The following is a 57671-nucleotide window of genomic DNA, read 5'->3' on the forward strand; positions in this document are numbered from 1 at the left end:
TTTCAGGATCTGCGCAGGCGCTCATGATGTCATTGCTGACGGGACAGGCTACGCACTGGCAGCGCGCGTGGGTTCCGCTACCGTTGACCTCTTCGGTCTGGCAATCAGTCAGCGGCGTTTTATTTTCCAAAATACTGCAACCGGTCTGGTGGTGCTGCCGTTGCCCTGAGCCTGTGGTGACGGTGAAGAAAAACACGGTGTACTGGCTGGCCCATCTGGTTCAGGAACCGGGTCCGGCGGCTGATAAACTGTGGATTGATGCGGTGCGAACGCGCTATCAGATGCAGACCAACAGCATCCTTCCGCCGGAAACCGATGCGATTCTGTCGCAGGTGTTCCAGGATTACGTCACCTTATATGAGTTCTACCGCAAAGGTCGGGTTAATGAGCTGAATAATTAGGGAAATATCCGAAGGGATTGTTTATATACGCGGCGGACATTATTCTTTGTATTATTTCTGTAATAACCGCACCGATGTCGCGGTGTAATATATTTCAAAATTTATATCTGACGGCTATTCAGCCAGTTACTGCACCGTACTTTAATATCATCGCCCATATAACAGCCGCAGGCTATAATTAAACAACTTTCCTGAAAGACTGTTCACCGGGCATCAACCCCCGGTGTGACGTCGTAGCCGCAGGGGTATTGATGCCTGACAACGGTGTGATTTTAAGCCTGATATGTCGCGTGTTGACCCGTCGTTCCGCAAGACGGATGTGCTTTTTAGTGCTTTATTAATGACTGTGTAACGGAGTTAAGTCAGCACGATCGTTCATTAAATCATCAACATATTGATTCCTATAGGAAAGAATAAACAAATCTATACAAAATAAATTATTGAGGTGGGGGCAAAAAAGCCATATATTGGCCGCGTTTTTCATACGCTTGTAATTTTCTTAATCAAATTTATTCAATTGTGGCGTTCTAATAACACACGGTTGTAGGAGAGATATGATGACGGATAAAGTCCGTATTGACAGTTTTGGTGCGAATTCATTAAACGGAAACAATGAAACCTATTTGGCAAGACAAGCTGAATTTGAATCGAATGTTCGGAGCTATCCACGTAAGTTGCCTCTGGCAATTGCGAAGGCCAATGGCGTTTGGATCACGGATGTTGAGAATAATCAATATCTTGATTGCCTGGCCGGTGCGGGTACGCTTGCTCTTGGACATAATCATCCTGACGTGCTGCAAAGCATCCAAAATGTCATTACCAGCGGCTTGCCGTTACATACACTGGATCTGACAACACCGTTGAAAGATCAGTTCTCTGAATATCTGCTTTCTTTATTGCCACAACAGGGCAAAGAGTATTGCCTGCAGTTCACCGGACCGTCGGGTGCTGACGCTGTTGAAGCTGCCATGAAACTGGCTAAAAAAGTCACCGGCCGTAGCGGTATCATCAGCTTCTCGGGTGGCTACCACGGTATGACGCACGCCACACTGGCGGTGACCGGTAACCTGTCTCCGAAAGAAGCTGTTAATGGCATGATGCCGGAAGTGCAGTTTATGCCTTACCCACACCAGTACCGCTGCCCGCTGGGCATTGGCGGTGACGCTGGCGTTAAAGCATTAACCTATTACTTCGAAAACCTGATCAACGACGTTGAGAGCGGCGTTCGCAAACCTGCGGCTGTCATTCTGGAAGCGGTTCAGGGCGAAGGCGGCGTGAACCCGGCTCCGGCTGAGTGGTTGCAGCGCATCCGTAAAGTGACTCAGGAACACGGCATTCTGTTGATCCTCGACGAAGTGCAGGCGGGTTTCTGCCGTACCGGCAAACAGTTCGCCTTCGAACATGCGGGCATTGAGCCGGATATTATCGTGATGTCCAAAGCGGTCGGCGGCGGTCTGCCACTGGCGGTTCTGGGTATTAAGAAAGAGTTCGATGCCTGGGCTCCGGGTCACCATACCGGCACCTTCCGCGGTAACCAGCTGGCGATGGCCACCGGCCTGACCACGCTGAAAATCCTGAAAGAAGAAAAAATCGCCGAGAAAGTGGCAGCGCAGGGTGAATGGCTGAAAGCCAAACTGGCTGACATGCAGAAACGCTATCCGGTTATCGGTCACGTGCGTGGTCTGGGCCTGATGATCGGTATTGAGATCGTCAAACCAGACGAAGCGCAGGATCACATGGGTTGCTATCCGGCTGACGGCGAATTGTCTGCATTGCTGCAGAAAAAATGCTTCCAGGCTGGCCTGATCCTCGAACGCGGTGGCCGTAATGGTTGCGTGCTGCGCCTGTTGCCTTCCCTGCTGATCACCAACGATGAGCTGGGTATTTTCCTCGATAAGTTTGAGCAGGCGCTGTTAGCGGCTGGCATCAAACCTGTCTGAGCGGAGTAAGAGATTCTGATGTCCGAGTTAAACCCGATTCTGGCAGGCTCAGCGCAAAGCACTGAAGCCTACCAGCAGGCCATTGCACAGAGCAGTGAAGCTGTTGTGCAGTGGCTGAAACAACCTGAGATGTATCAGGGCAAAACCGTTGCTGAGCTGCGTGAACGTATCAGGCTGGACTTCAATCCAAACGGTCTGGGTAACCAGGCCGCGATTGAACGTGCGATTGAGTACTTTTTAAAAGACAGCCTGTCTGTGCATCACCCGCAATGTGTGGCGCATTTGCATTGCCCGAGTCTGGTGGTCAGCCAGGCGGCGGAAGTGCTGATCAACGCCACGAACCAGAGTATGGACTCCTGGGATCAAAGCCCGTCAGCAACCATCATTGAGATGAAGCTGATCGAATGGCTGCGTACTCAGGTGGGCTATCAGGCTGGCGACGCAGGCGTGTTCACCAGCGGCGGCACCCAGAGCAATCTGATGGGGCTGATGCTGGCACGCGATGCCTTCTTCGCGCGTCAGGGGCATTCCATTCAGCAGGATGGGCTGGTCGGCAATCTGCGCAAAATTAAAGTGTTATGTTCTGAAAACGCGCATTTCTCTGTGCAGAAGAACATGGCGCTGCTCGGTCTGGGCTATCAGTGTGTCACGCTGGTGAAAACCGATGAGTTTGCCCGTATGGATCTCAACGATTTGCGCGAGAAAGTGGCACAGGCGCAAGCCAGTGGCGATCAGATCCTGGCCATTGTGGCGACAGCCGGTACCACCGATGCGGGGGCTATCGACCCGCTGCGTGCTATTGCTGAACTGGCGGCAGAGCATCAGATTTGGGTGCATGTGGATGCGGCATGGGGCGGTGCATTATTGCTGTCCGAAAAATACCGCAATTATCTGGACGGCATCGAGTTAGTGGATTCCATCACGCTGGACTTCCACAAACAGTTCTTCCAGACCATCAGCTGCGGCGCATTCCTGCTCAAAGAAGAGCGTCATTACGAGCTGATGCGTTATCAGGCGGCTTACCTGAACTCTGAGTTCGACGAAGCGGCTGGCGTACCGAATCTGGTGTCCAAATCCCTGCAAACCACCCGTCGTTTCGATGCACTGAAACTGTGGATGGGGCTTGAAGCATTAGGGCAGAAACAATACGCCGCGATTATCGATCACGGTGTGACGCTGGCGCAGGAAGTCGCGCAATATGTGACTTCTGAAGCCGCGCTGGAACTGGTGATGAAGCCGCAACTGGCGAGTGTTCTGTTCCGTTATCGTCCTGAGCAACTGGCTGGCAGCAGCGATGCGGCTATTGCACTGCTGAACCAGAAAATCGGTGATGCGCTGCTGGAGTCTGGCCGTGCTAACGTCGGTGTGACCGAGCATAATGGCGTCACCTGTCTGAAGCTGACCTTGCTGAACCCGACAGTAACGCTGGAAGACGTGAAAGTCCTGCTGGCGCTGGTTGAGAAAACCGCACAGCAATTGCTGAACGCATAAGTCATTACTGAAGCATAAGTGTCGTTCTGCGTTAACCCGCAGCAAAAAGCCGGTGATACAAAAGTATCACCGGCTTTTTTACGTCTGAATGATTTTCTGACCAGGATGATTCTTAATGCTGAGCGACAGGCAAAAAAGAACCCACCTCATGGGTGGGCTATTTAAGGGTATGGTGCTTACGATCCGCTGCTCTTGCGTCAGCTGATCTAAGAGTAATCCCAGACCCCTGTCCTGTTCAAGTCATTGACAAAAAAGTGCCACAAAGAGTGCATATTTTTGGGTGGCAGAACGCTTTTCGCATCATGCCCCGCACTCACCCAGACGTTATCACTCACCTTACCGGGCCTTTGTTATCCGTTTCGGGCACCGATTATCAGCGCGGCGACCAATGCAATTGAAACGAACGACATATAACCAATCACTAAAGCTCTTTTCATATCAAGCACCTCAGTTGAACGTTTTTTCAGAACATCGGGCTCACGCCAGAAATCATAGTAAACCGGACAGAACGTAATATAAATACCGATGACGCTAAGACGTCTGCAAAGTTTTACCTCTGCGACAACGCCGGTTGTCTACCGAACTTTCCTATTCCTGACCCCTGCGCTGACCTGTTTCCTATACTGGAGGTTTGTGATTAATTCCGGGAGGGAAGATGAATTTTCTATCACGCTTTGATTTTATCGCGCTGGTGATGGCGCCGGTGTTCTGGATAGGTGTCGCGACGATGTGTGTCGTCACGCTTGTCACATACTGGCTGCTGAGCTGGCTGGTCTCGTTTTTGCGCAAGGGCGTAAAACGCTGGGGGGAAGTTAATGAGGCCAGCCACCGGATTCGTTTTATTCTGGGCGAGATCCTCAACCGGACGAGTAATTTACTCATTTTCATTGCGGCTTTTTTGTTCAGTCTGCGGTTCGTTAATCTGCCCGATAATCTCTACAACACCATCAGTCACGCGTGGTTTCTGGTGCTGGCGTTCCAGATGGCATTGTGGCTGGATCAGGCGGTGGTCTCGTGGTTACGTCATATTATGCGTCAGCCCGGTATGAACAAAAATCCGGTAACGCTGGTGATCACCGGGCTGATTTTCCGGGCGGTAGTGTGGTCGGTGATGCTGCTGTCGATACTGGCGAATGTGGGCGTGAACATTACCGCGCTGGTCGCCAGTCTGGGCGTGGGCGGTATCGCTATCGCGCTGGCGATCCAGACCATTCTCAGCGATGTGTTCGCGTCATTATCTATCGGCTTTGATAAGCCTTTCGAAATTGGCGATTTCGTCGTTTTCAATGATGTTGCCGGTACTGTCGAACATATTGGCCTGAAGACGACCCGGATACGCAGCCTGAGCGGGGAACAAATTGTTTGCGGTAATGCCATTCTGCTCCAGCAAACGCTGCATAACTACAAACGCATGCAAACCCGCCGCATTGTTTTCAATTTTGGTGTTGCGATTAATACGCAGCCGGAAAAGCTGCGCAATATCGGTGACATGGTAAAGGAAATTATTATTGATGTCGGCGAAACGAAATTCGACCGCGCACATTTGCTGGGTTTTGGTACCGATCGCCTGAATATCGAAGTGGTCCATATCGTCAATACTGCCGATTACAATAAATACATGGATATTCAGCAGGAAATTAATATTCGTATTATTGAAAAGCTGATCGAGCAGGGGATCGAAATGGCATTGCCGAATATGATTGTTAAAACCCAGGCAGAACGCGACCGTTAAGATGGCGAGGACGCTATCAGGATGACCGGGGAGAAGCCCGGCCAGACAGCCATGTCTAGCTGGTCGGTCAGCGTAATTTCTTTATCGCTGAACAGATCCCGGTAGTGCCGGTAAGCAAGGTGGGGCGGCAGTACAATTTCCGCCTGCGGTAACCCCCGGGCTGGCAAACCCAGCACCAGACGCGGTGCCGCAACAATCACCGCATCGTCATTGTGCACCCGCGCAAACGCGATGATGTTTTCGGCGTGCTGGCCGGTCACACTGAGCGGAACATAGTCCCCCTGCTGAAACAGCGCAGGTTTTTGCTGGCGAAGCCCGGCGAGCGCCGCCACGAGGTATTGTTTCAGCTGGCCGTTCAGCGCCTGGCCCCGGCCCGTTTTATCATCCTGTCGTAACAACCGCGCCAGCCCGGTGAAATCCGGCAGACGACGGTTATCCGGATCAACAAGGCTGAAATTCAGCGCCTCGCTGCCCTGATAGATATCCGGTACGCCCGGCGCCATCAGTTTGATTACCGTCTGGGTCAGGCTGTTCACCAGTCCGGCATGGATAAATGGCTGGATCGACGCGTGGAAATCTTGCAGGAATAGCCGGTTTTCCGCTGAAAGCAGATGATGCGCGTAATCCAGCACGGCCTTTTCATAGTCTTCGTTGTTGTTATCCCAGTTGGTGCGCAGCTTGGCTTCCCGCAGCGCTTTTTCGACGAAACTCTGAAATCTTTCGTCGAGTTCCTGCAAACCCTGTTCATCTTCAGGCGTCAGCGTGACCGGCCACGCGCCCGCCAGCGCCTGATACAGCATCCATGTCAGCGCAGGGCGCGGTGCCGGGCCATCGGGAAGCATAATCACCTTTGACTCGTTCATCCGGTGCCAGCGTTTTACACAGGCGGCCCAGTCTTGTGGCGCTTCGGTCAGCGTAAACAGTCTGGCGCGGGCATCTTCACCCCGTTTGGTGTCATGCGTGGATGTCGCGGAAAGCGCCGCCGGTTGCTCTTCGCGGCGTTTTATCATCTCCGTATGGAAGCGGCTGAGGGAGAAGGTGCGAATTAACGGTTCAGCGCCGACTTCGTTCAGCGCCAGTTCCATGTTCTGGCGGAAGAAAAGTGTGTCTTCCACCGATTTAGCCATCAGCGGTCCGGTCAGTTGCTGAAAGCGGGTACGGAATAAACCGGCCTGCGATGCCGCCGCCGCAGAGGTTTCTCCACAAAGAATACGCGCCAGAAACGCAAGGATTTCAGGCTGAACGGCAAGGGCCGGGGCGCTGACCTTGCGCAGGATCTTGTGCAAAAGCGCGGTGTCTTCTGCGGGCATACCCTGTTCCGTGCCGTAAGTGCGGTACACCGGAAACGCGATCAGTAATTCGCGCAGCGCGGTACGGATATCATTTTCGTCATACATCGCGCCCCCGGTCCCGGCGATGCTGTTCGCCAGTTTCCACAGCGTGGTGTACTCGCCTTCGAAATTCTTTTCCACCATCATAAGCTTGGCCGCACGCAGCTCGTTGCGCATGTCCACCGGTTTGCCGACCACGCTGTCGTAAAGCTCGCTAAGCACCGCGATATTTTCATCGTTGACCAGCACATCCGAAAGCGAGGCAATGAACTCATAGCCGGTGGTGCCGGAGACCGGCCAGTCCGGCGGCAGGCGCTCGCCTTTGCCCAGAATTTTCTCCACCGTGATATAGCAGTCCGGCCCGGCCTTCTCCCGCAGGCGTTCAAGATAGGCTTTGGGATCGGCAAGACCATCCACATGATCGACCCGCAGGCCATCGGCCACACCGGAGCGGACCAGCTCGAGGATCAGCCGGTGCGTATCATCGAAAACTACCTCGTCTTCCACGCGCACACCCGCGAGGCCGGTGATTTCGAAAAAGCGCCGGTACGAGAGTTCACGGGGCGCGTCACGCCAGCACATCAGGCGGTAGGGCTGGCGCTCATGTAATTCAGTCAGTTCTGTTTTGCTCAGGCCGTCTGTTTTAGACGCCGTGAGAGTGCCGGGCGCAACGGGATAATAGGTATCGAAATAGGCGAAAGCGGGCTGACCGGTTTTGGGATCAGGCGTCAGCACAATGTCGCCTTTTTCCAGCGCATCCTCAAAAGCGTCCCCGAGGAAAGGCAGCGTCAGGCGACGCGACCAGTCGATATCAAAATGGCGTGCATAACGGCTCTTTTTGCCATGTTCAATGACGTCACGCCACCAGATATTCTCAAGTGAAGCCGCCATATGATTGGGCACAATGTCGAGGATCAGCCCGATCCCCGCCGCTTTCAGCGCCTGTGCCATACGGTCGAAACCTTCGCGCCCGCCAAGCGTCGGGTCAATTTCGTTGGCGTTGGTAACATCGTAGCCGTGCGTGGAACCAGACGTCGCTGTAAACACCGGGGAAGCATAAAGATGGCTGATCCCAAGTTGTTTTAAATAGGGGATAAGTCCTGTCGCAGTGTCAAAGTTCAGTCCATTACGGAACTGAATGCGGTAAGTCGCGGTGGGGATTTTCACAGTAAGACTCCTGGCGCAAGACGGACAATAAGGGAAGCGGGCACTGACGTCGCGGCATCCTGCGGCCAGGCAAAGATCGTTTCTCCTGGCAGTTCAGGAAGCGGGTGCGTGTCCTGGCCAACATTGAGTACCAGCGAAAGCGTGCCACGGGGGAATGTCCATTTAACGGCGAGAAAACCGGTTGAGGTTTCGACAATCTGGCCGACTTCTCCTTTCGCAGGCGTCAGTAAGGGCACGATGTATTTCCGGCGCAGCGCCAGCAGCTTGCGGGTCAGCGCCAGGGTGTTTTCGCCTTCGGGATGTGTCAGTTTCTGCCAGTCAAGTTTCGAATTTTCGAACGTACTGAGAGCGTTAGGATCGGGGACCGCGTCGTTGCCGTAACCGTTGTGTCCTTCAAATTCACGGGCGCGCCCCTCGCGAACCGCCTGCGCCAGCTCACCTTCAAAATCGGTGAAGAACAGAAACGGATTGGTTTCGCCGTATTCTTCGCCCATAAACATCAGCGGAATATGCGGCGATAACAATAAGGCGGCGAACAGAACGCGCGTACGTTCAGCGCCAGCCAGCGTGATCAGCCGGTCGCCGTGCGCACGGTTACCAATCTGGTCGTGATTTTGAATGAAATCGACAAAGGCTACCGGCGGCTGTCTGCGACTGACCGTACCGCGCGGTTTAGCGGTTTGCGGCGATTTTTCGCCCTGATACGCGAAACCTTCCGCTAACGCGCGTGCCGCCAGTTTCTCAGGGGTCTGCGCGAAATCCTGATAGTAGGCGTGCGTTTCACCGGTGCTGAGAACGTGAATGGCGTTATGGAAATCGTCATTCCATTCGGCGGTAAACAGTGGCACGGTGCCGTCGGCATTACGCGGGTGTAAAAAGATGACGTTGCGGCTGTCTTCGGTGGTCAGATGCACCGGGCGATCAGTGATCGCTTCGCGAATTCGTTCGGCGATTTCAATCAGAATATGCGGGGAAGAGGTGTCTTTCATCTGATCGATGGCATCAAAGCGCAGGCCGTCAAGCCGGTATTCTTTTAGCCAGTACAGCGGTGCTTCCACGATATAGCAGCGGGCCGCTTCGTTTTGATAATCGATGCCCGCACCCCAGGCCGTCATGCGTTGAGCATCGAAGAAATCCGGCGCGAGCAGTGGCAGATAATTGCCTTCCGGACCAAAGTGGTTGAGCACGATGTCCAGCACCACGGAGATGCCGACACCGTGCGCCGCATCGACAAACGCCTTGAAATCATCCGGCGAACCATAAGCGGAGTGAGGCGCGTACAGCAAGACACCGTCATAACCCCAGCCGCGTTGCCCCCCAAATTGTGAGAGCGGCAGCACTTCAATCATGGTGATGCCGGTTTCTGCCAGATAAGCGAGTTTTGCCTGCGCGGCGCTGAAAGTGCCTTCGGGTGTGAAGGTGCCGATATGCATTTCATAGACGACGGTTTCTTCCCACGGGCGGCCTTTCCAGTGGTGATTTCGCCATGCATAGCCCGATGATGAGGTGACCAGGGAAGGGCCGTTGACGCCTGCCAGCTGGGCGCGCGAGGCAGGATCAGGAACCGGCATGCCATCGGCCAGAATAAACTGGTACTCCTGACCGGCAGAAACACCGGTTGCCACAAACTCGAACCAGCCGTTTTCCGTCGGCTGCATTTCTCTGTCTTCGCCGGAAAGTCTCAGCGTCATTTTGGCCTGACCCGGCGCCCGGACCCGAAAGCGAACTGTCCCGGCGGAAATGAAACTGGCCCCCCAGCTTGTCGTCAATGCATCGCGTTGCATCACTTTACCTCGCAAAATAGTCGCGTTAACCGGCCGTTAGCCAACGAATAATAATCATAGTCGAGGATGAAAAAGAGGGCGATCCTGTCGGATATTAAACCCCGGCACAGAGGCAGGGGCATTCACGGAAAAATTATGCTGGCATCAGGAAGAGGAGGTGAAAAAAACCAGGGAGATAATGAAAGAGACGAGGGTCCCGATGAGCAGCATGCATTTGCTCGGCGTGAAGAACTTCTTGTTCTGATTGGCTTTATAAGCCTTGATTAATAACCACAGCATCACGATGCCAATGATAATAAATATTACGCCACCTGATATACTCGCGACTGGAGCCATATAAGTATCCTTCTCATCGGTAAATTTTAATTATAGCTCAGCATCTGAGAAGCGTTTTCCGCTTCATATTAACGGTTATCACCCGAACTCACCTCAGGCGCTCCCTTTTGCCCGATCTGCGGCAACATGCAGTTGTGACTGTACTGATGCAGCCGACCAAACGTATAATATCCCGCCGCGATGAGGGCATGGCGGTATTACCGGATTCGGCGACTTAAGTTAAATAAACCGTGCAATAAACCGGTTGCTATAAAAATAATTTTCAGCCTCAGATAATAATCACACAATACCTAAGGGAATTAAATGAAGTTACTTCATGGTTTGCTTTTTATGCTGTCAGTCGTCATAACCGGACAGTCCGGTGCCGCAACAACGACACTGACTGATGTTCTGGGAAATAAAATAACCTTAGAAACCCCGGTGAAAAGAGCGGTATTAGGTTTCTATTTTGAAGATTATATGGCGGTCGGTGGTGAACAGGCATTTGATCATATTGTCGGTATCTCCCGCGAAGCCTGGCATGGCAAAGTCCCTGCGAACTGGGATATGTATATTAAATACCGTCCGTCCATCGCCAACATTCCGGATATCGGCGAAATCGACCTGCACAACGTGTCGCTGGAAAAAGTGATTAGCCTGAAACCGGATGTGGTTATTTTAGCCAGCTGGCAGTACGCCGCCCTGAAGTATGAAGTCACGCAGCTTCAGAGCCTGAATATCCCGGTTGTCGTGCTCGATTACAATGATCAGACGGTGGAAAATCATGTGAAATCCACGGAAATTATCGGGATATTAACCGGCCAGACTGATCGCGCGAATGAGCTTGCCCGGCTTTATAAAAATAACATCACGCTGATTGAAGACAGGATCAGACAGGCGAATCTGCCGAAGCCAAAAGTCTATATTGAGTTTGGCAATAAAGGTCCGGCGGAGTATTCATTTACCTATGGTGAAAATATGTGGGGGGTGATGCTGCGTCTTGCAGGTGGTGAAAATATTGCGGCACCTTTCGTTAAACAGTGGGGCGAAATTAACCCTGAGCAGTTGCTGGTTGCCAAACCGGATGTCATTTTTATTTCCGGCAGGGAGAACAATAAAGTCGATACGGCGTTAGAAATGGGCATCGGGGTCAATGAAGCCACGGCAAGAGCAAAACTCAACGGATTTGCTCACCGTGACGGCTGGAGTTCATTACCGGCAATTAAAAACGACAAACTCTTCGGGGTTTATCAGGGCGCATCACGGACGCTGGTGGATTTCACCATGGTGCAGTTTATCGCCAAGTCCCTTTATCCTGATTTATTCAGGGATATTGATCCGGTGAAAAACTATCACGATTATTATAAAAAATACCTGCCTGTCATGCCGGTGGGAACCTTTGCGTTATCGGCCAGTGAGAAACTCCACTGATCGTGGATTTTCCTGTTAATCGATCCCTTTCAATCCATTTGCTCTCTTTGAAAGGGATCGGTGTACTTACACCCTGGGTGTTGCCAGAAATTGCGGTCGCTGTTCGGCCCGCTGTGTGAAGCTGTTCGCTTGCGCATACTGGTCGGCGTTCATGATATCTGGCAGCATCGATACCGTAAAACTCCAGGCAACGGCGATGCTGATACCGGCTACAGTCAGTATATCAGGGGCGCTTTCCTGCAGGCTGTCATCAAGCATTTGCCATGTCCCGCGGAGCTGTCGGGTCACCCGATCAACCCAGGGCTGATGTTGCTTTTCCTCCGGCCTGAGGCGTCGTTCGTAAACGAGTTGCACCGCTTTTTCACAGGCTGTCAGAGCAAGTCCCGTGAGGCATAATTCCCGCAGGCCTTCCGGCCCGGACTCGGGGGGATTGCCAAGAGAGCGGGTGGACAGTTTCTCCAGATAGCTGATGATTAAGGTTGAGTCCATCAGTACCTGATTGTCTTGCGTGATAAGCGTGGGGACTTTGACCGCCGGGTTAATTTTCACCAGTGTCTCAAAATCGGCAAACACCGAGAGCGGACGATGTTCGAAATCAATACCCAACACTTTCATACAGATAGCCACGCGTCTGACATAGGGCGAATCCAGCATTCCGATCAGGACCATAGTGTTACCTCACCTCATTTTTGTTAATAAATTCGACTACCTGTCTGGCTACAGGCAGTGGAGCATCTTCCATCAAAAAGTGTCCGGCCTGCTCATAGATATGCAGCGTGGAAGACGAAATATCGCGTTGCAGACGCTGGCTATATTCAACGGGCTGCCATTCATCTTCTTTCCCCCATAAGATCTGTACGGGCAGATTCAGAAGAGGGAGCTTCTCCGCAAAGTCTGCCGTGTAACAGGAATTATAGTGAGCGACCTGATGCTGATAAAATGAGGCCTGCTCCACCACGCCACAAAGTGGCGCGAGATAACTCTCCAGCCGTTCCCCTGTCATCACTTCCTTTTTAAAAACGGCCATCTTTAGCTGGCGTGACATCGCAATACAATGTTCGCTGGCCGGTATCAATGCATATTCCGCATAATTATCCCGCATGTCTTTCCATGTAGGCGATGGCCAGGAGTCGTAGCTTGGAATATCGGCGAGGGTGAGTGTCTGGAGGCGGTCCGGGTAATCGAATGCCAGCCGAAGTGAAATTGCCCCACCGATGTCGTGACCCAAAAAGTGTGCTTTATCCAGTTGCCAGTATTCAAGCAGTCGTAGCAGAAAAGTCACCTGTGAGGCTACCGATGTATCCGTTTTCACCGGGCGTTCGGATGCGCCGAACCCTGGAAGGTCATACAGATGAACACGAAAGCCTGCGTCGACAAATATCGGGACGAGTGTCTGCCAGATGACAGAATGCGCAGGCGTGCCATGAACCAGAATCAGTGGCGTGCCTGAGCCGTGGACCCCCGTCGCAATGCGACAACCCTTTATCACAACGTGTTGAGTCAGTAATGGATTACAACCTGGCATAGTTTGCTCCGCTTTTATTCAGTCTGAGCAGGCTATCCGTTGACTGAATATGACGCCAGTGACATTCTTTCCCTCTGGTAACCCACTTTTGTCATAATAAAATGAATAAACGCCTCTCCGTTGATTCGCTCAGGGTGTTCAGAACCGTCGTTCAAACCGGCAGTATGAGCAAAACGGCTTCACTCCTCAGCCTGAGTCAGTCTGCTGTGAGCTGGAAACTCAGGCGACTTGAAGATCAGCTTCAGTGTCAGCTCCTGACACGTCACGCAGGGAAAGCCTGCCCGACTGAAAAGGGCAGCGTGTTACTCCAGCATGCGGTGAAAATACTCAGCGAACACGATAACGCTGTGGCCTATTTTTCACCTTCGGCATTGCGCGGAAAGCTCCGTGTTGGGGTAACTGAACACATTTCTCTGACAGAAGTGTGTTCAGTTATTGCTCTGTTCACTCACCATCATCCTGAGGTGGATGTCCAGCTGGTTGTTGAGCAAAGCCATCTCCTGCGTCAGCATTTTTCTGAGGGGGGACTGGACATCATTTTACACCAGGATTTCACGGGCATGGCCAGCGGCGAAGACAAGGTACTCTGGACAGAAAAATTATACTGGTGTGCACCTCCTTCGTGGCGGTATGCATCCGGTAATCGCCTTAAACTGATCACCTGGGGGACAGATTGTTTTTATCGCCGTATGGCTGAGGAGAAACTGAATCAGGCTGATATTACCTTTATGGTGATGCTGGAGTGCCCTTCAGTGGCAGGTATGCTTGCGGCGATAAATGCAGGCCTTGGGGTGGGAATAATGAATGAATTCAGCATCGTAAAACCGGTTAGCGATCTTTGCGAACTTGAACAGAGGATGCCGTTGCCGTCGGTGGATTGTCTGCTACGTGTGAACGAACACCGCTATAACCCTGCAAGTGAGGCTTTCTGTCTGATACTGAGCCGGCTGATGCACAGATCTGCTAAGGCGGGGGATATCAATAGCAGTCAGTCATGATTTTATCGAAGAGGCATGCGACTTTCTGATTCATTAATAGCGGGTCGCGGTGGCTGCATAATACATATTACCGTTAACTGAACGGCATCTTTAAATAGTCTCCTGATATTTCATTTAGAAGAATATTAAATTTAATTCGTCAATAAAAATATTCCCATTCTTCTGGCGGGTTCAAGGTAAATTTTATCTGAGCACGATATATTTTCAGCTTGTCGTATTTTGGATGCCCGGGAATGTACGAATTCAATTTGATATTGCTGCTGTTACAACAAATGTGCGTGTTTTTGGTGATTGCCTGGCTGATGAGTAAAACGCGGTTATTTATTCCGCTGGTTCAGGTGTCGGTTCGGCTGCCACATAAGTTATTGTGTTACATCACGTTTTCCATTTTTTGCATTATGGGAACCTACTTTGGCCTGCATATCGAGGACTCTATTGCCAATACCCGTGCGATTGGCGCCGTGATGGGCGGGTTGCTCGGCGGCCCGGTGGTCGGGGGGTTAGTGGGGCTGACCGGCGGGATCCACCGTTATTCAATGGGCGGTATGACGGCGCTGAGCTGCATGATTTCAACTATCGCCGAGGGATTATTAGGGGGTCTGGTACACAGCGTTTTGATCAAACGTGGACGTATCGATAAGTTATTTAATCCGCTGGTAGCGGCCGGTGTCACCTTTGTTGCAGAAATACTGCAAATGCTAATCATCCTGCTTATTGCCCGCCCGTTTCACGATGCGCTTAATCTGGTCGGCAGCATTGCCGCCCCGATGATGGTGACGAATACCCTCGGGGCTGCGATGTTTATGCGTATCCTGCTGGATAAGCGGGCAATGTTCGAAAAATATACCTCGGCGTTTTCGGCCACCGCGCTGAAAGTGGCCGCCTCGACGGAAGGCATTTTGCGACGCGGGTTCAACGAAGAGAACAGCATGAAAGTGGCACAGGTGCTGCTGAAAGAGCTGGATATCGGGGCTGTGGCGATTACCGATCGTGAGAAATTACTGGCCTTTACCGGTATCGGCGACGATCACCATCTGGTGGGGAAACCCATCGCATCACAATATACCTGGCGTGCTATCGAGAACGATGAAGTGGTGTATGCCGACGGCAACGAGATGCCTTACCGCTGTTCGCTGCATCCCAGCTGCAAGCTGGGTTCAACCCTGGTGATCCCGCTGCGGGGCGAAAATCAGCGGGTGATTGGCACGATCAAATTGTATGAAGTTCGCAACCGTCTGTTCAGCTCCATCAACCGCACACTGGGCGAGGGGATTGCCCAGTTGCTGTCGGCGCAGATCCTCGCCGGTAAATTTGAGCAACAAAAAGCGTTGCTGGCGCAGTCTGAAATCAAGCTGTTGCATGCTCAGGTTAATCCGCATTTCTTATTCAACGCCCTCAATACGTTAATGGCGGTGATCCGCCACGACAGTGATAAAGCCGGTCAACTGGTGCAGTACCTGTCGACCTTCTTTCGCAAGAATCTCAAACGCTCTTCTGAAGTCGTGACGCTGGCGGATGAACTGGAGCATGTGAATGCCTATCTGCAAATCGAGCTGGCAAGATTTCCGTCGCAACTGAAGGTGGATTTACAGGTGCCGGAGGCCTTTTCTGATCAGAGCCTGCCTGCTTTCACCCTGCAACCGTTAGTGGAAAATGCCATCAAACATGGCACTTCTCAGTTGCTGAGCAATGGCAATATTGTGATCCGCGCTTACAGTGAGGGCGAAATGGTGATCATCGAAGTGGAAGATAACGCCGGGTTATATCAGCCGGAAGAAAGCAGCGACGGGTTAGGTATGAGCCTGGTCGATAAACGTCTGCGGGCGCGCTTTGGCGATGATTATGGCATTACGGTCAGTTGTAAACCGGATGATTTCACCCGCGTCACGTTACGGCTGCCTGCGGAGGGTGCGCCATGTTAAGAGTGCTGATTGTCGATGATGAGCCGCTGGCGCTGGAAAATTTACGCTTACAGCTTCAGGATGAAAGCGATATTGAAATTGTCGGTGAATGTACCAACGCCATTGAAGCGATCGGCGTGATCCACAAAATCCGCCCTGACATTGTCTTTCTCGATATTCAGATGCCGCGCATCAGCGGGCTGGAAATGGTCGGTATGCTCGATCAGCAACATCGCCCGCACATCGTTTTCCTCACCGCGTTCGAGGAATATGCGGTACAGGCGTTTGAACAGTGCGCGTTTGACTACTTACTCAAACCCATCCAGGCGGCGCGGCTTCAGAAAACGCTGGCGAGATTACGACTGGGCTATCAGGAGCAGGATGTCTCACAGTTACCGCAATATCAGCAGCCGCTGAAGTTTATCCCCTGTATCAGCAGTAACCGTATCTGGTTGTTGCAGCTTGAAGATGTGGCTTTTGTCAGCAGCCGGGTCGGCGGGGTGTATGTCACCGGACAGGACGGCAAAGAAACATTCACCGAACTGACCCTGCGCACGCTGGAAGTTCGTACGCCGTTGTTACGTTGTCACCGGCAATATCTGGTGAATATGGATTATCTGAAGGAGATCCGTCTGGAGGATAAGAACCAGGCGGAACTGCTGCTGCGTGATGGTCAGATTGTGCCGGTCAGCCGCCGCTATCTGAAATCACTGAAAGAGACGGTGGGGCTGTAAACCCCGCCGCTTTTCTTTTGGACACATGGGTCAGACAGGGCTGGCCGGACGCAGCCGGGCAAAGGCCGCGCGGATTTCGGTTTCGGGCAACTGCATGCCAATGAAAACTAACGCACTGCGCGGCGTTTCCTCCGGCAGCCACTCGCGATCCCAGTCGGCGCTGTAGAGGCGCTGTACGCCCTGAAACAGCAGGCGGCACGGGTGATCGGCTATCCATAACATCCCTTTATAACGCATCAGGTTATCGGCAAAACTGGCCAGCAGTTCTTCCATCACCTTCGATATCGCGGTCAGCGCCACCGGATAATCCAGTTCCACCACAATCGAGGAAACGGTGTTTTGCTGTGGCGCGAGGCGATGGAACAGCGGTCTGGCGGCGACCACGTCTTCCTCCAGCATAAATCCGCGGGTATCAAACAGCAGCGCCGGATCGATATCCCCCTGAACTGTTTTATAAACCGGTGCACGGGCATTAATCCGTTGCAGCCGCTCCGTCAGCTCAGAACATTCACCGGACACATCAGTTTTAGTCAGCAGGATGCGGTCGGCATAACCAATCTGCGACTGCGCCAGCGGGAACTGATCCAACTGAGACATGGCATGCACGGCATCCACCAGCGTGATAACGCCATCTAACACATATCTTTCACAGATGACTTCATGCGCGAAAAATGCCTGAAGGATCGGGCCGGGATCGGCCATGCCGGTGCATTCGATTATCAGCCGGTCAAACTGCACCTCGCCTTTATCTACGCTGTCGAGCAAATCCAGCAGCGCTGATTCCAGCTCGCCCGAACGGGTACAGCAGATGCAGCCGTTGGATAAAGTGGTGATACGTGTGGCACGGTCGCCAATCAGCTGGTTATCGATGGGCATTTCGCCAAATTCATTCTCGATCACCGCAATTTTCATCTCGTGCTGAGTATGCAAGATCTGGCGTAAAAGCGTGGTTTTCCCGGCACCCAGGAAGCCTGTTAATACTGTCACTGCAATTGGCGTCATAATTTTATTCCCCTTAACAACAGCGCATTCCGCCTTTACCATCTCCGCCGTAACGCGCCTGCTGGCGCTCGCGGAAAAATTCCTCGTAGGTCATTGGCGGCGTATCCGGGTGGTTGGTTTGCATATGCAGAACGTAGGTGTCGTAATCCGGTATGCCTACCAGCATACGTGCGGCCTGACCGAGGTATTTCTTCGCCGCACCTAAGTTGTCAAACATACGTACTCCTTTGAATTTATGCTGAAAAGCCCCGCGGGTGCGGGGCTTTGAGGTAAACGGTCAGTGCCCGGAGGAGATTTTTATCCCTTCCGCAGGAACCGGCACATAAGGCGTTTCCTTATCGGTACGTTTGTCGGTTTTACGTGCCTGCAGACAGGCGCGGATACCGTAGAAAATGATGCTGTACACCACAATCAGGAACAGAACACTCAGCCCGGCGTTGGTGTAGTTGTTGATGACAATATGGTGCATATTGCTGACTTGTTCTGGTGTCAGGTTCCCGCCGCCAGTGGCAATGCGTTCTTTATACTGACCGGCCATGTAGAAGAAGCCTTCCATCTGTGCATTGGTGCTGAACAGTTTCAGACCCAGCGCCCAGGTGGTGCAGATAAGCAGCCAGATGGCTGGCAGCATGGTGACCCAGATGTACTTCGTACGTTTCATTTTCACCAGAACGACGGTGGCGAGGATCAGCGCGACGGCGGCCAGCATCTGGTTTGAGATACCGAACAGCGGCCACAGGCTTTTCACGCCACCCAGCGGATCGACCACGCCCTGATACAGCAGATAACCCCACAGCCCGACGCAGCCTGCAGTGCCGATAATCCCGGCGACCAGCGAATCGGTTTTTTTCAGGAACGGGATAAAGTTACCCAGCAGATCCTGCAACATAAAGCGGCCGGAACGGGTGCCCGCATCCAGTGCGGTCAGGATGAACAGCGCTTCAAACAGAATGCCGAAGTGATACCAGAAGCCCATATCGGCCAGCGGCATAATTTTGTGGAACACGTGCGCAATCCCGACGGCCAGCGTGGGTGCACCACCTGCGCGGTTCAGCACTGAGGGTTCGCCGATGTCTTTCGCCGTTTGCATAATCTGCTCAGGCGAGATCACAAATCCCCATGAACTGACGGTTGCTGCGGCGTGCGCCGTGACGTCTTTCAGTTGCGCCAGAATCATCGGCGCATGATCACCGCCCAGTTCGTGCAGGTTTGGCATGGTGATGCCCAGACCGGCTGGCGGGGTATTCATGGCGAAGTACAAACCCGGCTCGATGATTGATGCCGCGACCAGCGCCATCACCGCCACGAAGGATTCCATCAGCATTGCGCCGTAACCGATAAACCGTGCATCGGTTTCGCAGGCCAGCAATTTAGGCGTGGTGCCGGAGGCGATCAGTGCGTGGAAACCAGACACCGCACCGCAGGCGATGGTAATAAACAGGAACGGGAACAGGGCACCTTTCCACAACGGACCTGTACCGTCGATGTACTGGGTCAGGGCAGGCATTTTCAGTTCCGGATTGAGGATCACGATACCGATCGCCAGCCCGACGATAACGCCGATTTTCAGGAACGTTGCCAGATAATCACGCGGCGCCAGAATCAGCCACACCGGCAACAGAGCGGAGACAAACGCATAACCAATCAGGGTAAAGGTAATGGTGGTGTCTTTGAAGGTCAGCGCCGGACCCCAGTAAGGATCGCTGGCGATAACGCCACCGAACCAGATAGCCGCGACAAGCAGGATCACGCCAATCACCGAGATCTCACCCACGCGACCCGGGCGGATAAAGCGCATATAGATGCCCATAAACAGGGCAATCGGCACCGTAGAACACACGGTAAACACGCCCCACGGGCTTTCAGCCAGTGCTTTCACCACGATTAAGGCCAGCACCGCCAGAATAATAATCATGATCAGGAAACAGCCGAACAGGGCGATAGTGCCCGGCACCGGCCCCATCTCTTCTTTGATCATCTCGCCCAGGGACGCACCGTTCCGGCGTGAAGAGATGAACAGCACCATGAAGTCCTGCACCGCACCGGCCAGAACCACACCGGCCAGCAACCACAGAACGCCCGGCAGATACCCCATTTGCGCGGCGAGCACAGGCCCGACTAACGGACCCGCCCCGGCGATAGCGGCAAAATGGTGGCCGAACAGTACGTTGCGGTTGGTCGGCACATAGTTCAGGCCGTCATTGTTGATTACCGCAGGCGTCGAGCGCGAAGGGTCGAGTTTCATGACCTTTTGCGCGATATACAGGCTGTAATAGCGATAGGCCACCAGATAAACCGAGACAGAGGCCACGACTATCCATAAGGCGCTGATATGTTCACCCCGCCGCAGGGCAACCACACCCAGACAGCAGGCACCGAGGAGAGCCACAATCATCCACGGTATGTGCTTGAATAATGCTTTTTTATTCATAAATAACCCGGTTATTTTAAAAGACTCACGAAATACCCGTCTCTGTTTTCTTTATTAAGGACCGCTTTCAGAGAGGCAGGGACCTGTTTTGTTACACACTTTACTGCCCGCATAGGGTGCCAAATTCGCAGGCGCGCAGGGGGGAAACTTGGTAAGCGGTCACAGAGGGAGATAAGCGGTTATTACGCGGAATAAGCGGTTCAGGGAGCGATTAATGCAGCAAAATCTGTGATTTAGATCACTTGGCCGGTTATGCCTGAAAGCCCGGGCATCGGCGTAACTTTTGTGGCAGAGCCGTGTTTTGACAGGTAAATTATTCATTTGCTAAATGATCCGAGGGATCAATCAACACATTCAGGGAGTTTTTATGAAAGGTAAGTTTCCGCAAGGCTTTATGTGGGGCGGGGCAACGGCGGCCAATCAGGTTGAAGGTGCTTACGATCAGGATGGCAAAGGGCTGTCCATCGTCGATGCGATTCCGGGTGGCAAAGCGCGTCTGAACATCGTTTCCTCACCGGAATTTGATTTCACCCTTGATCCTGCAAACTACACGTATCCCAATCATAAAGGCATCGGTCACTATCATCGCTTTCAGGAAGATATCGCGCTGTTCGCGGAAATGGGATTCAAATGTTACCGCTTTTCTATCGCCTGGACCCGCATCTACCCGAACGGTGTTGAACAGGAGCCTAACGAAGCCGGGCTGAAGCATTACGATCAGGTGATTGACGCCTGTATTGCACACGGTATCGAACCGGTGGTCACCATTTCCCATTATGAGATGCCGTTGCATCTGGCTACCGCGTTTGGCGGCTGGAAAAACCGTGAACTGATTGGTCACTTCGAGCGTTTTGCCCGCACAGTGCTGATCCGCTTTGGTCATAAAGTGAAGTACTGGATGACTTTCAACGAGATCAACAGCGCGGCACATTTCCCGATCATGAGTCAGGGGCTGACGGTGAAAACCGGCGCACTTGAGGCGCAGGCGAAATTCCAGGCGTGGCATAACCAGTTTGTCGCCAGCAGTCTGGCGGTCAAAATCGCCCATGAAACCAACGCACAGATTCAGATTGGTTGCATGATCCTGTTTGCCACCAACTACGCTTATGACTGTAATCCGGTCAATCAACTGGAAACCCTGAAAGAGACGCAGGCGTTTAATTTCTACTGCGCCGACGTGCAGGCCGGTGGTAAATATCCGTATTACGCCAAAAGTTTGTGGAAGTCTCAGGGTGTTGAACTGGATATTCAGCCGGGTGATTTAGCGCTGATTAAAGAACATACGGTGGATTACATTGGTTTCAGCTACTACATGTCTTCAACCATCAACAAAACCAATCCTGATGCGGTTTCGGCGCAGGGCAACTTGCTTGGCGGCGCGCGCAATCCGTTCCTCGAAGCCAGTGAATGGGGCTGGGAAATCGATCCGGTCGGCCTGCGGATTGCCCTCAATCAACTGTACGATCGCTATGAAAAGCCGTTGTTTATTGTCGAGAACGGGCTGGGCGCCGTCGATAAGCCGGATGAAAACCACTTTATTGCCGATGATTACCGTATCAACTATCTGCGCCAGCATATTCAGGCGATGGCTGAAGCCATTGACGACGGCGTGGAACTGATGGGATATACCCCGTGGGGATGTATTGATCTGGTGAGTATGTCTACCGGTGAGATGAGTAAACGCTACGGTCTGATTTATGTCGACCTCGACGATAAGATTTCCGGCACCGGTAACCGTTACAGGAAGAAATCGTTCCACTGGTATCAGAAAGTGATCGAGACGAACGGCGCAGATATCAGCTGATATTCCCCCGCCAGGTTTGAAAACAGTCCGGGTGATAGCCGGACTGTTTTCACCGACCTTAAGTCAGCAAGTCATCGAAGACGCTGGCGCTGATTTTCGTGAGCGTGGCGAACGTGAGTGGCATTCATCAGAGGCTGTTTCCTTTCCTCGTGGCTTGCATGAATAATTTCACCTCGCCACTGGTAAGTCTGAATATCGGGTTGTGTAAGCGGGAGAAAGCATCTCCCGTTTCATCGCCCAGTTTTTTTCAATACCCTGCCCTGCAAACCAGATCTTTCCTTTCCCGGAGTTATTTAATTTATCGATAGCCTCCATTAACGCTGCACTGTTTTTTCGTGGAGCGTTATCGTCAAATAAATTTAGCTGCGCTACTCCATTACTGAAAAAATCAGCCAACATAACGCCAGCCTTCATATATTGATGGCCATCAACCCATATTCTCTTCAGGGAGTTTGTGGCCGAATTTATAATGTCACGAGTATCATTAGAAGGGGTCAGTAGCTTCATGGATGCTTGATTTCCATAGTATGTTTCATTATGTGCGTGTGGGCTGGTATGAAGGAAAACACTAACGAAACGGCAGAACTGGCGCTCACTACGTAGTTTTTCTGATGCTCGCTCAGCATAGTCACAAATGGCTTGATGCATATCCGAATACTGAGTTATGCGGTTGCCAAAAGATCTACTGCAGATGATCTGTTTTTTTTTTGGTGCAAACTCTTCCGGTTCAAGACATTGTTCACCTCGAAGTTCACGAACAGTCCTTTCGAGAACAACACTGAAGTGTTTTCTTATTACCCATAATGAGCTTTCAGCCAGGTCAAGTGCTGTATTAATACCCATTGAATTAAGTTTCTTACTAATTCTCCGACCAATGCCCCAGACATCCTCAACAGAGATAATTGCCAGTAGCCTGCGCTGACGTTCAATATTCGATAAGTCGACAATGCCACCAGTGCCACGCCATTTCTTGGCTGCATGGTTAGCTAACTTTGCTAATGTCTTTGTTTGTGCAATACCAACCCCCACAGTTAATCCTGTATTTTTAAATACTCTATTTCTCATTTCATGACCGAAGCAATTTAGGGGCATGCAATTTATTACCCCAGATAAATTAACGAAGGCTTCGTCTATTGAGTAAACTTCGATCGAAGGAGACATTTCAGTTAGCGTCTGCATAACTCGCTCACTTAGATCGGCATAAAGTGCATAATTAGAACTGAATACATAAACCCTGGAGCTATATGCATTGTTTTTTATTTTAAAAAATGGCTCACCCATTTTAATACCAAGGGATTTTGCCTCGGCTGAGCGAGAAATAATACAGCCATCGTTATTGGAAACGACGACAACAGGCTTCCCCTGCAAGTCTGGCCGAAAAACAGTTTCGCAAGAAGTATAAAAACTATTTACGTCGATGAGAGCGAACATAATTATTTATGCGCCTTAATACTAAAAATGACCACTCCGAATATTTCTAATTCTTCTGCATTTTGAAATGAAATCGAAGAATAATCATCGTTGTGAGGTACTAGCTGTAGATAAGGATGAGTACGAAGTTCTTTCACGGTGAATTCACCTGAAACAGCAGCAATAACAATATCGCCATGTACGGCTGAAAGCGAGCGATCCACCACTAAAAGATCCCCATCACTGATGCCGGCGCCATGCATAGACTCCCCGCTAACTTTTATGAAGTAAGTGGCACTCGGATGTCTTATCAGCAATTTGTTGAGATCCAGTCTGTCCTCGACATAGTCCTGCGCTGGGCTCGGAAAGCCACAGGGCACTTTCTCAGAGAAGAGAGGAAGCATGACTGGTTGAGAAGCCTCAGTTGGTCGAATGAGCTGCATGATGTTGATCCCGATATACTGTGTTTATATACAGTATTGCTGAATGCAGCTAAGGATCAAGAAACTTGTGAAGCGATTCCTGAAAGTGCTTGAAGTGTCTGTTAATTTAGTTTGTGTGGTATCCAATATAGTTTTGTTGCCTGACTTAAACTCAGTTCAGCGAAACCGTAGCACTCTGACGGTAAGTCACCTCGGTCCCTGCTCTTCGATGAAGAACTGGCTTTCGGCACGTAATAAGAATGCAGTTCAGTCCACACAGTTCTGATTCAGGATCCATGATGAGACAGTCCTGAGCGCCCCGGGCGAATATGAGTATCTCCCTGACAGCAGAAAAAGTCCCTGTTTCCACAAAGGCCACTGAGAAGCAAGTTGATAATCAAACCATTCGCTTCGTAAAAGTCCGTGAGTTGCCCCCGGCAACTGCCTGATACAGCGGGGAGTGCCCGCTGGTAGTGCTTTGGCCCAGACCGCGGCTGTTTCATCAGCGTCTACATTCCGGTCATCCTGGCCCATCAGAATTAATACCGGAGTATGTGTACCGGAAATATCTTTCGTCGCATCAGCCAGGGAATTCCTGCGTTCGAAGTCCTGGCGCGTACATTGGGAGTGGCAGGGGAGAACCGCTGCTTCTTCTGTAAACTGGCGGTCAAAAACCACGGCTTCATGTTTTTTAGCATCCTGAATATCATTCAGGGAGCGACCTTCGACTTTAAGTCGTTGCCCTGTATAGTATATGCCCTGATTACGCCAGTTTATCGCCGCACCTATCAGCACAACAAACTCAGTTGTTGTCAGTTGGCTCGCCTGCGGTACAACCCAACCTGCCTGCGAGAACCCAAGATAACCTCCGCGACTTTTTTTCAGTTCCGGCTGTTCTCTCAGTTTTTTTAACGCCAAAACCGCCTCCTCTGCGCGATCTGACATTGTCTGTGCCAGCCAGTTACCTGTACTTTTATCCACACCAGGTTTATCCCATGAAAAAACGGCAATTCCCTGTGAGACAAGGAATTTAACTAATGGAATATATCCACCTTCTGACCAGCGGTCCTGAGGTCCGTCTCCATGAACTAAAAGCACAAACGGAGGAGAAACCTTACCTGGAGGCATAATCAACGTCCCCATCAGAACATCGTTATTATGCTTAAAAGATATAGAACGTTGTTGCCCGTACCCTGAAAGATCGAAATCATATAATCGGCTAAGCAAAAAAATAATGAGAACGACAATCATAATTGAAAATGACACAATATATTTAATCATGTATAGCTCTTTATAATTTATAAAATTAAATATCAGCCGACTTTTTTAATACTTTATAGAACAGGATGTCAATGACTTAAAATTCGAAGCTCCTGACAGTAATAATCTCAGTGCTGCTGTGGGCGTTAACTTCCACTTCAGGGATGAACAAATGGAAATTAAGTGAGATTTACCAACAGTAACTGGCGGAGCTTCACCGCTATTTATCCTTAAAGCGCATCGCCAGCCACTGAGCATGCTGCTGCGTCACCAACAGTTGATCATCTTGCTCGCGCCACTGAATATCCCCCTGGCTAAGACAGCGCCTGAGCTGCTCCAGTGATGCTACCTGGAAACAGAGCGCCACCATTTTCGCCGGTGCCTGCGCAGCGACAGGCGGAAGCGCGAATTCCAGACGTGCTTGTTGATGAGTGATAATACGCAGGCAGCAGGTCCCTGAATCAAGCACATAACCACCGTTGGCCTCCGCGCGGGCCTCCACACTGAACAACTGGTGATACAGCGCCAGCGTCTGTTCAGGTTGAGGCGAGGCAATAACGAAGGCAGACAGCGCTTGCACGCCATTAGGATGTACCTGCCAGGCGGGCTGCCAAACGGCCTGCGGCGTTTGATGTTCGCAGAAAAAACTGAAGCCGTATGCCAGGGCGCTGGCGCGGATCCGCGAGATGCAGAACCGGGCCTCAGTCTGGCTGCCGTCCGGCAATATCACCGGGCGTGAGAAGCGGGTCGGCGGTTCGCCATCGAGTTGACATTGCCGGAGGTGCTGCCATACCGCATGCGCATCCCGGGTTTTCCAGACCAGTCCGGCAAGGCCTGGCGCAACGTTCCACAATCCTCGCGAGTCTGTCTGACTGGCAGGCTCATAACCTAAAAGTTCCAGATAGTTATCTGCAAAGACGGCCAGATGGTTACTGGAGCCCATCGAATGGTGCCCCCGTGTACTGAGCTGAAATCCCATCCGCTGGAACAGGCCTTGCGCCTGATCCAGTTCTTCATCGACATTAATCACCGCGTGATCGATAACCGGGGTAATCGGCATAGTGTCTTCCTTCTGTTCTTTTTACTGATCCTGTCAGGCGGCACGACCGCCAAAATAGAGTTCGCGCATACGGGGGTCGTGTAGCAGGTCCTGCGCGCTGCCCTCCATCGCCACTTTCCCCAGCGCCAGAACATAGACCCGGTCGGAAATGTGCAGTGCCTCCATAGCATTCTGCTCGACCATTAAAATGGTCACTTTTTCCTGGCGGCGAATGGTTTGTATGGCGCTAAAAACTTCCGTAAGCATTTTCGGTGACAGCCCGGCCGAAGGTTCATCGAGCAGCAGTACTGCGGGTTCAGGCATCAGAGCCCTTGCCAGCGCGAGGATTTGTCGCTCGCCGCCGGAAAGCGCTGACGCGGGTGATTGCCATTTTTTATGTAACACCGGGTAATTTTCCGCCAGTTGCGCCATTCGCTGCTTACGTTGGCCTGGCGGTAAAAATTGTCCCCCGGTTTGCAGATTTTCTGCCACGGTCAGATTGTTGAAGACGTTGTCCAGTTGTGGGACAAACCCGAGTGAGCATTCACGGATTTTCCGGTGCACCGGAATTTTTGCCGTTTCGCATCCATCGATTTCAACCCGCCCTTCGCGGGGGGAGACAAATCCGGCAATCGATTTCAGCAAGGTGGATTTGCCGCAGCCATTTGGCCCCAACAGCGTCACGATTTCCGCCTGTTCAACGTGCAATGAAATACCGTGCAGAATATCAATCCCCGGGGTATAACCGGCGACCACGTTTTCGAGGGTAATCATACGGCCTCCTGCAATGTTGCGGTGCTTTGCCCTAAATAGGCATCCAGTACTTGCTGGTTCTGCGCCAGTTCATCCGGGCGGCAACTGGCGACAATCTGTCCGCGATCCAGCACGATGCAGCGCTGGCACAGGGTGTTTATAAAATGCATATCGTGTTCAATAACCAAAAGTGAAATACCCTGACGGCTCAGGTTGACCAACGTTTCCACCAGCTCCTGGCGTAATTTCGGGTGCACACCGGCCATAGGCTCATCCAGCATCAGCAGCGTCGGTTTACCCATCAGCGCGCAGGCAATACCCAGTAGTTTTTTCTGTCCGCCGGAAAGCGCCGCAGCAGGCAGATCTTTAACTTTGGTTAACAGCAAGGTATCCAGTAATTCGCTGGCGCGGGTTCTGTCTTCCTGTTCGGCTTTACGCCCGGAAGCCAGTCCCAGCAGACCGTTGAATAACCCGTGCTGACGAGTACCGGCAGTCATCACGACTTCCATCACGCTCATCTTTTCCGGCATGACGGGGAGCTGGAAGGTGCGTGCAATGCCAGCCTGGATGATCCGGTGGCTGGGCTGACGAGTAATGGACTGTCCATCAAATGTGATGCTGCCGCCATCCGGCCGGTTAAACCCGGAAATGGTGTTGAGCAGCGTACTTTTACCGGAACCATTCGGCCCGAGCAGGCCAAGAATCTCCCCCTTTTCCAGCGTAAATGATACGGATGTCAGTACCTGGTTGCCGCCAAAGGATTTGCTGATGTCAGCCACTTCAAGCAAACGGCTCATGAGAAAGTCCTTAATTTTTCCGGTAACAGACCACCTGGCCGTGTGAGCAGACACAGTAATAAAGCCAGACCCACCAACCCCAGGCGTAGCGCGCCAGTCAGGTCTGAACTGATGTGGAAATAGTCTTTTGCAAAGGGGATAAAGTTATACAGCCCTTCCACCAGCAACACGCCCAGCAACACGCCGCGCACATTGCCAATACCACCGATCATCACCATGCTCCAGATAAGAAAGGTTTCCGACGAAAGCAGGTAATCCGGGCTGACATAATCGGTGTACCAGGCCAGTAACATACCGGCCAGACAGCACATCACAGCACTGCTCATCAACGCCCGGCATTTCAGCCACGGCAGCGCATAGCCCATGCAGATTGCTAACTGAGGTTGCTCGCGCATCAGGCGCAGCGCCCGCCCAAACCGGCTGGCGCCGATACGCAGGCTGGCGAGCGTGGCGACGATGACGCTGAACAGAATAATGATCGCGAAGATACGTGTATCGGTGACGGTATCACCGGTCGACCAGGGCGAAGACAGGCCGCCAATCCCCTGCGCGCCGCCCGTCAGTGCGTCTTCATTGACGACGGCAATGCGGATGATTTCAGCCAGCGCCAACGTGGCAATGCCCCAGTAGTCCGCCGTTAGCTGACGCCCCAGCAACGCCATCAGCGCGCTGATAACAATGGCACACAATAACCCGGCCGGGATCACCACCCACAGCGGCAACCCAAAATTGTTTCCCAGACCGACGGCATAAGCGCCGGTTCCGACAAACACAATGTGACCGAAATTCAGCAAACCGGCGTAACCTGCCTGTAAATTCAGGGCAAGCGCGATAATGGCATAGATCCCGGCAAGGCAAAGGATATGCAGTAAAAACTCAGACACGGCGGACCTCCCGGTTAAACAGGCCATAAGGACGCAGTAACAGCGCCAGCAGCAGAATGACAAACGATGAGGCGTTCACCCAGGTCACCGGGATAAACAATAAGTCGCCGCCGAACAGCCAGCTCCAGTCGATATTGGTCACGAGGGTTTCGGTTGCAGCGATAAGAAGTGCACCAAAAATGGCACCCATTGGATTTCCCAGCCCGCCGAGAATGGCGGCAGCGAGCACCGGCAACATCAGATCATTGCCCTGGTTGACCCATGCGCTGGCATTCATCGCCAGCATACTGCCTCCCACAGCGGCCAGCATTCCAGCCAACAAGTTGACGGTGTGGATAATTGCGCTGGCATTTAACCCGGAGGCTGCTGCCAGATCCCGGTTACTTGCCAGCGCACGGATAGCGCGACCTTGCGGCGTACGAAACAGCAACAGGCTGAACACCACCACCAGCGAAATCGTGACGCCAAGACCCCAGAGTTCGTCAGAGGAGATTCGGGTGTCCCCAACCTGCAAGAGCGCACCCACAGGCAGGGAATAATTCACCGGGGCCGACCCCTCAACCCCGAGAACCAGTGCGATCAGCACCATCGATACTGCAAGCGATCCGATCATGGCGTTAGCGGTACCGCTTTTCAGCAGTGGCTGATAAACCCAGTGATGCAAAATCATGGACAGCATGCCGCAGACCAATGCAGAAAACACGATTGCCAGAGCCAACGGCATGCCAAGACGAAGCCCGGCGGCGGTGATAAATGAACCGACCATGGCATATTGCATATGAGCGATGTTGGCGAACCGTACCAGCCCGTAAACCAGGCTTAATCCCAGCGCGACCAGCGACAAATCCGCAGTGCGAATCAATGTATCAATCAAAAACTGCAGCATGGTTTTTCCCCGATGATGTAGCGTGAACTGGCAAGATAAAGCGGCTCGTTACCGGGGAACCGGTACGCCATTAAACGCTTTCACTTTCAGGTAGGGCTGAGACATACGCTGGTTATCGGCATCCAGATTTAATGTACCGGTAATGCCGGTAAAGCCAGGCGCAACGGTTTTCATTGCCGCGATCATGGCTGCCGGATCGGCACTGTGCGCTTTGTCGATAGCTGCCGCCGCCAGCATTACGCTATCCCAGGCATAGCTACCGTACACAGAGCGAGGTTTCTCATGGAATTTTTTCTGGTACAGCTCAGCATAATTTACGCCGTGACCACCCGACGTTTTCTGGTCAATACCTGCGACTTCCATACCAACCTGCCCGTTGGTGTACTGCGCCGGGGAACCTTCAACGGCCATGGTTAAATACATGCCATACCAGGGCGTTTTATTCAGACCCAGCTCCCAGGCCTCACGGTTCAGCACAATGGCATCCTGGCCGTAGCTGGTGTAAACGTAGGCTTGCGGATGAGCGCGAGAAATTTGTTCCAGCTCGCGGCGATAAGAAGGCTGACCGCTGGCATAGAGCACTTTGGCGACCACTTTGCCCCCGGCTTTTTCAAACGCGTTGGTGAACTGCTTCGCCATACCCTGACCGTAAGCACCATCCGGGGCGATAAAGGCCACTTTGCTGTAACCGAGCTGGCGCACATCTTCTGCCGAGAAGCTTGCGGAAAGAGAATCCAGGCCAATAACGCTCCAGGAGGTAGCGCCGATTTTGCGGATATCGGTGCTGGTACCGGAAATATTGATGTGCAGCAGATTGTTCTTCACCAGATATTGCCCAACCGGAATGGTGACACCAGAGGAAAAACTGCCCATCACTAAAGGGACATGGTTAACCTGAGTTAACTTACGTACGGCATTCAGGCCTGTAACCGGGCTTTCGGCGGAATCTTCCACGATCACATGTAATGGCTGACCATTAACGCCGCCCTGGGCATTAACCTGTTCAACCGCCAGTTCAATACCACGACGCTGATCTTCACCAATGCTGGCGCTGGTGCCGGTTAAGGGCAAAATTGCACCCATGTTCACATCGGCCTGCGCCGTACGCGCCAGACCAAACAACGTCATACCTGCCAGTGTTGACAGCATCATGCCTTGCCCGAAACGATTTTTCATGTTGGTTCTCCGGTTTGCTGTTGCCGGCTTCTGAGGCCGGTGTTTTGTCGCCTGCGCAAATGTGCACAAGCCTGCCTGGTAATGCCGAAAAAGAGCGCACTAAAGTGAATATATAAGTGCATACACTTGTGTATTAAGCAAAGACGATGCCAGATAACAGGACGTTCCCGGTATCAAGTGCTTATTTCAGGTTAAACGAATGCAAATTCATGAATAAATACAATGGAATCGAAAATATCTAAAAAACTTTCGTTTTCATTTTTATCAGGGTCAATAAAAATATCTGTGTGCATAAGTGAATACACTTTGAATCATTTTAGTGCAATGCTGCCGTAAAATGGTGCGGGGAAAATCCATAAGAATAAATAAGATGAAAAATGCTTATAAATGAGTAATTTTTTAATTAAAGAAAAGTGTATTCACTTTTGTGTTGAGTTGTTTTTTTTGCTGTGCTATCTATAAAAACATTACGTGAAATAATCTTTGCCGCATTTTTATTTTCGTGCTGAGCATGCGGTAAATTAAGGGGTTAATGTGGTTATCATAAAAAAGAAATCCCGTAGCGCTGACAGTGTGGAAAAGGTCTACGAGAAAGTGAAAGGCATGGCGATTGATTACTACTTTCGTCCCGGCGAACGGGTGAATGAAGTTGAGCTTGCGGCACAACTGGGGGTCTCGCGTACGCCGGTGCGGGAAGCGCTGAACCGTCTGGCAAAAGACGGCTTTATGAATTTTGTGCCCAACCGGGGTTTTTACTCCCGTGACCTGACGCCGGAAGGTGTCCGCGAACTTTATGAGGTGCGAATGGTTATAGAGCAATCGACCTTTCGTTTCGCCTGCCTGCGGGCAACAGATGAAGAGATCGCTATGACCACAGCTATCTGGGAAGAAGTGAGCCAGCATCGCCCGGCGCAAACCGAACAGGATTGGGCGAAGATTGCGGAAATTGATGAGCGTTTCCACATGGAAATAGCCCGTATTTCCCATAATAGTCGGCTCTATGAAATGCTCGATAGTCTGAATTCGCTGAGCCGCTTTTTCCGGCGTATCGATCTCGAAACGCCCGTGCGCAGGAACAATGCCTATGACGAGCATGTCGAAATTATCGCAGCATTACGCCAGCGGAATATCGAAAAAGGCGTGGTGCTGATTGAGCAACATATTTCATTGAGTGCCGAGCACGCGGTTGAAGTCACAAAAGAAGGGCTTGCCAGGATTTATTTTGGGAAGCCCTGAGCCACTCTTTTCATTAGGTCCAAAACGATAATTTAATCAGCTACCAGAGGGCATTACGCGTTCCGGTAATTCATTCACAGCGTCATGCTGCGGCATTGTGCCGGGAAAATGTAGAGGATATATGCGCTCCATTCCCGAAGAGATTATTCAACAGGCGATTATCTGGCGACGTGAGATCCACACGCGCCCGGAGATTGGCTTACAAGAATTTCATACTTCCGCGAAAATCAGCAGCCTGCTGCGCCAATATGATCTTGAAGTGCATACCGGCATTGCGGGTACCGGCGTGATGGGTGTTCTTCGCAATGGCGAGGGGCCGTCAATAGCCCTTCGCGCTGATATTGATGCATTACCCATCCAGGAAAACAACGCTGTTGCATGGTGCTCTTCCTCGCCAGGCATGATGCACGCCTGTGGACATGACGGGCATACCGCCATTTTACTGGGGGCGGCGCGCTATCTCAGCCAGACCAGAGCGTTCAACGGGACGGTGTACTTTATTTTTCAGCCTGCGGAAGAGAATGCCGGCGGCGGGCGTTTAATGGTGGAAGAAGGGATCTTTACGCGCTTTCCCGTTTCTGCGGTTTATGCGCTGCACAACTGGCCGGGGCTGCCGGTGGGGGAAGTGGCCGTTAGCACAGGCCCAATGATGGCTTCGCAGGACAATTTTTTTATCACGCTGACTGGCGTGGGATGCCATGCGGCGATGCCGGAAAAAGGGGCCGATCCGGTGCTGGCCGGCGCACACCTGATTACCGCGTTGCAAACGATCATGACGCGCCGACTCTCTCCGCTGGACAGCGCCGTGATCAGCGTGACGCAACTCCAGGCCGGGGAAGCAATAAATGTCGTCCCGCAGACAATGCAATTGTCCGGCACGCTGCGTTGCCTGAGCCAGACGGCCAGAGCGCGCTGCCAGATTCTGCTGGCGGAGTATGTCGAACAGCTCGTCGGGCCATTTGGCGTCAGTGGCAGCATTCGCTGGGAATACGGTTACCCGGTAACCGTCAACCATGCGCAACAGGCAAAAATTCTGGCGGATGCCGCACGCCACGTCCAGGGGATCACGCAGGTCCACACACAGTTATCACCCTCAATGGCGGCAGAAGATTTCGCCTATTTTCTGGAAGCCTGTCCGGGCGCTTATTTGTGGCTGGGGGCCGATGGCCCAACGCCGGGCGCGGCATTACATAACCCGCATTACGATTTTAATGACCAACTTATCGCACCTGGCATCGGTCTTTGGGTATCGCTGGTGGAGAGGTCATTGGGTCCTGTTTCTGTTACTTCTGAGGATTAACTATGAGCCATATCCACTTTATTGGTGCTGGTCAAATGACCGAAGCGATTCTGCGCGCCGCCTTAAAACGCGGCGCATTAAACCCGGACGAGGTCAGCTTATCGGATATTGATCCAGAGCGAATTGAAACGCTGAAAGCGCGCTATGAGTTGAGTAATACACAAGATTTGCCAAACGCTCTGGCCGCAGCGGATCACATCGTGATTGGGGTACGTCCGCAGGATAATATTGCTGATGTCGCACAACTGATTAAGCAGCATGCCGCGCCACAGACGTCAGTCATTTCTATTATTGCTGGCGTAACGCTGACCCAGTTGTCTTTGATGCTGGGCGAGTCACGCCCGATTACGCGTATCATCCCGAATACGCTGACGGATACCGGGCTGGGTTACAGCGGCGTGGCGTTTAATGCTTATGTTAACAGCGCGTCCGTAATGCCGTTTCTGGAAAGTTTCGGCAAGGTGATGGTGCTGGAAGAACGGTTGATTGACGTCTTCACCGGTTTTGCTGTCGCTGGTGTCAACTATGTCTATTATTTTGTCGAAGCGCTGGCGGACGCCGGTGTCCTTGCCGGATTAACCCGGACTCAGTCAACGCAAGTGGTGTGGGAAAACCTGGTGGGCGCGGTTGAAATGCTTAAGTTATCCGGGCGCCATCCGCGCCAGTTGATGGATATTAATAACTCTCCGGCAGGGGTTGGCATTAATGGTTTATATGAGTTGAATAAAATTAATTTCGCCGCTGGTCTGCAAAGCAGCGTTCTGGCTGCGGTACGTCGTACAACGGAGCTTTCTGGTCAAAAATAACACTATTTTTTAACAAGGGTGGTCTATGACAGCAATTTCAACGTGTGGCTGCCATGCTGAAGGATGTAGCTCATCTGCGTAAAGCCATCAATGTGCGTGACAACCCCTGGCGAAGAATTTGATTGACAGATCAGGCCACTTTGCGGCGAAACATCCAGTACGCCGCTGAGCCTGTTATCGCTGCAATCACCAGTAGCGGCCACAGGCTTCCCCATACAATGTCCAGACTCGCATCTTTCAGGTAAATTTGTTTTGTGATGTCCGTGAAGTGCCGGATAGGATTTATCCACGTCAGATTTTGCAACCACACGGGCATGTTCTCTACCGGTGAGACATAGCCGGAAAGCAGAATCGCCGGCATCATAAAGACAAATACGCCAATAAATGCCTGCTGCTGCGTCGAACTAAGTGCAGAAATCAGCAGCCCGAATCCCACCAGCGAAAGCCCGTAAATCAACATGGTGAAGTAGAACAGTAAGACCGAACCAGAGAAGGGGATTTGATAACCCCATATTCCCACACCGAGCACAATAGTGGCCTGCGCAATGGCGACAATCTGCGCGGGTACGGCTTTACCAACAAATATCTGCCAGGTGGCAAGCGGCGACACCAGGAGCTGGTCGAGCGTGCCTTGTTCACGTTCACGAGCAACGGACAGTGAAGTCACAATCATTACGCCGATGGTCGTTATCATGGCGATAAGCGACGGCACCACAAACCATTTGTAGTTCAGGTTTGGGTTATACCAATTGCGTATTACCAGCTCACTGTTATTCGACTTCGGTTGACCAGTCATGAGTTCTAGTTGGTAGTTTTTCACGATTTGCTGCAGGTAATTGGCGGCAATCTGCGCACTGTTCGAGTTACGACCGTCAAGAATAATTTGCAGTTTAGCTGGCTGATTGCTTGCCAAATTTCGCGAGAAATCCGCAGGGAAGTGGATCAGCAGCAGCGCTTTTTGTTTATCGAGGGTTGGCTGGATTTCCTGCGGGCTTTTTAACAGCAGCAGATGGCTAAAAGCTTTGGCGTGTGCAAAACGTTGCGTCAGTTCCACGGAATGGCTGCCATTGTCTTGGTTGTAAATCGCGATGGTGGCGTTAGTGACCTCAAGCGTGGCGGCAAACGGGAACAGAATCACCTGCAACACCACCGGCAAAATCAAAATGGTACGGGTTTGCGGCTCGCGCAGCAGGGATTGCAGTTCTTTGCGAATTAATGTCCAGAGTCGATGATACATAACTTTCCCTTAATCCAGACGACGTTTGGTCTTCAACGCCGTCAGGCCGATAAACATCACCGCCGAGACAATGAGACACAGTACGTTAACTATCAGCACCGTGGAGATATTTCCCGCGAGAAACAGGGTTTGCAGGGTATTCACGAAGTAGCGCGCCGGTATGATATAAGTCACTGCGCGGATAATCGCTGGCATGCTGTCGATCTGGAAGATAAAGCCCGAGAGCATGATGGAAGGTAAAAATGCAGCATTCAGCGCCACTTGAGCGGCGTTAAACTGGTTGCGAGTGATAGTCGAAATCAGCAGACCCATACCAAGCGTACTGAGCAAAAACAGACTGGTAATCAAAAATAACAGTAGCAGCGAACCGCGATAGGGTACGCCGAGAATAAATACCGAAACCACCATACACAGTAGCATTGCCAGCATGCCGAGCACATAGTAGGGGAGCAACTTGCACAGCAACAACTCGGTACGTGTTATCTGCGTTGAAAGCAGGGCTTCCATAGTGCCTCGTTCCCACTCACGCGCCACGACCAGCGATGTCAGAATGGCACCGATAACCGTCATAATGATGGTTATCGCCCCCGGAATAATGAAATGCTGACTGATCGCAGCAGGGTTAAACCAGTAACGCAGTTGCACATCAATCAGTGGCTCGACGCTTTCACCCCGGCTCTTCGCGCGCTGCTGTTGCCATACCTGCCAGATCCCTTCGACATAGCCCTGCACAAAGTTTGCGGTGTTCGGTTCGCTGCCGTCGGTAATCACCTGAACCGGCGCTGTAGCCCCGGCGCGCGCCATGTTCTGCGCAAAGTCTGTAGGGATAATCACTATGCCGCGGATTTTTCCCGCCTGCATGAGCTGAATCAGTTCGTGGCGGTTATCGCTGATGGTCGGCTGAATGTAGGGCGAAGCGCTGATGGTATGAGCGAAACTCAGCGCTTCTTCGCTTTGCTGTTCCAGCAGAATCCCCACGTGCAGGCGGCTTGAATCCAGGTTGATGCCAAAGCCGAAAATAAAAAGCAGCAGCAGGGGGATCACCACAGCAATCAACCAACTGCTCGGGTCACGCGCAATCTGGCGCGTTTCCTTCACGCAGAGGGCGCGTACTCGCCTCCATGAGACTATTTTATGCTCACTCATGCGTGTGCTCCTTATCCCACTTGTTTATCAGCGTAATAAATGCCTGTTCCATGGTTGGGTCGACCTGCTCGTCGTCTGCCGCCTGCTGTTTGAGATCGTCCGGCGTGCCGCTGGCGATAAGCTTGCCACGATATACCAGCCCGATACGGTCGCAATATTCCGCCTCGTCCATAAAGTGTGTGGTGACCATCACGGTTACGCCTTTTTCAACCATGTCGTTGATGTGCATCCAAAATTCGCGCCGTGTAATCGGGTCAACACCAGACGTGGGTTCATCAAGGAACAGAATATCCGGCTCGTGCATCAGTGAGCAGGCCAACGCCAGGCGCTGCTTGAAGCCGAGTGGCAGGGAATCTGTCGGGCTGTTAAATATCGGCTGGAGGTTAAACGCTTCGCTCATACGGGAAATTTTGTCGTCCTGCGCCTTGCCGTGCAGCCCGTACACACCTGAGAAGAAACGCAGATTTTGTGCAACCGTCAGGTTGCCGTACAACGAAAACTTCTGTGCCATATATCCCAGATGCTGACGGGCCTTACCGGAGCTGGTTTTCAGATCCATATCCAACACCAGCGCCTTGCCAGAGGTCGGCACTAGCAGCCCGCACATCATTTTAAACGTCGTGGATTTACCCGCGCCGTTCGGCCCAAGCAGCCCGAAGATCTCGCCGCGCTGTACGGTAAAATTGACCTGGTCAGTCGCTGTGAAATCACCAAATTTCTTTGTGAGCTGTTTGGCTTCAATCACCGTTTCTTCGGAACTGCCTTCCACCGTATGCAGTATTTTTCCTAGCGGTGATTCCTTCGTGCCGGTGCCCCCCAGCAGTTCGATAAACGCATCTTCAAAACGCGGGACGGTACGCGTTATTTGCTCCAGAGACAGATCCAATGCTTGTGCCAGCTCTTCTATAGTGGCGTCTTTTGCCAGTATCAGACGTACGGAACGCCCCTGGATCACACCGTCGCTCACCTGCGGCAATTTCAGCGCCCGCTGAAGCAGCTTGCGGTTGTTTTCTCCCCCATGACTCACCAGCAGCGAACGCCCGGCCATTTTCTGCGTCAGCTCTTTTGGTGCTCCGTGATACAGCAGCTCGCCTTCGTTCAGCAGTAGCACCTCGCGGCACTGTTCAGCTTCGTCGAGGTACGAAGTACTCCATAGGATCAGCATCCCTTCACCTGCCAGTTCGTGCACCATCTGCCACAGCTCGCGTCGCGAAATGGGGTCTACGCCGACACCGGGCTCATCGAGCAGCAGAACCTTAGGCTGGCCGACCAGTGTACAGGCGAGGCCTAGCTTCTGCTTCATACCGCCGGAAAGTTTACCGGCGAGGCGCGAGGTAAAGGGACCGAGGGAAGTAAATTCTAGCAGCCGCGCAAATGTTTTTTTACGTTCCTCGGCCGTCACTCCACGCAGGTCTGCGTACAGAGTGAGATTTTCCATTACCGTCAGATCTTCATACAGCCCGAATTTTTGCGGCATGTACCCTACTACGGCGTGTAGGGCACTGCCATCTTTGATTGGGTCGAGGCCTATGACCTGTGCGCTTCCCCCGCTAGGTTTCATCAAGCCTGCCAGCATACGCATTAGCGTGGTTTTCCCTGCGCCGTCAGGCCCCACCAACCCGGTGACTTCCCCCGGGTGGATTTCACATTCAAGGCTTGCTACCGCGGGTTTACCCAGTTCAGGGAAGTTTTTCATCAGCCCCTGCAAGCGGATGATGCCGCTGTCATAGCGGGTCATGCTGGGCACCATTGTTAAAACTTACGGTGACCGGCATACCCTGACGCAGCGAATCGTCGGCATCGGTCACGATAATGCGCAGGCGATAGACCAAATCGGTGCGCAGATCGGGCGTCTCAACCGTTTTAGGGGTGAACTCCGCGGTAGGAGAAACAAAGCCAATTTTGCCGTGATAGGGCTTTTCGGGACGCCCGTCGGTATAAATCTGCACTTCCGTACCCGGCTGTACATTGTAAAGACTCACTTCATTCACATAAGCACGTACCCACACCGGGCGCGTAAGGGAAAGTGTTAATACCGTGTTACCCGCGTTGAGCATGCTCCCTGGTTCAACGGCGCGAGTAAGCAATGTGCCGGCGGATGGGGCGGTAAGCGTGGTGTCCTGTAGATCCAGCTGCGCCTGGGAGAGCTGTGCTTTAGCCTGTTGCAGACTGGCCTGTGCCTGGGCAATCTCTTGTGGACGGTTACCGTTGCGGTACTGACTGAGCTTATCGCGCGCGGCTTTCAGCGTAGCTTTTGCCTGATCGCTTGATGAACGGGAATTTTCCAGCTCATTTGCAGCAATCATGCGTCTGGCCCACAGCCCCTGTTGGCGCTGGTAAAAATTCTGGGCATAGTCATAGGCAGCCTGCGCCTGATTCACCTGCGCGGCCACCTGGGCAATTTCTTCGTCACGGTAGCCGGCAATAATCAAATCAAATTTCGCTTGTGTCGCTGCAACGTTTGCTTCCGCCTGTTGCAAGGCGTTTTGATACGGGCCTTTGTCCAGTTCCCCGAGCGTTTCCCCTGCCTTGATTGAATCGCCTTCATCGACCTGCAACGTAGCGAGGCGACCACCGACGCGAAAGCTCATGTTCACTGTGCGAATATCCACATTCCCGTAGAGCGTTAATGGCTTTTCCTGCTCGCTTTGATACCACATCCAGCCGCCAAAACAGCTGACCAGCAACGCAATAACAACGAGCACAACCATGGGCCTTTTATTTTTCATGGCACGATCTTCCTTAATTAACAGACAATCCCAGCAGGATGAAATCGACGTGGGTTAACACAACGCTACTGATTTGCTGCCGGTTGGCCTTATCAAAGTTTGTCCAACCGGCGCGTAGTAAAATAGTTTCCCGCCCCAGTCGGAAGGCCAGAATCTGTCCGAGCAAAGCGTGAGTATGCAAAATGGTTTCGGTATCCAGGGGATCACGTCCAGTGTAACGGCCCACAAGGGAAGTCAGGTGGCTGTGCATCGGTGCTATCACACGATCGTGGATGAGCTGATAAGCGGGTGTTGGCGAAAGCTGTTCGCGAGAGATAAATTTGCTGAGATTCAGAGTTTCATCGGAGGTGAGCAGCCTTATCATTTGCTCACATGCCGTATGAATTAGCTGGCGGATTTGCGCTTTGTCTGATGGCGACTGACTCATAACCTCTTCGGCGCACTGCATGTGCTCAAGAAAGTTGTCGTTGATAAAATCAGCAATCCACCCAGCAGAAGCAATATACAGCTCTTCTTTTGAGCCGAAATAATAGGTGATAGCCGCAATATTTTGCCCGGCAAGAGCCGCGATATCTCGGGTGGTCGCCTGCAAGCCATATTCACCAAACTGAGCGATGGCAGCTTTAATAAGGCTATTTTTAGCCTGTTCGCCACGGGAAGTTATGGGAGGTTGAGAGGTCGGCATATTGCCTCATAAAAAAGTTAATCAATCGATTGATTAAAAATAGGCCGAAACAAATAGGCTGTCCAGCGATGCGTTTGTATCCTGCGAGGTGGTGCGGACGATTATTGGACTGTCAGGAAATTGTTTATGTATTCGTACGAAGCTCGGAGACAGGCCCCTTCACCGCCGCCGTGTATGGCTCACCCGATTATTTTCGCCGCTTCCCTCTGCCGCAGACGTCGCAAGATTTGCAACAACATTTGTGTATTGGCCGGCGTGAAATCTCCAGCGGTAACCTGAATCGACCAGGTCAACGACCCACCAGACATGCAATGTGAAAAAAGATAATTCTTTTTGTTATAAAGACCCTTCCTTTTGTGAGGTTGTTCTCTGTTCTTTACCAGTAATCCCTTACCATTGTCGTGGATATGTTCGGTCCGCGCTTTTGTTCGCATCACCCGCTCCGCGCTTGATGCATTTTGTCTACCGCTCAAAAGCAGTCATGGACACATTAACAATCACATTTATGAACAGGGGAAGCTCAATGTCGACATATTATTTTCTGCCAACACGAAATGTATTTGGCGAAGGCAGTGTTCAGGAAGCCGGTACGCTGGCAAAAACGTTAGATGTAAAAAAAATCATGATTGTCACGGACGCTTTCCTGGCAAAAAGTGGCATGGCGGACAAAGTCGCTAAAATTTATGAAGAAGCCGGTATTGAAGCGCGTATATTTGGTGGCGCGGAACCTAACCCCACAGATAAAAACGTAGAGGCGGGGATTAGTTTTTACCGGGAACATGGCTGCAATGGTATTGTTTCACTCGGTGGCGGTTCCTCCCATGACTGTGCGAAAGGTATTGGATTAGTCGCAGCCAACGGAGGAAATATTCACGACTTTGAGGGTATTGATAAATCCCGCAACGATATGATCCCATTAATGGCAATCAACACCACCGCAGGTACCGCTTCAGAAATTACCCGTTTCTGCATCATCACTGATACAGCACGTAAAGTTAAAATGGCGATTGTTGACTGGCGCGTGACGCCTCAAATCTCGATTAACGACCCGGTACTCATGGTCGGGATGCCACCTTCACTGACCGCCGCGACCGGCATGGATGCGTTAACTCACGCCATCGAAGCGTATGTGTCTACCATGGCGAATCCGCTGACTGATGCCGCCGCGCTGCAAGCGATCAGGATGATCACCCAGTACCTTCCCAAAGCTGTGGCAAACGGCGAATATATGAAGGCAAGGGATAATATGGCCTACGCGCAGTACCTCGCCGGGATTGCCTTTAACAACGCTTCTCTGGGCTATGTCCATGCGATGGCGCATCAGTTGGGCGGGTTCTATAACCTTCCCCATGGGGTATGTAATGCCATTCTGCTGCCTTATGTTGAGTACTTTAACTTGATTGGCAACCTTAATCGCTTCCGCGATATTGCAGAGGCCATGGGGGAAAACGTGGCCGGGCTCTCTACCGATGAGGCTGCGGTTAAAGCCATTAACGCCATCCGCCGCCTGAGCAGGCAGGTTGGCATTCCTCGCGATCTGAAAAGCCTGGGCGTCAAACCTGAAGATTTTGCCATCATGGCCGAGAATGCGAAAAAAGATGTCTGCCAGTTAACGAACCCGCGCAAAGCGACTAAAGAGCAGGTCATTGAACTCTATCGTCAGGCTTATGAAGGCGAAGAGTAACGTTAGATAACTGCGCGACGATGGGCCCGAAAAACCTTCACCGTAAATGAATTAAGGCCTGCTGCAGGTGACCTGCAGCCAGGCTGGGTCCCTTAATCATCCGGGCTATAGTAACTATCTGTTTTCAAGACATAGTAAACTATGCCTCGCTACGACCTTCCCGGCGAAGCATGGACCATCATCCATTCCTTGTTGCCTCTTGAGCCTGCTACGCCACGGGTCGGACGGCCATGGGCACAGCACCGCATGATCATCAACGGCATGTTCTGGGTGTTGTATTCAGGTGCCCTATGGCGCGATTTATCTAAACGATAGGGGCCGTGGAAAACCGTTTATCCGCTTTAACCAATGGTCAAAATCGGCAGTGATTAACCTTATTTTCAACAGGTTGCTTTATGGCCTTGTTGACGGGTCTGCCACAGCGATGGATGGCAGTAATATCCGGGCGCTGAAATGTGCTGCCGGCGCGCAAAAAAACATCCCTATATAACCGGAGATAATGGGCTGGGTCGCTCTCACGGTGGTTTTGGCATCAAAATCCATCGGGTGACAGACGCAAGCGGTCTCCCGCTAAAGGTTCACAAAAACATGTCCGGTTGCTAGCAAAAATTTCACTTAGTAACTAGCATTTATTCAAGTTTCCCCTCAATGAAAATGCTTATTTTAGGGGCTTTTACTGTGCTTTTTTAAGTCAGTTTCTTTATTCCAACGTGATTGTCTCTGAATGATATTATTTTTATGGATTCATTCATCAGGGCACAACAGCCACTGAGCGTTCTGTGTTCAGGCCGGGGATTCCGACGCTGATGCTTTACGAAAAAGCGAAGTATACCGATCAAACCCGGTTGCAGAAATGACATCAATAACGCAGGGGAGTCTGTAAATGGGTGACAGCAGGTTGAAGGTGATGGCGTTGTTGGCCTGGCTGGCGTTTTTTGCATCCTTTCCTCTGCAGGCAGCTGAACCCCGGCAGATGCCGTCTGATCAGGAAAAAGCCCGCACTGTTTATATTTTTCACCAGCCGGTGGTGATGTTGCAGGCCACGTTCGGCTTGTCCACGCCGGAAGAGCGTGTGCTGCGCATCCGTAATACGCTGCGTTCGCTGAGCAGGGAAGATATACGCCATCCGGTTCAGATCCTGCCTGTGCAACGTTATGGTCAGCAGGGACGGATATTTGTGATCAACGGTAAGCCGCTGATGCTGCTGGCAGAAAGTGATCTGGATGAAGGCGATGATCTGACTCTCGATCAGGCCGCGCAGCGGGTGCTGGCGCGTTTCAATGCACAGCGTACCTCTCTGACAGAGCAGTATTCTTCCTCCTATCTGGCGATCGCAACACTAAAAGTGGTGGCGGGCACCGCGGTGTTGATCCTGTTGTATTACTCCGCGTTTAAATCCTGGGCCAAAGTGAAAGCGTATTTCACGGCAAAGATTTTGCTGAAGAAGGGGTGGATCCCGTACCGGTGGCGCAGCTTACTGGGTGCGGTTGAAGTGCGTTTATACGCTATGTTGATGATTCTACTCAGTATCGTTGCATTCTATCTGTGGCTGAGCTGGCTGTTCCGTTTATATCCGTGGACACGTATCTGGGGCGAATCGCTGGGCGACTGGTCAGTAAATGTGGTGCAGAAAATCGCATTAGCGATTGTGTCGGCGTTTCCCGGACTGATGATCGTGGCAATCATTTTCCTCATTACGGCGTTTATTCTCAAGCTGCTGAAAGTAATGTTAAAACGGGTTGAAACCCGAAAACTTAAGATACCCGGTCTGCATCCTGAAACGGTGGGCGCGACGCGAAAACTGATTTCCGTGATGGTCTGGCTGTTTGCGCTGTCGGCGGCGTATCCGTTTTTGCCAGGGGCAAATTCACTGGCCTTCAAAGGTGTCAGCGTATTCTTTGGTCTGATGCTGACGCTGGGTTCTGCAGGCGTGATGAACCATGCGATGAGCGGACTGGTGCTGATTTATTCCCGGGCACTGCGTAAAGGCGATGTGATCCGCATCGGCGATAACGAAGGGCTGGTGAGTGAAATCGGCATGCTGGCGACTAAAATTATCACCCGCGAAAGTTACGTTGTCACGGTGCCGAATGCTGTGGTGGTTAGCGGCAAAATCACCAATCTCAGCGCACAAAACCCGGGAGGTGGCGTTAATCTGACGACCAGCGTCACCATCGGTTATGACACGCCGTGGCGGCAGGTTCATGCCATGCTGGAACTGGCCGCCAGTCGCACGCGAGGTATTGATCTTCAGCAGAAGCCGCTGGTGCGCCAGCTCAGCCTGATGGACTGGTACATCGCTTATGAACTGCAGGTGCATCTCCAGCCGGGCGAATCTCTTGCCACAGTGAGAAGCGAATTGCACAGTCACATTCAGGACGTATTCAACGAATTTAATGTGCAGATCATGTCGCCGAATTTTGTGAATCAGCCGGAAACGGCGGTCATGGTAACTCAGGATAACTGGTTCGCCGCACCGGCCTCACCGCCAGACAATCCGAAATGAAATCTATCAGACGGGGCAGCTTGCTGTCCGGCTGTTAACCCTGCGGCGGGAACTGACCGAGTTGCATGAACGCGCCAAACCAGTCTTCCAGATGCCAGGTGGTGGTGACGCGTTCGCCATTCAGCTCATGAAATTCATGCAGCCGGATGCTGACAAATTTGCCGGTCGGTTCGATGCCCATAAAGTTGCCGTGATGGGTACCGGTAATTTCTGCGCGCACGGCAATCTTCCCCGGGGTCTGAAGAAGGTCGTGGATGGTGATCTTCACATCCGGAAAAGCCTCAATGAACCCCCGGATGATCGGTTTCAACCCTTCGGGGCCGGATGCCTGACCGGGCGCGAGGGGAATATCTTTCCAGTCCTGCGTGACTGCCTCATCCATTAAGTCCGGATCATGCAGGCTAAAAGCCTGATAGATTTTTTCAACGGCTTTACGTTCCGCGATAAGACGATTTGCCATCTCGCTATTGTTGTCTGACATCGTGAAATTCCTCTGGCTGATTGCATTTTTATAGGGTTAATGTGGTGCACGCAGCGAGTATCACATTCATATCAGTAATAATTGAAATAAGAAAAGCATATAGAGGAATATACGTTTTATGGATTTTAAGGGTCTCGATTTGAATCTGCTGGTCGCGTTTGATGCGCTGATGGAAGAGCGGAATGTGACCCGTGCCGCCAGCAAAGCTGTGGTCAGTCAGCCCGCGATGAGCGCGGCATTGTCGCGCCTGCGAACGCATTTTGCGGATCCGCTGTTTATCCGCAGTGCTTCCGGTTTGCTGCCTACCGCCAGGGCAAAAGAGATCGGTTTGCATGTGTCAAAAGCACTTAACGAACTGAGTCATCTGCTGGCTCCGGACGACAATTTTGCGCCGGAAAACAGAAAAATGTCTTTTACGCTTGGCACGTCCGAATACCCGCTGATGGTGTTACTGCCCGGCATTATGCGGGCGATCAGCGAACAGGCGCCCGGAGTGACACTGCATGTGAGGACATTCACCGACCGCGATGCATCCGTGTCGATGCTGGATGCCGGTGAGGTTGATGTGGTGATCGGTATTCCCCCGACCCGGCCGGAAAACCGCATCTTATCGCAGCCCTTGTTCAGTGATGAATTTGTCACGCTTATCCGCCGCGACAGTGATGCGGCACGCAACGGCATGACGTTAGAAACCTATCTCGGGATGAGCCATATTCTGGTCTCGCCGGAAGGAAATCATTATGGTCTGGTCGATGAACAACTCAGGGAGATGGGGCTGGTTCGTGAACTTCGTCTGACATTGCCGACCATGGCTGGCGTTGCCGGTGTGGTGCAGCAGACGGGGTATGTCGCGACGGTGCTCAAACGCAGCGTGGTAGTGAGCGAGAAACACCCCAATATTGTGATGACCCTGCCGCCGGTGGCATTGCCGGAGATCCCGTTTTATCTGTTGTGGCACCGGCGTTCTGATGACAGCAATGCGCAGAAATGGCTGAGACAACTGATCTGCGCGCAGGCCCATGAATTGCTGTGAGTGACCAGGCTCCGTTAATACCACGGGGCGAAGATTCAGCCACCGGGGAAACCATTCCCCCGCATGATGTGCCGGGGGATGTGTGAGAGCTAACCCGCTATTCCGTTCAGTTTTTCCATCACTTCATCGGACAAAATCACCTTCGCACTGGCCAGATTTTCCTGTAGATGCTGCGGCGATGACGTGCCGGGGATCAACAAGATATTCGGCGAGCGTTTGAGCAGCCAGGCCAGCGCGACCTGCATCGGCGTCGCCTGCAATTGTGCCGCCACTTCATCAAGCTGCGTTGACTGCAATGGCGAAAAACCGCCCAGCGGGAAGAACGGCACATACGCGATTTCCTGTTCAGCCAGGCTATCCACCAGCGCGTCGTCGTGACGGTTCGCCAGGTTATACATGTTCTGAACGCAGGCGATCGTCGTCAGTTTCTGTGCATCGGCGACCTGTTTTGCAGTCACATTGCTCAGACCTATATGACGGATCAGGCCGCGCTCCTTCAGCGTAATCAGCGCTTCCAGCTGCGGTGCCAGTGACCCTTCTTTTGGCTGACGTTCATCGAGCATGCTGCGCAAATTTACCACTTCCAGCGTCTCCAGCCCGAGATTGCGCAGGTTATCTTCCACCGCCTGCGTCAGTTCCTGCGGGCTGAAAGCCGGTAACCAGCCGCCTTTTTCATCGCGTCGTGCGCCGACTTTTGTCACGATGCACAGATTATCGGGATACGGATGCAGGGCTTTTTTGATCAGCTTATTGGTTTCATGCGGACCATAAAAATCGCTGGTGTCGATGTGATTAACACCAGATGCCAGGGCATCACGCAGCACCTGAATGCCCCGTGCTTCATCGCTGATCGGGCCAAAAACGCCGGGGCCAGCCAACTGCATTGCACCATAACCTAAGCGCGCCACTTCTCTGTCGCCGAGGGGGTAAGTCATTGAGGGTTGTGACATGGGATTCTCCTGTGTGATTGTTCACTGATTGTAGCCGCGGGCAGGTTGTGCAACTATCCGGTGAAATCAGGACAAACTGTACGGACTGGCGCACAATGGCGAAGGTTATCGCGCTGAATTCTGCACAGGACACTGTTTATTGATTTTTGCGCTGAAGATAATCAGGCCAGACGCCCATAAGAGCCGCATCATGCAGCGCTCTGACGGTTATGGGTGTCACTTTTCCCTGCATCCGGTTTAGGGTAAAAATCAATGAACCGAGAACACCCGTTTTTTCGGGGAAATGGTTGGATGTGCGATAGTTTTTGGGTTTTACCTTGAACTGGATGAAAAAATCGTTCATCAGGATATCCGTCTGTATTTCACTCAGCGAAAGCTTTAACAATGAAAAATCACTCCCGCAGATCTTATTGTAAAAACCAAACACGGTGGGGTGGTTATGTTGTTCAAGAAAATCAATGATTTTCCCTTCCAGCACATCATTCACTGTCATATGTCCTCCCCAGCAATTCCCTGACCGCGTGGTAAACCTCAACAGGCAGAATCGCCATCATGGGATGTTCTGTTTTTTCACCATCAGGACGGTGCAAAATAATATGCTTGTCCGGATCCTGACACGGACCGGTATAGGCTGGATTGGCTGTGGCAAAAAGACTGACTGTATTTACGCCAGCGGCCACTGCGATATGTAACGGCCCGGTGTCACCCGTAACAAGAACATCCAGGCTTTTCAACAGCGTGACTAATTCTGTCAACTGCGTATGACCAGACATTACGCATATATTGTTCTGATAGTGAGCGGGTAATTGTTTTAAGAAATCATTTGCCAGATTCTTTTCGGATGTTGTGCCTGTGATAATGATTTCCAGATCCCGATCGTTGTCTAATAACATACAGGCGAGTGTACTGAAAAAACATACCGGCCAGCGACGGGTCTCATTGGATGCCCCTAACTGAAATCCAATGCGCTGGCGTAAATACTGACGCGGTAAAAGAGTATTGATCACGGGAAGATGCATTGTCGTGTCGCCAGTATTTTCTCCCAGTGTTTCGAGTAACTTCAATTTGCGCCGGATAGTATGTCCGTCATAGTAACCGGAATAGTGATCTAAATAACGATTAAGTTCGGGAGACTCACTGCCATAGTGGTCGCGTAAAATCATTTTACTGCCGGATAAAACAGCACAAAATATGTCATAAGGAAAGTGTGCGTGTAAAATAACGGAAATATCAGGTTTGTGTTTTCTGAGTTTACATAACAAAGGTAATATTCTGACAACCTTATTATCCCATATATAAATATGGTCAAACCAATCATATTGCACAACCAGGCTGTGATTTTTCTTACTGGTAACCAGTATTATTTTGCTGGCTGGAAATCTATTCTTTAAATGCATGATTGCTGGTGTGTTCATGAGGTAGTCCCCCAGCGCGGTAGTGGAGTAAATGACAATATTACCCGGTGATGTTTCACGCTCTTCCAGCGAATATTTTTTTCTTCTCGTTAAAAAACAATAGATATGCAATATCGTCTTTATTACTTTTATCTTGATGGCTTTCATTTCTGTTCAGGTTACCCGCAACGCGATGATAGGGACTATTTTTCAATTAAATTACAAATAGAGTTTTAGGCTGTTACTCATTTTTTTGTATTTTCAATAAGCACTTCATCTCTCAGTGCAACGAAATTGTTATAAACTTCATCGGTTGAAATATGAGAAACCTCTTCGTCTGCAGCAGCAATGATTCTGCACGGCACTTTCCATGGCCCCCAGACCTGCGGATCGCTGTTACCAAAAAGCGCCACCACTGGTTTTCCCACACCCGCTGCAATGTGCAATGCACCGCCATCGCTGGTGATTATCTGGTGGCACAGAGACATTCCGGCCATAAGTTCACGAATATTTACCGTATCGAAAGGAACCATAATAATATCTTTGCAGGCGTTGATGATGTACTGCGCTTTCTGGTCATCCCCTGGATGACACAAGTTATCTTCTGAACCCGGCGACCAGAAAAGAATAATTTTGCAAGGTTCGTCACGCGCCAGCCTGTGAGCGATTTCGATATAATTCTCAACGGGCCAGCGTTGTTTTTCTTTTCGGGCGCTGATCTGCAAACCATATAAGGGCATATTGTAAGTATTTTTTATTTTGTGAGCTGCCCGTTCTTTTTCAGATTTTGTCACCCATAAAGCCAGTTTCCCCGGTTTGGCGTGACAATTTAAAGGCCTGGCGAGTTCAGCCATCTGTTCAACCATATGCATGCCATCCCGCATATAAGGTATTTTATCGGTGACAGAGTCTGGCGAATCACTTCCTATCGCGATGATTCGTTTGGCCCGCGATAATGTTGCCCATCGCAAAGGTCTTTTATTCCAGTTCCCTGCCACAATAGCCACATCGTAACCTTCTTTCCGAATAGCCAAAGTGGTGACCACACGGCGTAAAATGGCTTTTATCTTTTGAGTGTAAGATCCTTCATGATGCAGTTTAGTATAATGATGAACTTTACTGACGCCGGGATTACCTTCAAGAACCTGTTTGTTGTAAGAATTAACCAGCACATCGACGTGATGGTATTTCGCCAGCATAGAAATCAGCGGGGTTGTAAGGATAAGATCACCAATGTTTTCCCGTCTGATTATTAATATTTTCATTTCTTTCCTCATTAAATACACTGTCATCAAGAATGTAACTTTATGCCTGACTCTTATCATTATATATAAACTTCATTATCATCATGCGGGTGTTCTATTAAAGGGCCGCCATAAAGACATAATGAAATTTACTGCTAAGGTAGACTTAATCCTAAAAAGTTAGTTCCACGCATAACGTCAGCGTAAAGGAAAGATTGTGTTAAAGATCGTTAGTATTTCGTGAGGGGCTTTCGGTTTAATTAATACCGCGATTCTCTGTGTGTCACCCGGGATCAATCAAATGATTGTCGCGATGTTGTGAGTGTGCAACTATCCGGTTAAATCAGAAGTAACTGTACAGGGTGACGCACAATGCCGATGGATATCGCGCTGTTGCACGCAGTGGTAGAAGTGGCCAAAGCCGGAGGATTTCGTGAAGCGGCACGCGTCACAGGCAGTAATGCATCCCGGCTGAGCGATGCTGTGCGCCGGGCCGAACAACAACTGGGCATTCGCTTATTTCACCGCACAACGCGGGCGGTGGTGCTGACCGAAGCGGGCAGGGCGCTGCTCGAGCGGTTGCTCCCGGCCATGAATGAAGTGGATGCGGCACTCGATGCTCTCAACCGTTATCGCAATACGCCCGGCGGTACACTGCGGCTGAATGTGCCGGTCAGCGCAACCCGGCTGGTTTTGCCTGCACTTGTGCCCGAATTTCTCCGGCGTTACCCCGATATCCAGCTGGAAATCATTGCTGAAAGTAACGTGCAGGATGTATTTCGTGATGGCTGCGATGCCGGTATTCGTTACGACGAACGTCTCGAGCAGGACATGGTGGCGATCCCCATCGGACCGCGCCGTCAGCGTTATGCGGCGGCGGCCTCCCCTGGCTATCTCAATGTGCATGGACGGCCATCGCATCCGCGGGATCTGATACAACACCGATGCCTGCGTGGTCGCTATGCCAGCGGGATTATGCCGGACTGGGAGTTCGAACATGAGGGCGAAAGCCTCAGCGTTCAGGTCAGCGGCCCGCTGGTGGTGAGTGTAGGGGGCGCGGTGGATCTGGCGGTAGAAACGGCGGTGGCGGGTGCGGGTATTATCTATCTGTTCGAAGAATGGCTGCGGCCTGCCATTGCCAGCGGCAAACTGGAGGCTATCTTGCAACCATGGTGGCTGTCGTTTTCCGGGCCATATCTTTACTACAATGACCGGCGTCTGATCCCCGCGCCTTTACAGGCGTTTATCGATTTTGTGCGCGAAGATAATCTCAAACATAAATTATCTGAGGAATCGAAAAGTAGCCTGTTAGTCGGCACTATAAAAAATAGCTTCGCTGGATGAAGACTCAACCGAGCAGACCAAGATGCTCGATGAGAATTGATGTACCGATACCAATCAGCACCACACCACCCAGAATTTCAGCCCATTTGCCCATCGCGGCACCGAGAAACCGGCCAAGCAACATACCGGATGTCGCCATGATGGTGGTGGCGGCACCAATAGTCAGCGCCATCACCAGAATATTCACCTGAAGAAAGGCCAGACCGACGCCCACAGCCATTGCATCCAGACTGGTCGCGACAGCTGCAGTGACCAGTACCCAGAAACCGTGACGACGTGGTGCCTGCGTATCTTCTTCCAATTTATCTTTCCTGAAGGCTTCCGCAATCATGCGGATACCAAGGATCAGCAGCAGGGTGAATGCCACCCAGTGATCCCAGCTCATAATAAACTGGCTGGCCGCCAGACCAATTCCCCATCCGATCACCGGTGTAATCGCTTCAATTACGCCAAAAATAAGCCCTGTGCGTAACGCCTCTTTTAGCGGTGGCCGGTGCAGAGAGGCACCTTTGCCAATAGCGGCTGCGAAGGCATCCATGGACATACCGAACGCCAGAATGAGGATGGTATAAAGTTGCATAAAACGGACCAGTCAGGCCTTCGGTAATCCCAAAGGCTATTTATTAATTGAGATGCGCAGTCTGCCACAAAAAACAAAATAGAAAAACCTTTATTTTCAGCATGTTATAGTGTTGGTTAAGAATGTTAGCACGGGCTATATTTGTTCAAAATGCCCGCAAAGTGATGAAAATTACGATGAGAAGCATCAAAAACATCAATCATCATAACGATGTAGAGTGAGTATGATTTATTCAGAAAATCTTACTGTTTCAGGACAGTATAGAACGTCACCAGGCCGAAGATCTCCAGTGACGCCGCATTCTGAATGTGATGATGAAGGTACAGGTACAGGTTGTGAAGTTATGCGTACCCTTGTATGGCGTGAAAACAATTATCATTGCAGGTCCTATCACATACTATTTCTTTAAAAAAGAGTTGAATGGGGAATGTCAAAAATGAAATGTAAAAATAATTATCATTTAATATTTCGTGGTATTTCTTGTTTTTATAAAAAATTCAAGCATTCCTTATTATAAATATTAAAATCTAATCTCGATAGATTCTATTTTTTCATTTACAAATAATTAAAATAACCCTGTATATTGTTATTTTTTATGAAAAAAATAAAATACTTTAGCAAAGGTAAATGTATTAGTAAGCAATCGGATATGTGAAAATCTATAATTACTGTTTATTATCACGGCCATATTAATTCTCTCTTTTAAACATTATGGTGATTTATCCGTGAGTAATACACAATATAAATTGAGCAAAGCGCGTCCCCCTCGCGTTCAAATTACGTACGACGTTGAAGTTGGCGGTGCTGAATCCAAAAAAGAATTACCTCTGGTGATGGGGGTTATCGGGAATTTTGCTAAAGATGATTTGCCACTGCGCGACCGTCGTTTTACGCACATTGATAAAGACAACTTTAATAATGTCATGGAAGGAATGAAGCCTGCTGTGGACATGCTGGTGGAAAGTACGTTGCCAGAAAAAGAAGGCCAGATGGCTATTGCACTGGAATTCAACTCTATGGATGACTTCTCTCCTGAAAACGTGGCAATGCAGGTGGAACCGTTGCGCAAACTTCTTGAATTACGCGAGCAACTGAGTGATTTGCGCAACAGAACTGCGAGCAATGACCGTCTGAAAGAGCAACTGGTTGAATTATTAGAGGGTATGGCGAAAGACGCAGAACCTGCCAAAGGGGAAGTCGAATGAGCGATATCCAGGTCATGAATGCTTCAGCTCAAGCTGAGCAGTCCGGTGATTATCTCGATCAGATTATCGATAATACCCAGGCCATCCGCCGGGAATCCGATCGTAATAAAGTAAAAAGCCAGTTGGATAACTTCCTGTCGGAAGTGGCATCAGGTGCGGTCATTGTTTCCAATGATCTGGTGGGTAGCATCGAAGCACGCATTGCCGCCATCGATGAACTGCTGTCTTCTCAGGTCAGCAAAATTATTCAGGCACCTGAATTCCAGCGTATGGAATCTTCCTGGCGTGGTTTGCACAAACTGGTGCAAAGCAGCGTCACGGAAAACACCAAAGTGCGTGTCTTTAACTGCACGAAGAAAGAGCTGCTGCGTGATTTTAAATCCGCCTCTGACTTTGATCAGTCTTCATTATTCAAAAGCATTTATGAAAGCGAATACGGTACCTTTGGCGGTGACCCTTACTCTGCTTTTGTGGGTGATTTTGAATTCGACTGTATGCCGGAAGATGTGCAACTGCTGGAACAGATTTCACATGTTGCCGCCGCCGCCCACGCGCCATTCCTGAGTGCTGCGAACCCTGGCATGTTTGCGATGGGATCGTTCTCCGAAATGCCGCGTCCGCGTGATCTGGGCAAACTGTTTGAAACTTCTGACTACGCCCGCTGGAAATCCTTCCGTCAGAGTGACGACTCACGTTATGTCGGCTTAACGCTGCCACGTGTTATCGGCCGTCTGCCTTACGGTGCAAAAACTGTATCCGTAGACGCGTTTAATTTCGAAGAAAAAATTGATGAAAATAATGAAGGAGCCAGCTATTTATGGGTCAACGCGGCTTATGATTTAGCGGGCCGTATGGTCGAGGCGTTTGAGGAACACGGCTGGTGTGCGGCGATCCGTGGTGTTGAAGGCGGCGGTTTGGTGAAGTCACTGCCGACCTACAATTACATTTCGCAGACCGGCGAAAAGGTCATGCAATGCCCGACAGAAGTGGCAATTTCTGACCGTCGCGAAAAAGAGTTAGCTGAGCTTGGTTTTATTCCGCTCATTTATTGCAAAGGTACAGATTACGCGGCGTTCTTCGCTGTGCAGTCGACCAATAAACCGCGTAAATACGATTCTGAGCTGGCGAATGCTAACGCCAAATTGTCAAGTCAGTTGCAATATATTATGACAACGTCGCGCTTTGCTCATTATCTAAAATCCATCGTGCGCGATAAAGTGGGCAGCTTCATGTCCAAATCTGAATGCCAGAATTTCCTGCAGAACTGGATCAACCAATATGTTGTGGGTTCAGATAATGTAGGACCAACGATTAAAGCAAGCCATCCGTTACGTGAGGCTGTGGTCGAAGTTGTTGATGTACCAGGTTCTCCGGGCAGTTATCGCGCCGTTGCGTATTTAAAACCGCATTTCCAGCTTGAAGGACTCAGCATGTCGCTGCGTCTGGTAGCGGAACTTCCTGCATCGACGGGTGCATAAATAATTAATCGTAAAAATAAGGATATAAAATGGCCACTGAATCGCTTTTCATGCAAATTGATGGTATTAAAGGCACTGTAAGTAATAAAGGTTATGAAGGTTGGATTGCCGTTGAGAATATGAATTTCGGTGTTTACTGCTCAGCTAAAATTGATAATGCTAGCGGTCAGGTAAACAGCGATGGCGTCAACTTTGATGCAATTTCATTTTCAAAAGTAATGGATACTACCTCTACTCAGTTATCCAATATGGTTGCGCAAGGCAGCAATGTTAAGCAAATTGTTATTGTTAAAGCATTGTTCCAGGGTGAGAAACTGGTTGAAGCACTCAAGCTGACCTATAAAAACTGTGTACTGAACAGCTACAATTTCAACGCTTATTCAGAAGGGGATGTTCCGAGTGAAAATCTGAGCTTTGTATTTGGTCAGATGACATTCGAAACTAATATGGTTGAGCCAGACGGTAAAACCAGCAAACAAGGTCCTGTGGGCTGGAATCTGGTTGAGAACACTAAGCTGTAATTTTTAAAACAACAGTGCACGCTGTAAGCGTGCACTGTATTAAGGCTTATTGATGAAGAGCTTATTACAGCAATTATCTGACAATAACCCAAAAGATCAAAATGACCTTATTGAGGAAGAAGACAAAAGCAGCACACTCATTGATGAAATATTGCTGCTTTTGTCTTCGCGCCCCCGAAGTTACCGCATTGATAATATTCCACTGATTAATGAGTCGATACTTAATTATGGAGTCAGTGACGTTTTTTCCAGTGATACGCCTCGTCTTGAGCGCAATGCCATTATGCAATCACGTATTGAAATGGCATTACAACGCTTTGAACCAAGATTGAAAAACGTCTGCGTGACCCCCGGTGAAGAACTGGGAAGTCTTTGTTCATTCATTATTAATGCTGAAACATTCAATGGTGAAGTTCGCTACCGTCTAATGTGGGACGATGTCATCAGTCAATTTTCTCTGCGTGATTAACGAGTATTTATAATGTTGGCGAAAAAATTAATTTCTTATTATCAGAATGAACTCGCTTACCTCAAAACGCAGGGAAAGGCGTTTGCCCGCCATTTTCCAAAAGTCGCCAGACGCTTAGGAATGTCAGAAGGTACGTCAGAAGATCCGCATATTGAGCGAATTATTGAATCCTTTGCGCTGGTCACGGCGCAGATTCAGCAACGTCTCGATGAGGATATGCCGGAAGTGACTGATGCATTGCTGACGGTGTTGGCTCCGCAATTTTTGCGTCCTTTTCCTTCGGTTTGTGTCGTACAAATGCAGCCAGATATCAAAGTCAGTGCGCTGACAGCCAGTAACCGCATTGACGCCGGAACAGCATTATATTCCCGTCCGGTGAACGGACAGGTCTGCCGTTTTCGCACCACTTATCCGGTTACGCTTCAACCTGTCAGTCTGCATAACGTCAGCCTGCATCTGGATGCCGATGACATGAGCTGGAGTCTGAAAATACAATTATCGGTCTGGCCCGGTGCCACACTGGCGGCGGATTCCCTGAGGTTGCATCTCAGCGGCGCCAGTCGCATCGTCAACATCCTTTATACCTTGCTGTGCAGCGAAGTTGAGTCACTGACAGTTTTCCAGCAAGGGCAGAGTCATACGCTGTCACCGCAAACTATACGCGCAGTAGGCTTCGGTGAAAATGAAGGCTTGCTTGCGGGTGATTCACGGGTTTCGCCCACTCACAGCCTGTTGCAGGACTATTTTTACTTCCCGCAAAAGTTTCATTTTGTTGATATGCCGTTGCCCGCTGGCATGGTGGCGGGTAGTCAAAGCGAGCTTTCACTGGTGGTGAAATTCAACCGCTGCATGATAGCGCGCCAGCTGGAGAAAATAGCTGGTGCGGTGAACGAAAACCTGTTTCTGCTCAACTGCACGCCTGCTGTTAATCTTTTCGCCCATCGGGCCGAACCGATTTCACCTGATCACGAAACGGCGGAATATCCGGTTATCCCTGACATTCGTCACCAGGATGCGATGGAAGTCTGGTCTGTAGACGGCGTGTCGGCGATGCGCAAACTGGGCAATGAAACACAGTCCCGGCCTGTTTATCCATTGTTTGGTTTGGACCATTCCGCCAGCGACGGTGAAACCGGTTTGTTCTGGCAATGTATGCGCCGCGAAACCATGCAAAATGACGGTGTCGCCACATCGTTATTTATCGCTTTTTCTGACCGGGGAGAAAGCCCGTTAGCGCCCGGTTGCGACATTGTTAGCATGAACCTGACCTGCACCAATCGTGAGATTCCCGCAGCCATGCGCAACGGCGCTCCTGAAGGAGATTTCGAATCAGAGCTGCCGATTGCGGGCATGAAAATTATTGCGCTGACACGCCCGACGCTGCCGGTCAGGCCACCGGCTAAGCAGGCTACGCGCTGGCGTTTGATTTCTCAGCTTTCGCTCAACCATATGTTGATCAGTGGGCCGGAAGGCGCCCGTGTACTCAGGGAATCACTGGCGCTGTACAACTTTGTCGATAATCCGGGCATTACCCGCTTGATCAACCTGATCCTGCATGTCGAGTCTGGCCCGGTTGTTACCCGGCTGGCGCCTTTGGATCCCCGTTCCATGGCGCGGGGGATGGAGATCCGCATAACCTTTGCCAGCGAAGCGGCCGAAGAAGTTGAGTACTTCCTGCTGTGTCGCTTTATTGATTGTTTCCTGGCGTTGTACGCACCGGTCAACAGTTTCACCCGTGTAATCACCTGCATTGACTCACCGGGTGAAACTCCACGGACATGGCCTGTGCGGGCAGGAAGGCTGTCATGGATCTAAGCAAAATCCTCAGTCCGCATAACTTTTTCCAACAGGTGCGGCTGATGTTACGCAGTCTGACCAGAGCACAGGGAAAAGACAGCATACAGGTGCTCGAAGCGCAACTTGATTTCATTTCACCGCTCTCGCTGGATGCGCCGAAAGGTGACATTACGTCGGTAACTCCGCTGGATCAGCAGCGCTGGCAAGTTGAAGTGGCCGCTCAGGGACTGACGGGGGCGCTGGGCGCGTTACCCACGGTATACACCGAGTGGATGATCGACCGCTATTACCGCCATGGGGACAAAACTGCCAAAGCTTTTTTGGACATTTTTAACCACCGGCTACATAGCCTGCGCTATCTCGCCTGGCAGAAATATCACTATTACGCCATGGCAGAATTCAGTGCAACACGGCCGCTGAGTCAGGCCATCCGTGCGTTATCCGGCGTGGCAAACAGTGCGCCATCTCTGCAGCAGGAGCAGTTTGCTGATTTATTTGCGCATTCAGTGCGCTCAATGCTCAACGTTGAAACCTGGTTAAAACACCGCTTTTCCGTGGCGGCGAAAGTCACGCCTTTTACCGGCGGATGGCAGGTCATGGACCCGGCCCAGTGTTGCCGGCTGGGAGAACCGTCACATACGCTGGCCGCTGCTCCCATGCTGGGCAGCGTGTACTGGGATCGGCAATCACATTTTACGGTGACACTGGGACCGGTGCCGATGAAAAACGCCGGTCTTTTTTTGCCAAAGGGCAAGCACTACCAAAATCTGTGGTCGCATCTGCGTGAATACGTTGGTCCGGGTCTGGATTTTGATATTGATCTGCTGATCGAAAATACCACGAACGTCGTTACCTCGTTGGGGTGCGGGCAACTCGGGCTGGATATTTGTCTCGGGGCCTCCGAGGGAGCAGGCCAGCATAAAATTCGTTTACCCGTCTGCCGGGAAGGAAAATAAAAAATGTCGAAAGTAGCAGGACAAGACAACCGGTTTATCCGTTTCGTTGGCGATGCCGCTGATTCACTGACGCTGATGTATATCGAGGGCGATGAACAATTCTCTGACACCTTCAGCTATCAGGTCCAGTTTCGCACGTCGTTAATAACTCCGCAGATGGGGCGTTTTCTGGGGCATGAAATGGCCTGTGAGATTGGCCGCGGCAACCAAAAGCGCTACGTGCATGGTGTGCTGACACAGATTAAAGAAGACAATAATGTCGATGGCATCAGTACC

The 57671-nt window shown here is 51.1% G+C and carries 51 protein-coding genes and 1 pseudogene (1 of these 52 running past the window's edge); 25 read left to right on the forward strand and 27 right to left on the reverse strand.

The window, feature by feature from the left end:
• Positions 1 to 26 precede the first annotated feature (26 nt).
• The 4 genes from AACU55_RS07635 to AACU55_RS07650 all read left to right on the forward strand — a co-directional run bounded on the left by AACU55_RS07635 (position 27) and on the right by AACU55_RS07650 (position 5564).
• Complete coding sequence (locus AACU55_RS07635; protein ID WP_134705350.1) at positions 27 to 401, forward strand: hypothetical protein; 375 nt, start codon at positions 27 to 29, stop codon at positions 399 to 401.
• 554 nt (positions 402 to 955) lie between these two features.
• Positions 956 to 2341 (forward strand): diaminobutyrate--2-oxoglutarate transaminase, encoded by a 1386-nt coding sequence (locus AACU55_RS07640; RefSeq protein ID WP_014416667.1) that lies wholly within the window; start codon positions 956 to 958, stop codon positions 2339 to 2341.
• 18 nt (positions 2342 to 2359) lie between these two features.
• Positions 2360 to 3832, forward strand: a complete 1473-nt coding sequence (locus tag AACU55_RS07645; RefSeq protein ID WP_013578132.1) for a pyridoxal phosphate-dependent decarboxylase family protein — start codon at positions 2360 to 2362, stop codon at positions 3830 to 3832.
• A gap of 655 nt (positions 3833 to 4487) precedes the next feature.
• Positions 4488 to 5564: a mechanosensitive ion channel family protein gene (locus tag AACU55_RS07650; RefSeq protein WP_134705351.1), complete on the forward strand. Its 1077-nt coding sequence runs from the start codon at positions 4488 to 4490 to the stop codon at positions 5562 to 5564.
• Here the strand turns inward: AACU55_RS07650 and treY are convergent.
• Both treY and treZ read right to left on the reverse strand, forming a co-directional pair.
• Entirely contained in the window at positions 5561 to 8062 is a 2502-nt protein-coding gene (treY, locus tag AACU55_RS07655) for a malto-oligosyltrehalose synthase (RefSeq protein WP_134705352.1), read from the reverse strand. The genes AACU55_RS07650 and treY overlap by 4 nt on opposite strands.
• The gene (gene treZ / locus AACU55_RS07660; protein ID WP_134705353.1) at positions 8059 to 9846 is read right to left on the reverse strand and encodes a malto-oligosyltrehalose trehalohydrolase; all 1788 of its coding nucleotides are present in this window, start codon (positions 9844 to 9846) and stop codon (positions 8059 to 8061) included. Before treZ ends, treY begins: the two co-directional genes overlap by 4 nt.
• 135 nt (positions 9847 to 9981) lie before the next feature.
• Between treZ and AACU55_RS07665 the strand changes: the two genes are divergently transcribed.
• On the forward strand, positions 9982 to 10113 hold the full coding sequence (locus tag AACU55_RS07665; RefSeq protein WP_255347777.1) for a hypothetical protein: 132 nt from the start codon (positions 9982 to 9984) through the stop codon (positions 10111 to 10113).
• A gap of 372 nt (positions 10114 to 10485) precedes the next feature.
• Positions 10486 to 11592, forward strand: coding sequence for an ABC transporter substrate-binding protein (locus tag AACU55_RS07670; RefSeq protein WP_134705354.1), 1107 nt, complete (start codon positions 10486 to 10488; stop codon positions 11590 to 11592).
• 66 nt (positions 11593 to 11658) lie between these two features.
• On the opposite strand, the gene AACU55_RS07675 is transcribed toward AACU55_RS07670, so the two are convergent.
• Both AACU55_RS07675 and AACU55_RS07680 read right to left on the reverse strand, forming a co-directional pair.
• Entirely contained in the window at positions 11659 to 12261 is a 603-nt protein-coding gene (locus AACU55_RS07675; RefSeq protein WP_013578138.1) for a glutathione S-transferase, read from the reverse strand.
• A 4-nt stretch (positions 12262 to 12265) separates the two neighbouring features.
• Positions 12266 to 13117, reverse strand: coding sequence for an alpha/beta fold hydrolase (locus AACU55_RS07680; protein WP_037032822.1), 852 nt, complete (start codon positions 13115 to 13117; stop codon positions 12266 to 12268).
• Between the two features lie 101 nt (positions 13118 to 13218).
• Here AACU55_RS07680 and AACU55_RS07685 point away from each other — a divergent pair, with 101 nt between their 5' ends.
• The 3 genes from AACU55_RS07685 (at position 13219) to btsR (ending at position 16750) form a co-directional block, all read left to right on the forward strand.
• On the forward strand, positions 13219 to 14115 hold the full coding sequence (locus AACU55_RS07685) for a LysR family transcriptional regulator (RefSeq protein WP_134705355.1): 897 nt from the start codon (positions 13219 to 13221) through the stop codon (positions 14113 to 14115).
• A 233-nt stretch (positions 14116 to 14348) separates the two neighbouring features.
• Positions 14349 to 16037 (forward strand): sensor histidine kinase, encoded by a 1689-nt coding sequence (locus AACU55_RS07690; RefSeq protein WP_112151419.1) that lies wholly within the window; start codon positions 14349 to 14351, stop codon positions 16035 to 16037.
• Positions 16031 to 16750 (forward strand): two-component system response regulator BtsR, encoded by a 720-nt coding sequence (gene btsR, locus AACU55_RS07695; RefSeq protein WP_013578142.1) that lies wholly within the window; start codon positions 16031 to 16033, stop codon positions 16748 to 16750. The genes AACU55_RS07690 and btsR overlap by 7 nt, the downstream gene beginning before the upstream one ends.
• A gap of 30 nt (positions 16751 to 16780) precedes the next feature.
• On the opposite strand, the gene yjiA is transcribed toward btsR, so the two are convergent.
• Genes yjiA through AACU55_RS07710 form a run of 3 tightly spaced genes read right to left on the reverse strand, consistent with a single transcriptional unit; the run spans position 16781 to position 20183 of the window.
• A complete protein-coding gene (yjiA, locus tag AACU55_RS07700; RefSeq protein WP_037032827.1) occupies positions 16781 to 17752 on the reverse strand; it encodes a GTPase in 972 nt (323 codons plus the stop codon).
• A gap of 13 nt (positions 17753 to 17765) precedes the next feature.
• Complete coding sequence (locus AACU55_RS07705; RefSeq protein ID WP_013578144.1) at positions 17766 to 17969, reverse strand: YbdD/YjiX family protein; 204 nt, start codon at positions 17967 to 17969, stop codon at positions 17766 to 17768.
• Positions 17970 to 18029: 60 nt separating this feature from the next.
• Positions 18030 to 20183 carry a carbon starvation CstA family protein gene (locus AACU55_RS07710; protein WP_134705356.1) on the reverse strand — a complete coding sequence of 718 codons (2154 nt, stop codon included), beginning with the start codon at positions 20181 to 20183 and terminating at the stop codon, positions 18030 to 18032.
• A 367-nt stretch (positions 20184 to 20550) separates the two neighbouring features.
• Between AACU55_RS07710 and AACU55_RS07715 the strand changes: the two genes are divergently transcribed.
• Positions 20551 to 21987, forward strand: a complete 1437-nt coding sequence (locus tag AACU55_RS07715; protein WP_134705357.1) for a glycoside hydrolase family 1 protein — start codon at positions 20551 to 20553, stop codon at positions 21985 to 21987.
• A 168-nt stretch (positions 21988 to 22155) separates the two neighbouring features.
• On the opposite strand, the gene umuC is transcribed toward AACU55_RS07715, so the two are convergent.
• The 9 genes from umuC to AACU55_RS07760 all read right to left on the reverse strand — a co-directional run bounded on the left by umuC (position 22156) and on the right by AACU55_RS07760 (position 30614).
• Positions 22156 to 23418, reverse strand: a complete 1263-nt coding sequence (gene umuC / locus AACU55_RS07720; RefSeq protein WP_134705358.1) for a translesion error-prone DNA polymerase V subunit UmuC — start codon at positions 23416 to 23418, stop codon at positions 22156 to 22158.
• Between the two features lie 2 nt (positions 23419 to 23420).
• Complete coding sequence (gene umuD / locus AACU55_RS07725) at positions 23421 to 23840, reverse strand: translesion error-prone DNA polymerase V autoproteolytic subunit (protein WP_013578148.1); 420 nt, start codon at positions 23838 to 23840, stop codon at positions 23421 to 23423.
• A gap of 246 nt (positions 23841 to 24086) precedes the next feature.
• Positions 24087 to 25100, reverse strand: a complete 1014-nt coding sequence (locus tag AACU55_RS07730) for an alpha/beta hydrolase family protein (protein ID WP_119262313.1) — start codon at positions 25098 to 25100, stop codon at positions 24087 to 24089.
• 199 nt (positions 25101 to 25299) lie between these two features.
• On the reverse strand, positions 25300 to 26139 hold the full coding sequence (locus tag AACU55_RS07735) for a VOC family protein (RefSeq protein ID WP_131637483.1): 840 nt from the start codon (positions 26137 to 26139) through the stop codon (positions 25300 to 25302).
• Positions 26140 to 26172: 33 nt separating this feature from the next.
• Positions 26173 to 26892, reverse strand: coding sequence for an ABC transporter ATP-binding protein (locus tag AACU55_RS07740; RefSeq protein WP_013578151.1), 720 nt, complete (start codon positions 26890 to 26892; stop codon positions 26173 to 26175).
• Positions 26889 to 27668 (reverse strand): ABC transporter ATP-binding protein, encoded by a 780-nt coding sequence (locus AACU55_RS07745; RefSeq protein WP_014416680.1) that lies wholly within the window; start codon positions 27666 to 27668, stop codon positions 26889 to 26891. The genes AACU55_RS07740 and AACU55_RS07745 overlap by 4 nt, the downstream gene beginning before the upstream one ends.
• On the reverse strand, positions 27665 to 28552 hold the full coding sequence (locus AACU55_RS07750; RefSeq protein ID WP_037032835.1) for a branched-chain amino acid ABC transporter permease: 888 nt from the start codon (positions 28550 to 28552) through the stop codon (positions 27665 to 27667). The genes AACU55_RS07745 and AACU55_RS07750 overlap by 4 nt, the downstream gene beginning before the upstream one ends.
• On the reverse strand, positions 28545 to 29438 hold the full coding sequence (locus AACU55_RS07755) for a branched-chain amino acid ABC transporter permease (RefSeq protein WP_013578154.1): 894 nt from the start codon (positions 29436 to 29438) through the stop codon (positions 28545 to 28547). Before AACU55_RS07755 ends, AACU55_RS07750 begins: the two co-directional genes overlap by 8 nt.
• A gap of 48 nt (positions 29439 to 29486) precedes the next feature.
• A complete protein-coding gene (locus AACU55_RS07760; RefSeq protein WP_013578155.1) occupies positions 29487 to 30614 on the reverse strand; it encodes an ABC transporter substrate-binding protein in 1128 nt (375 codons plus the stop codon).
• A gap of 534 nt (positions 30615 to 31148) precedes the next feature.
• Here AACU55_RS07760 and AACU55_RS07765 point away from each other — a divergent pair.
• The 3 genes from AACU55_RS07765 (at position 31149) to AACU55_RS07775 (ending at position 33956) form a co-directional block, all read left to right on the forward strand.
• Positions 31149 to 31850: a GntR family transcriptional regulator gene (locus AACU55_RS07765; protein ID WP_134705359.1), complete on the forward strand. Its 702-nt coding sequence runs from the start codon at positions 31149 to 31151 to the stop codon at positions 31848 to 31850.
• A gap of 121 nt (positions 31851 to 31971) precedes the next feature.
• Positions 31972 to 33150, forward strand: a complete 1179-nt coding sequence (locus tag AACU55_RS07770; RefSeq protein ID WP_037032838.1) for a M20 aminoacylase family protein — start codon at positions 31972 to 31974, stop codon at positions 33148 to 33150.
• A 2-nt stretch (positions 33151 to 33152) separates the two neighbouring features.
• Positions 33153 to 33956 carry a pyrroline-5-carboxylate reductase family protein gene (locus AACU55_RS07775; RefSeq protein ID WP_037032840.1) on the forward strand — a complete coding sequence of 268 codons (804 nt, stop codon included), beginning with the start codon at positions 33153 to 33155 and terminating at the stop codon, positions 33954 to 33956.
• A gap of 130 nt (positions 33957 to 34086) precedes the next feature.
• On the opposite strand, the gene AACU55_RS07780 is transcribed toward AACU55_RS07775, so the two are convergent.
• Genes AACU55_RS07780 through cecR form a run of 5 tightly spaced genes read right to left on the reverse strand, consistent with a single transcriptional unit; the run spans position 34087 to position 39753 of the window.
• Complete coding sequence (locus AACU55_RS07780; protein WP_013578159.1) at positions 34087 to 35193, reverse strand: ABC transporter permease; 1107 nt, start codon at positions 35191 to 35193, stop codon at positions 34087 to 34089.
• Between the two features lie 9 nt (positions 35194 to 35202).
• The gene (locus AACU55_RS07785) at positions 35203 to 36339 is read right to left on the reverse strand and encodes an ABC transporter permease (RefSeq protein WP_037032844.1); all 1137 of its coding nucleotides are present in this window, start codon (positions 36337 to 36339) and stop codon (positions 35203 to 35205) included.
• On the reverse strand, positions 36332 to 38077 hold the full coding sequence (locus AACU55_RS07790) for an ATP-binding cassette domain-containing protein (RefSeq protein WP_112151410.1): 1746 nt from the start codon (positions 38075 to 38077) through the stop codon (positions 36332 to 36334). The genes AACU55_RS07785 and AACU55_RS07790 overlap by 8 nt, the downstream gene beginning before the upstream one ends.
• Positions 38064 to 39050, reverse strand: a complete 987-nt coding sequence (gene hlyD / locus AACU55_RS07795; RefSeq protein WP_371687418.1) for a secretion protein HlyD — start codon at positions 39048 to 39050, stop codon at positions 38064 to 38066. Before hlyD ends, AACU55_RS07790 begins: the two co-directional genes overlap by 14 nt.
• Before the next feature lie 31 nt (positions 39051 to 39081).
• On the reverse strand, positions 39082 to 39753 hold the full coding sequence (cecR, locus tag AACU55_RS07800) for a transcriptional regulator CecR (protein ID WP_037032847.1): 672 nt from the start codon (positions 39751 to 39753) through the stop codon (positions 39082 to 39084).
• Positions 39754 to 40276: 523 nt separating this feature from the next.
• Here cecR and AACU55_RS07805 point away from each other — a divergent pair.
• From AACU55_RS07805 to AACU55_RS07815, 3 genes and pseudogenes are all read left to right on the forward strand, one after another.
• Positions 40277 to 41437, forward strand: a complete 1161-nt coding sequence (locus AACU55_RS07805) for an iron-containing alcohol dehydrogenase (protein WP_037032850.1) — start codon at positions 40277 to 40279, stop codon at positions 41435 to 41437.
• A 141-nt stretch (positions 41438 to 41578) separates the two neighbouring features.
• Positions 41579 to 42016, forward strand: a pseudogene (locus AACU55_RS07810) (IS5 family transposase); the annotation flags it as partial.
• 304 nt (positions 42017 to 42320) lie between these two features.
• Positions 42321 to 43943 (forward strand): mechanosensitive ion channel family protein, encoded by a 1623-nt coding sequence (locus AACU55_RS07815; RefSeq protein WP_037032851.1) that lies wholly within the window; start codon positions 42321 to 42323, stop codon positions 43941 to 43943.
• A 34-nt stretch (positions 43944 to 43977) separates the two neighbouring features.
• Here AACU55_RS07815 and AACU55_RS07820 read toward each other — a convergent pair whose 3' ends face one another.
• The gene (locus AACU55_RS07820) at positions 43978 to 44424 is read right to left on the reverse strand and encodes an ester cyclase (protein WP_112151407.1); all 447 of its coding nucleotides are present in this window, start codon (positions 44422 to 44424) and stop codon (positions 43978 to 43980) included.
• 118 nt (positions 44425 to 44542) lie between these two features.
• Between AACU55_RS07820 and AACU55_RS07825 the strand changes: the two genes are divergently transcribed.
• On the forward strand, positions 44543 to 45457 hold the full coding sequence (locus tag AACU55_RS07825) for a LysR family transcriptional regulator (protein WP_134705362.1): 915 nt from the start codon (positions 44543 to 44545) through the stop codon (positions 45455 to 45457).
• A gap of 89 nt (positions 45458 to 45546) precedes the next feature.
• On the opposite strand, the gene AACU55_RS07830 is transcribed toward AACU55_RS07825, so the two are convergent.
• From AACU55_RS07830 to AACU55_RS07845, 4 genes are all read right to left on the reverse strand, one after another.
• Complete coding sequence (locus tag AACU55_RS07830) at positions 45547 to 46407, reverse strand: aldo/keto reductase family oxidoreductase (RefSeq protein WP_037032854.1); 861 nt, start codon at positions 46405 to 46407, stop codon at positions 45547 to 45549.
• 136 nt (positions 46408 to 46543) lie between these two features.
• On the reverse strand, positions 46544 to 46900 hold the full coding sequence (locus AACU55_RS07835; RefSeq protein ID WP_037032855.1) for a DUF1493 family protein: 357 nt from the start codon (positions 46898 to 46900) through the stop codon (positions 46544 to 46546).
• On the reverse strand, positions 46887 to 47969 hold the full coding sequence (locus AACU55_RS07840; protein ID WP_134705363.1) for a glycosyltransferase family 9 protein: 1083 nt from the start codon (positions 47967 to 47969) through the stop codon (positions 46887 to 46889). Before AACU55_RS07840 ends, AACU55_RS07835 begins: the two co-directional genes overlap by 14 nt.
• A gap of 77 nt (positions 47970 to 48046) precedes the next feature.
• Positions 48047 to 49066, reverse strand: coding sequence for a glycosyltransferase family 9 protein (locus AACU55_RS07845; protein ID WP_134705364.1), 1020 nt, complete (start codon positions 49064 to 49066; stop codon positions 48047 to 48049).
• 351 nt (positions 49067 to 49417) lie between these two features.
• Between AACU55_RS07845 and AACU55_RS07850 the strand changes: the two genes are divergently transcribed.
• Positions 49418 to 50389, forward strand: a complete 972-nt coding sequence (locus AACU55_RS07850) for a LysR family transcriptional regulator (protein WP_134705365.1) — start codon at positions 49418 to 49420, stop codon at positions 50387 to 50389.
• Positions 50390 to 50393: 4 nt separating this feature from the next.
• On the opposite strand, the gene mntP is transcribed toward AACU55_RS07850, so the two are convergent.
• Positions 50394 to 50969 (reverse strand): manganese efflux pump MntP, encoded by a 576-nt coding sequence (gene mntP / locus AACU55_RS07855; protein ID WP_013578172.1) that lies wholly within the window; start codon positions 50967 to 50969, stop codon positions 50394 to 50396.
• A 725-nt stretch (positions 50970 to 51694) separates the two neighbouring features.
• Between mntP and tssB the strand changes: the two genes are divergently transcribed.
• The 7 genes in view from tssB to AACU55_RS07890 are tightly spaced (at most 52 nt apart) and all read left to right on the forward strand, a layout consistent with a single transcriptional unit that may run on beyond the window.
• Positions 51695 to 52174, forward strand: coding sequence for a type VI secretion system contractile sheath small subunit (tssB, locus tag AACU55_RS07860; RefSeq protein ID WP_013578173.1), 480 nt, complete (start codon positions 51695 to 51697; stop codon positions 52172 to 52174).
• Positions 52171 to 53652, forward strand: coding sequence for a type VI secretion system contractile sheath large subunit (gene tssC, locus AACU55_RS07865; protein ID WP_013578174.1), 1482 nt, complete (start codon positions 52171 to 52173; stop codon positions 53650 to 53652). The genes tssB and tssC overlap by 4 nt, the downstream gene beginning before the upstream one ends.
• 29 nt (positions 53653 to 53681) lie before the next feature.
• Positions 53682 to 54173 (forward strand): Hcp family type VI secretion system effector, encoded by a 492-nt coding sequence (locus AACU55_RS07870; RefSeq protein ID WP_013578175.1) that lies wholly within the window; start codon positions 53682 to 53684, stop codon positions 54171 to 54173.
• A 52-nt stretch (positions 54174 to 54225) separates the two neighbouring features.
• Positions 54226 to 54642, forward strand: a complete 417-nt coding sequence (locus AACU55_RS07875) for a GPW/gp25 family protein (RefSeq protein ID WP_013578176.1) — start codon at positions 54226 to 54228, stop codon at positions 54640 to 54642.
• A gap of 12 nt (positions 54643 to 54654) precedes the next feature.
• Entirely contained in the window at positions 54655 to 56457 is a 1803-nt protein-coding gene (gene tssF / locus AACU55_RS07880) for a type VI secretion system baseplate subunit TssF (protein ID WP_037032864.1), read from the forward strand.
• The gene (gene tssG / locus AACU55_RS07885) at positions 56448 to 57395 is read left to right on the forward strand and encodes a type VI secretion system baseplate subunit TssG (RefSeq protein WP_037032866.1); all 948 of its coding nucleotides are present in this window, start codon (positions 56448 to 56450) and stop codon (positions 57393 to 57395) included. The genes tssF and tssG overlap by 10 nt, the downstream gene beginning before the upstream one ends.
• Positions 57396 to 57398: 3 nt before the next feature.
• Positions 57399 to 57671: the beginning of a type VI secretion system Vgr family protein gene (locus AACU55_RS07890; protein WP_037032869.1), read on the forward strand. It continues 1641 nt past the right edge of the window; the window shows 273 of its 1914 coding nt (coding positions 1-273); the start codon lies at positions 57399 to 57401; the stop codon falls past the right edge of the window.

The organism is Rahnella sp. CJA17(1/100) (assembly GCF_963881615.1).
Taxonomy (GTDB): Bacteria; Pseudomonadota; Gammaproteobacteria; order Enterobacterales; family Enterobacteriaceae; genus Rahnella; species Rahnella aceris.

Coding starts and splice junctions, on each gene's coding strand:
- AACU55_RS07635 (WP_134705350.1), top strand. CDS start 27: ATGTCATTGCTGACGGGACAGGCTACGCACTGGCAGCGCGCGTGGGTT.
- AACU55_RS07640 (WP_014416667.1), top strand. CDS start 956: ATGATGACGGATAAAGTCCGTATTGACAGTTTTGGTGCGAATTCATTA.
- AACU55_RS07645 (WP_013578132.1), top strand. CDS start 2,360: ATGTCCGAGTTAAACCCGATTCTGGCAGGCTCAGCGCAAAGCACTGAA.
- AACU55_RS07650 (WP_134705351.1), top strand. CDS start 4,488: ATGAATTTTCTATCACGCTTTGATTTTATCGCGCTGGTGATGGCGCCG.
- treZ (WP_134705353.1), bottom strand. CDS start 9,846: ATGCAACGCGATGCATTGACGACAAGCTGGGGGGCCAGTTTCATTTCC.
- AACU55_RS07665 (WP_255347777.1), top strand. CDS start 9,982: ATGCTGGCATCAGGAAGAGGAGGTGAAAAAAACCAGGGAGATAATGAA.
- AACU55_RS07670 (WP_134705354.1), top strand. CDS start 10,486: ATGAAGTTACTTCATGGTTTGCTTTTTATGCTGTCAGTCGTCATAACC.
- AACU55_RS07675 (WP_013578138.1), bottom strand. CDS start 12,261: ATGGTCCTGATCGGAATGCTGGATTCGCCCTATGTCAGACGCGTGGCT.
- AACU55_RS07680 (WP_037032822.1), bottom strand. CDS start 13,117: ATGCCAGGTTGTAATCCATTACTGACTCAACACGTTGTGATAAAGGGT.
- AACU55_RS07685 (WP_134705355.1), top strand. CDS start 13,219: ATGAATAAACGCCTCTCCGTTGATTCGCTCAGGGTGTTCAGAACCGTC.
- AACU55_RS07690 (WP_112151419.1), top strand. CDS start 14,349: ATGTACGAATTCAATTTGATATTGCTGCTGTTACAACAAATGTGCGTG.
- btsR (WP_013578142.1), top strand. CDS start 16,031: ATGTTAAGAGTGCTGATTGTCGATGATGAGCCGCTGGCGCTGGAAAAT.
- yjiA (WP_037032827.1), bottom strand. CDS start 17,752: ATGACGCCAATTGCAGTGACAGTATTAACAGGCTTCCTGGGTGCCGGG.
- AACU55_RS07705 (WP_013578144.1), bottom strand. CDS start 17,969: ATGTTTGACAACTTAGGTGCGGCGAAGAAATACCTCGGTCAGGCCGCA.
- AACU55_RS07710 (WP_134705356.1), bottom strand. CDS start 20,183: ATGAATAAAAAAGCATTATTCAAGCACATACCGTGGATGATTGTGGCT.
- AACU55_RS07715 (WP_134705357.1), top strand. CDS start 20,551: ATGAAAGGTAAGTTTCCGCAAGGCTTTATGTGGGGCGGGGCAACGGCG.
- umuC (WP_134705358.1), bottom strand. CDS start 23,418: ATGTTCGCTCTCATCGACGTAAATAGTTTTTATACTTCTTGCGAAACT.
- umuD (WP_013578148.1), bottom strand. CDS start 23,840: ATGCAGCTCATTCGACCAACTGAGGCTTCTCAACCAGTCATGCTTCCT.
- AACU55_RS07730 (WP_119262313.1), bottom strand. CDS start 25,100: ATGATTAAATATATTGTGTCATTTTCAATTATGATTGTCGTTCTCATT.
- AACU55_RS07735 (WP_131637483.1), bottom strand. CDS start 26,139: ATGCCGATTACCCCGGTTATCGATCACGCGGTGATTAATGTCGATGAA.
- AACU55_RS07740 (WP_013578151.1), bottom strand. CDS start 26,892: ATGATTACCCTCGAAAACGTGGTCGCCGGTTATACCCCGGGGATTGAT.
- AACU55_RS07745 (WP_014416680.1), bottom strand. CDS start 27,668: ATGAGCCGTTTGCTTGAAGTGGCTGACATCAGCAAATCCTTTGGCGGC.
- AACU55_RS07755 (WP_013578154.1), bottom strand. CDS start 29,438: ATGCTGCAGTTTTTGATTGATACATTGATTCGCACTGCGGATTTGTCG.
- AACU55_RS07760 (WP_013578155.1), bottom strand. CDS start 30,614: ATGAAAAATCGTTTCGGGCAAGGCATGATGCTGTCAACACTGGCAGGT.
- AACU55_RS07770 (WP_037032838.1), top strand. CDS start 31,972: ATGCGCTCCATTCCCGAAGAGATTATTCAACAGGCGATTATCTGGCGA.
- AACU55_RS07775 (WP_037032840.1), top strand. CDS start 33,153: ATGAGCCATATCCACTTTATTGGTGCTGGTCAAATGACCGAAGCGATT.
- AACU55_RS07780 (WP_013578159.1), bottom strand. CDS start 35,193: ATGTATCATCGACTCTGGACATTAATTCGCAAAGAACTGCAATCCCTG.
- AACU55_RS07785 (WP_037032844.1), bottom strand. CDS start 36,339: ATGAGTGAGCATAAAATAGTCTCATGGAGGCGAGTACGCGCCCTCTGC.
- AACU55_RS07790 (WP_112151410.1), bottom strand. CDS start 38,077: ATGACCCGCTATGACAGCGGCATCATCCGCTTGCAGGGGCTGATGAAA.
- hlyD (WP_371687418.1), bottom strand. CDS start 39,050: ATGGTTGTGCTCGTTGTTATTGCGTTGCTGGTCAGCTGTTTTGGCGGC.
- cecR (WP_037032847.1), bottom strand. CDS start 39,753: ATGCCGACCTCTCAACCTCCCATAACTTCCCGTGGCGAACAGGCTAAA.
- AACU55_RS07805 (WP_037032850.1), top strand. CDS start 40,277: ATGTCGACATATTATTTTCTGCCAACACGAAATGTATTTGGCGAAGGC.
- AACU55_RS07815 (WP_037032851.1), top strand. CDS start 42,321: ATGGGTGACAGCAGGTTGAAGGTGATGGCGTTGTTGGCCTGGCTGGCG.
- AACU55_RS07820 (WP_112151407.1), bottom strand. CDS start 44,424: ATGTCAGACAACAATAGCGAGATGGCAAATCGTCTTATCGCGGAACGT.
- AACU55_RS07825 (WP_134705362.1), top strand. CDS start 44,543: ATGGATTTTAAGGGTCTCGATTTGAATCTGCTGGTCGCGTTTGATGCG.
- AACU55_RS07830 (WP_037032854.1), bottom strand. CDS start 46,407: ATGTCACAACCCTCAATGACTTACCCCCTCGGCGACAGAGAAGTGGCG.
- AACU55_RS07835 (WP_037032855.1), bottom strand. CDS start 46,900: ATGACAGTGAATGATGTGCTGGAAGGGAAAATCATTGATTTTCTTGAA.
- AACU55_RS07840 (WP_134705363.1), bottom strand. CDS start 47,969: ATGAAAGCCATCAAGATAAAAGTAATAAAGACGATATTGCATATCTAT.
- AACU55_RS07845 (WP_134705364.1), bottom strand. CDS start 49,066: ATGAAAATATTAATAATCAGACGGGAAAACATTGGTGATCTTATCCTT.
- AACU55_RS07850 (WP_134705365.1), top strand. CDS start 49,418: ATGCCGATGGATATCGCGCTGTTGCACGCAGTGGTAGAAGTGGCCAAA.
- mntP (WP_013578172.1), bottom strand. CDS start 50,969: ATGCAACTTTATACCATCCTCATTCTGGCGTTCGGTATGTCCATGGAT.
- tssC (WP_013578174.1), top strand. CDS start 52,171: ATGAGCGATATCCAGGTCATGAATGCTTCAGCTCAAGCTGAGCAGTCC.
- AACU55_RS07870 (WP_013578175.1), top strand. CDS start 53,682: ATGGCCACTGAATCGCTTTTCATGCAAATTGATGGTATTAAAGGCACT.
- AACU55_RS07875 (WP_013578176.1), top strand. CDS start 54,226: ATGAAGAGCTTATTACAGCAATTATCTGACAATAACCCAAAAGATCAA.
- tssF (WP_037032864.1), top strand. CDS start 54,655: ATGTTGGCGAAAAAATTAATTTCTTATTATCAGAATGAACTCGCTTAC.
- tssG (WP_037032866.1), top strand. CDS start 56,448: ATGGATCTAAGCAAAATCCTCAGTCCGCATAACTTTTTCCAACAGGTG.